The organism is Methanomassiliicoccales archaeon, from assembly GCA_014361295.1.
GTDB lineage: Archaea > Thermoplasmatota > Thermoplasmata > Methanomassiliicoccales > JACIVX01 > JACIVX01.
This window is the reverse complement of sequence record JACIVX010000001.1, coordinates 230,685-288,355: the sequence shown is the minus strand read 5'-3', so window position 1 is coordinate 288,355 and position 57,671 is coordinate 230,685. Positions and strand designations below refer to the sequence as shown.

The window sequence follows — 57,671 nt, the reverse complement described above, 5'->3', positions numbered from 1 at the left end:
TGCTGCAAAGGATCTCCACATTTGTAAAGAAAGAAAAATCGGCAGTCGTTTTCCTCGATGGTCTAGAATATCTTTCATTGTTCAATGATTTTTCGAGACTGCAGATGTTTGTTGAGCAGCTCAATGATATTATTATGGAATCACGTGCAATTCTCGTGGTTGCAGTAGATCCTCGACTGTTTGATCAGCGTTCACTGGCAAAGCTTCGCAGATTTGCTGAGATTGTATCTTAGAAAGATGATCAAGTATTTCCTCAGCGCTGTGCATTTTTAGTACTGATGAGATTCTTTTGAGATCTTTCTGCTCCAATGTCAGTGGGTCCATGCAGATCAACATACTCGAATTTGAATTTAAAAGTGCTTTATCCAATTCGTTCAAAGCACTGATTATCCTTCCCATATCATTCCAAATAAGGAGATATTCAAGGCCGTCAAGGAATACGACCGAGTCCCTATTCTCCTTTAGCCACGCTTTGACGACCCTGGTTAATTGACCAAGGGATTTTGGCGAAATGATTTGTTTTCCCTTACACCCGCTGAGCCAATAACATCTGACGTTCTTGAGATCGAACTTACTGCATACATATTCGGGATGAAGGCGGGTAATGCACAATCCACGTCCATCTCCCTCCATCAATTTTGCCAAAACGTGAAAACCTTTTCGAGGGTAATTCTCAACAACAAGGGATATTCGCAACATCTCTTCAGAAACTGGCATCCGATGTCCTCCTATCAAATTCTCTTTTTTCGTGTCGGTTTTTTGACTTTGAAATATTTAAACCCGATTTGAGCATGCTATTTTTCGATTCTAAACGTCTATTACGAAACTTTTTTTCCAATAAGACTAATAATATCTTGTGAATCGCTGCGCGCGCCGCTGCAGTAGAAAATATCTTCTCAGCAGTGATGAAAGAGTCATTCTTCACCTTCTTGCATATCACAAGTTCTATCAGGATGATACAGCTCCGAGGGCGATCACACAAGAAGGAATCGCGTCAGCAACAAATATCGGGAGAAATAATGTATCGAAGATCGTTACCTCGCTTGCGAACCAGGGCGATGTAGAAATTCGAACAAAACATGTCAAAGGATTACCGAGTGTGAGACGCGTTTACGCTCTCACGCCAAAAGGATTCAAAAGAGCGCTTACCTTGAAAGAAGAGATCGAAAAGACCGTAGTTACTGTTATTGATTTCAACGGCAACGAAACGAGTGAATCTGTCGGAAATCTCAACATTTTTCTTCCAAAAAGTTACACGCTTCTCGAACTGGCGATGGGCGTCATTAGGGGTCGATTCGACTGTGCGGCATTCCATGAGATGAAAATTAAAGAGGAGAGGCGATTCGTTGATTACACAGACAGAAAACCAACTATTAGGACCTTTGTTGGTAGGGAGAATGAACTGAAGAAGTTGAATGATTTCTTGGAATCTAATCGAACCAAAGTGATCGTGGTATATGGAATTCCAGGTATCGGTAAGACGACGCTTTTGGCAAAGTTTGCACAGGAAGTGAGGAATAGGATCAATGTCTTTTGGTACCGTTTAAACGAGTGGGTCACGCAAAAAATCCTCTTGACACCACTCGCAGAGTTTCTCTCTCAAATGGGCAAAAAGGGTTTGGAGAGACTTATTTCCCAGACAGAAAATCCATCTGTCGGCGAGATATGCCATATACTCGAGACGGATCTCAAAGATGCTAATGCCCTCCTGCTTATCGACGATGTTCATAAGGCTGATGCGAGGATCGTTGAACTCTTGAAAGCGATTTTAGGAATTATCGATCATCTTCCTGGCATCAAAATCGCATGCACGAGCCGCGAAATTCCTAACTTCTATACGAGAAAAGACGTCTTCAGTGGGCTTGTAGAAGAGATTGCGCTTGAGGGACTTGACAGAGAGAGCAGCATTAAGATACTCAAGAGCAGATCGATTCCAGATCGATATTTTGATGATCTCGTCAAGGCAACGAAAGGGCACCCGCTCTTTCTCGAATTGATCGAAGAACCTAGCGGGATTCTTGATAAGAATATGAGAATGTTCATTGAACAAGAAGTTTATTCGAAACTGGATCTTGCGGAGCGACGCATCTTAGAGATCGCCTCTGTGTTTAGATATCCAGTGCCGGTCGATGCTTTTTTTATCATGGAGGAGGAAATCGCGAAGGAATCTGGTATGGGTTTTACGCAAATGAGATATAGGGATTATGTCGTTGATCACGACACACTTGACGAACTCCTTTCGAAATTCCTTTTGCAAGAATCGATTGGCCGAATGATCGGTATGCATGACCTCCTCAGGGAATTCTTTTATTCGCGACTGACGCCTAGACAGAAAGCGACATATCACAAAGCAGCTGCACGATTCTATTTGGGAGATACCTCTGCGCCTTCGTGTATCGAGGCACTTTACCACAGCTTGATGGCAGGAGAATGGATGACAGCAGTTCAAATCATAGTTGGCTTTGGAAAAGAAATCATCTCGAAAGGTTATGCCTCTAATCTTGCACCACTTATCGATATGCTCATTACTCAGCCTATGAATATAAATCTTCACGATAAAGTCGATCTACTTTTGACTTATGGTGAAATCAAAGAAATGCAAGGGGAATGGGATGATGCTCTCATTTCCTACAATGAAATTCTTTCTTTTGATGAGGAAGTAATCGGGAAGCGTCCAATCGCGGAAACATGCAGAAGAATCGGATCTATCTATCTCAAGAGAACTCAATTCGATCAAGCTCAGCCAATGCTGGAGAAAAGCCTTTCGATAGCTCTACTCAACAATGATAAGCACGCACTGTCGAGTATTTATTATGACCTCGGAGGAATCGCAGAAAGGAAAGGTCTTTATCGTGACGCAATCGAACTATTTTCAAAGGCCAAAAGAATCGCTGAAGAAATTGGCGAAGACACCAGTCTTGGAAAAGCACTCTACGGTCTTGGCCGTGTTTACGGCCAGCTTCTTGATTACGAAAATGCAATAAAATACAAGAAAAGAGCGCTTGAAATTCTTGAAAAAACGGGAGATGCAAGAGAAATTGCGAAAGTCTGTACGAGCCTAGGTAATGATTACAGGCTTACAGAACAAATTGATCGTTCCTTGCAGATGAACGAAAAAGCAATTGATCTCGCTAGTTCAGCTGGAGATTTGAATACAATTGGGTACACTCTTTCCAATGCGGCAGCACTTTACATCGAGACAAGGGATTTCATTAAGGCTGAAGAAACTTTGGATAAGGCGATCGTGATTTTTAGAAAATTGAACGATAAGATCATGATTGCCACGATGCATCTGTACAAAGGGTATTTATACGCGTACAAGAAAAATTGGGAATGGGCAAAAGATCAATTTGAAAAGGCCCTTGAAATTCTGAGATCACTTAATGTACCTTTAAAGCTCAGTCATTGGCTTTTTGAAGTCGGCCATGTTTTCATTGAAAATGGAGAATATTTGCAGGCTAGGGTGCTTCTCAACGAAGCATTCCAATTAGCTATCACTCATGGTTATGATAACCTCAGGAAAGAGATTGAGGCTACAATCAGTCTATTACCGGATAATACTACTGATGATCTAAAATCTGAATCGAATTTGCCTGCATGATATTGAGCTTTTTTCAAAAAAAGAAAGAAGGAAAAAGGGGGATACAGTAGGTAAGAAAATCAGTGTGGATCGTTACCCGGAATTCCCAAGATCTGAACACCTAACAGAGGTTCCCAGCTGTGTGGGTCGTTGCCTGGGATCCTATATAAATATACCCCCGAAACAGCCCCAGATCCATTCGAACCATTAACCCAACTATGCGGATCATTTCCTGGGATCCCAAGATTATTTCCCGACAAAATTTTATGAGGGTCATTCCCAGGAATACCCAAGGGTATAAACGTTGAGAACACAACTCCAAATGCTGCCAAAAAGAGGGCGGCGGTGGCGGCGATCGCGACAATTCTCTTTTTCATTTTCAATACCTCCGAATTTTTGTTTAACAGTTTTTGCAAAAAAATATAAAAAGGGTGCTTGAGCATGCTACAGTTAAATTTAAATATCATCAAATGGGTAAGTCGCCGAAACAAGAATTAGGTTTTGAGTGGTTCATTCTTATTTGATGTCAATGGAATGGTCAAGGAACATCGTCATCTATTTTTACTGAGTTACTGTTATCCATATTCCAATATGACTAGTCTTGTTACGGGAGCGTCAGGATTTCTCGGTGGACACGTTGCCGAGCAGTTGTGTCAACGGGGCGAACAGGTGAGAGTCCTAGCGAGGAAAACAAGTAATCTTTCTGCAATCAAGCATCTACCTATCGAGATCGTTTACGGCGATCTCTCAAAAATTGAGAGCATTATCTCAGCTGCTACCGGTGTTGATACAGTTTTTCATTGTGCTGGTTCGGTTAAACATGTTGCGCCATATAGTCAATTATACGACGCAAATGTCATTGGGACAAAAAACGTCACTATCGCTGCGGCGAAAGTCGGTGTCAAGAGAATTGTATACGCAAGCTCTTTGGGAGTTTACGGCTCAGATGGTCACATAGTCAACAATGCGACCAAAATGATAAAGCCATCGATAAAAGAAAATTACTGTCGCTCCAAAGTGGAAGCGGAAATTCTCTTTTTTCAAAAATGCTCAGAACTGAATATTGAGGGTGTTGCTCTCAGACCTGGCGTCATTTATGGGCCTAGGGATTACACTGCCTCGTATCATTGGTTTAAAGCTGTCGATGAAAACCATGTCGCTCTTGTTGGTAATGGCACCGCGAGATTCCCGCTGGTTTATATCACAGATTTGGTCGAGGTATTCATTAACGCGTCCGAAAGGTCTGGGCTATCTGGAAATGCGTATAATCTTGATGGTCCTGGTGATGCAACACTGAAGCGAATCTACGATTTAATTGCTAAAGAACTCGGAAAAAATCCAGATTATCGCTATTATCATTATACAATTTCAATGCTTGCCGCAAAGTTCAATCAATTGAAAGCGGCGATTACTGGAAACGATGGCAATACTCTCATCTCGACTCTTGTCGTTGAGCTATTCGGAAAGGATCATCCCAAACCCGATTGCCAGAAGGCCAAAGAAGATCTTGGATTCTTACCCAAAACGGGACTTGAGGAAGGGATCAGAAAGACCGCAGAATGGTACAGAAATAGAAAAATGGATCAAAAGAATTGAATGCTGACGAATCATTATTCTCTTATTAAGAAACGATATTGATAAGTACTGACATGCCAATATACGGCTGCTGGTGTTTGTAAATGGCCATCGCATATGTTTTAATCATCACAGCACCTCAGAAGGATCATCAAATATATTCCGAACTCAAACGAATGAATGAAGTCGTTGAGGTCTACCCGCTTTTCGGCGATTATGACCTCATTGCAAAGATAGAAGGGGAGAGCGTCGAAGCACTAGGAAGGGTCGTTCTATACAAAATCGGAGCATTGCCCGGTGTAGTACATACAGAAACTCTGACAGTCATTGAAGAATTCTAAGTTCTCAAGTCACCTTGACGCAAGATGGAACATGCTTTACATCACCATGCTTACGATTTCACGATACATTTCAAACGACAGCCGTTGGTTTTAAGAAATTTATACGTATGCCCCAGTCGTAGATGTCTGGTGAATCGATGAATTTGGAACGGGTGAAGGCAATTATTTTCGATTTCGATGGCACGCTCGTTAACAGCGCAATTGATTTTGATGCGATGAAGAAGGAGTTCTTTTCTGCTCTGATCAACAGGGGGATAGAACCAGAGATTCTGGCGATCAATGATACTATATATGGCAACCTCGCTCGTGTGAAAGCTGAATGCGAGAAGTCTGGTAAAATCTCACTCCTAAAAGAATTGGACCAGATTATCGACGAAGTGCTTCTGAAAGCGGAATTGGAAAATGTTGAAAACACAACCCTGATTAACGGCGTAAAATCGGTGATCAATCTTCTGAGGGAAAAGGGATATAAGGTAGGTCTCTTAACGCGAGGTTCAAGAACTTATGTAATGAAGGCGTTCAATGTCGTAGGTCTTTCGACCGAAGAATTTGACGCAATCATCTGCAGGGACGATTTCTCCCATGATGAGGCCAAACCAAATGGTATTGCTCTGACAAGGATGGCAGTAAGATTAGGCGTTGACATATCGGAATGCGTCATGATCGGAGATCATCCCATCGATCTAGTGTGCGCTAACGAAGCGAAATCGAATTTTATCGGGGTTTCGTCAGGAAAATACAATGAAGAGATGTGGAAAGTAATTGGCTGCGATACCGTCATCAGGACCGTTGCTGATCTTCCAAGAGTTTTAGGGATCGCTGATAGCATCGTAAAAACGATAGAAAAATGATACAATGGAAAAATCTCTTGTGAAGAAAAGCGATTATCATTCATGAAGAAGATAGTAAGTACCGATCGTGCTCCGAAACCTATCGGACCTTACTCCCAAGCAGTCGTTGCAGGCGGTTTCATTTTCTGCTCTGGTCAGATTGGCATTGATCCTGAAACAAATCAGCTCGTCAGATCAAGTATCGCTGATGAAACTAGACAAGTCCTGAAGAACCTGAAAGCGATTGTCGAGGCGGCCGGATCTTCCTTTGAAAATGCCGTACGGGCGACGGTCTATTTGACGAGTCTCGATTATTTCAAAGAAATGAATGAAGCGTATAAGGAATTCTTTCCGAGTGCTCCGCCATCAAGAGCAACTGTGGAAGTTTCGAATCTCGCCATGGGTGCGAGGGTAGAGATCGATCTTATCGTGGCAGTAAAATAATCAGCTTTGAGGCTTCGCCTTGAGTTTCTCCATTTTTTCTTGGAATGCCATAGCGCAGGTGTTGCTACAGAAAAAGTACTCTCTTCGATCAGATTTGATTCGAACGGGTTCACCCTTGATATCTTTCTTGCATGATTGGCATTGAAGAATGAGTTTAAGATTCGGAACGACCAAGGCTCTCTGATTTTCTTTCACGACCTGAATGATATTTGATATTTCGTATTCGATAATTTCCGGAATCTCTCCGAGACGGCTGACAAAATCATTAATAAGATGGGAATTGCTAAATGTGCAGATCATGTGGAGGCGGCTGTTGCTCAATATGAAAAGCTTCCTCACATTCTCATCATTTCGAAAACGTTCCGCGACGGAATTCAGTTCCGAGGGTTTGGCTTTAACCGTCAAGATGACGCTGAGCTCGCCGAGCCTTTCAGTATCCAGAACCGCTTGATACCCTCGGATAATCCCAAGATTCTCCATATCCGCGATTTTATGACTGACTGTCGGAACACTCACCTTAACCTTTTCAGATACTTGCCTAAAAGATAATCGACCATTATCTTGAAGGGTTTTAAGTATATTGATATCGACTTCATCAAGTTCCATCATAATTCAAAGTAATTCTCCTTGGTTATATTCTTTTTGAATTTAAAAAATGAATTAAAATACGATCACGTTCATAAAGAAAAGAATCATTCTTCCCCGATAAACTTTTCTAAGAAACAAATCTAAGAAAGAGGTTGGAGAGATGTTTGTTTCTTTCGGAATAAAATTAATATGTCGTCGATAACCTTTCACATTTGTTAATGATTATGAAAGACGAGCACAAGCACGAACGACCTATAGCTGCTGAAAAAGTCGAAGAAAAGAAAAAGGCGACCTTTCCCGTCATTGGAATGACCTGCGCAACCTGTGCAGAGACGATCGAGCATGTCCTTTCCGAGTTAGATGGCGTTGAATCTGCTTCAGTTAACCTCGCAGCGGAAAGAGCGACCGTAGTTTACGACCCCAAGAAGATTCAAATCGATGATATGAGAAATGCCGTCAAAGCGGCTGGCTATGAAATTGTACTCAACGACGTGACCCTTTCGATTTCGGGCATGACTTGCGCAACTTGCGCCGAAACGATCGAGACCGCATTGAACCGCCTTGAGGGGGTACACAGCGCGATTGTCAATCTGGCAAGTGAAAAAGCAAGAATACAATATGATCCCAATCTTGTAAGACTCTCCGATATTAAAAGAGCGATCAGGGAAGCAGGTTACGATGTTCTCGAAGCGGAGACTATTGATGAGGAGAAGTTGGCTAGAGAGAAAGAGATGAAAAGGCAGAAGAATCTGCTCATTTTCAGCCTCTCTTTGAGTATTCCAACATTCCTCCTTACCACGATCCTTGATTTCTCTCTGATTAGAGTCACTGAAGAAATGATGAAAATCGGAAACATTGTGCTGTTTATTTTGGCAACACCGGTACAGTTCATCGCAGGCTACCAATTCTATGTCGGCAGTTACAAAGCTCTGCGCAATAAAAGGGCTAACATGGATACACTCATTGCGATTGGCACATCGGCCGCTTATTTTTACAGCACGACTGTTGTTTTCTTTCCGTCGATTATACCATTCGAACATGTCTATTTTGATACATCAGCTCTCATCATCTCTCTAATCCTGCTTGGAAAATACCTGGAAGCAAAGGCGAAGGGGAAGACTTCAGAGGCTATTAGAAAGCTGATGAACCTTCAGGCCAAAACCGCTCGCGTTCTACAAAACGATCAGGAGATCGAAATACCAATCGAAGAGCTCGAAGTCGGCGATATCTTTGTGGTAAGGCCAGGAGAAACGATCGCTTCAGATGGTATCGTTATCGATGGACATTCTTCCGTCGACGAGTCGATGATTTCAGGAGAAAGCATCCCTGTTGAGAAAGAGGTGGGCTCGGAGGTTATTGGCGGTTCAATCAATAAGAATGGACTGCTCAAGGTGCGCGCGACGAGAATCGGAAAAGATACGGTGCTTGCGCAGATCGTCAGGCTCGTTGAGGAGGCGCAGGGTTCCAAAGCGCCTATCCAGCGTATCGCCGACCACGTTTCGGCCTACTTTGTCCCCGCGGTCATCGTAATTGCTTTTGTCAGTGCACTTCTGTGGTATTTTGTTGGATACGATGTCTTTGAGATTACAGTACCTCGTTTCATCTTTTCTCTTTCAATTTTCATTACTATCCTAGTCATTGCGTGTCCATGCGCGCTCGGACTTGCAACACCCACTGCCATTATGGTGGGAACTGGAAAAGGTGCGGAGTTTGGAATACTGATCAAGAGCGGAGAAGCTCTCGAATTGGCTGGTAGAATCAATATTGTCGTTTTCGATAAGACTGGTACTCTGACAAAGGGAGAACCGGAAGTAACCGATGTGATTTCTATTTCGCAGGAAGAAGAGGAAATCATAAGGTACGCTGCAATCGCAGAAAAGGGATCGGAACATCCACTTGGAGAGGCGATCATTCGGCGCGCAAAAGAAATGGGAATTGAAATACCTGACGCGGATGAATTTGAGACTTTACCTGGAAAAGGAGTTGTTGTGAATTTTCGTGGATCAAGGATTCTTTTCGGTAACAGGACCCTCATGAAAAGCGCGCAGATCGATATCTCAATGATTGAGGACTTGATGCGGAAGATCGAGGATGAAGGAAAGACTGTGATGATCCTTGCGCTCAACGGAAAAGTCATCGGTTTAGTCGCTGTGGCAGATGTTTTAAAAGAAACTTCAAAAGAGGCAGTTGCTGAATTGAAGAAGATGAGGATCGAGGTTGCGATGATCACAGGCGACAACTGGAGAACTGCAAATGTGATTGCGAAAAAACTGGGAATTGATAGGGTACTGGCAGAGGTGCTTCCGGAGGATAAAGCTAAGGAAATCATAAAACTTCAAAAGGAGGGAAAGATCGTGGGAATGGTCGGTGATGGAATCAACGACGCGCCCGCCCTCGCGCAAGCAGACATCGGCATCGCGATAGGCAGCGGCACAGATGTTGCGATTGAAACGGGCGATATTGTCTTGATAAGAAACGATCTGCGGGACGTCGTTGCAGCGATTCAATTGAGCAGAAAAACGATGAGCAAGATCCGACAGAATCTGTTTTGGGCATTTGCATACAACACCGCTGGGATACCGATCGCGGCTGGTGTCCTCTTTCCCTTCTTCGGCATACTGCTTCAGCCGGTCATCGCCGCGGCAGCAATGGCGATGAGCTCCGTTTCTGTTGTATCAAATGCACTCTTATTGAAGAGATATGTTCCCGAGATAAGAAAAAGGAGGTGATGGTGTGGCGAAAGATCCAATATGCGGAATGGAAGTCGAAGAAAAAAACGCAAAATGGACTTCGGAATACAAAGGCAAAAAGTATTACTTCTGCGCCCCTGGTTGTAAGAAAAAATTCGACGCAGATCCTGCGAAGTATGCGAAATAAAAGGGACCCTCAGTGCATCGGCCCTTTCTTTTCTTTTTCAGCCTTTTCTATTTGGTATTCTGCCGCTTTTTCATCGACCTCTTGATCCCTCGGCAACATCTTCTTTGCGATCGCAAGAGCATCCATTCCGAGTTCAAAAAGAGTAGGAGCAACATGAATTCCTTGCCGGGTCACTGTTTCAATGAGTTTGCCTGGGTTCATAATTCCCTTTTGATCGATGGCGTTCTTAATCGCTTTAATATATTTCACTCCACTGCCCCGAATGGTCTTCAGATTGGATGCAAAAAACATACCGAAACCGAGAGGACGACCGCCATGCTCGAATGCAAGATCTGAATATTTCTTGTTGAATGAAAGAGAAGCAACGCTCTTCAGAAGACTCTCTGAGTCAAAGAGATAATAAGGCATGAACATGACGGTATTTCTGTCGGCCATAATACCGATGACTGCCCCCTCCATTTTCATTTCTTCCATGAGGTCATATGTGGCATTTGCCATCGCCGAAAACTCTCTCAAAGGCACGATGACTTCCCCTGGAATGGAACCCATGCCTATTTCCCTTGAACGGTATTCGTAACAGCGTTCCTCCCATTCATGTGTTGCTATATCATCCGGCATTTTCTTCGCACCGTGATTTTCCATGATCTTGTCAATCACCTGCTCTTCGTGCTTAACTACTTCAGCATCGCCTTCGAGCATGAAGCTAAGCATGCTTCCAACTTCGGGTGCGTGCTTTCCGGCTTTTCTCAAAAACTCGTAATGCCTTCCATCACCAAAGGATATGTGAAGCGGCTCGACCCTCGATCTACATACTTCCGTCAACGCTGGCCCGATTGATGCCAGGTCATTGAAAGCGTAGGAGAGAGGTCGCATCGTTTCTGGCGCAGGAACCAGCTTAAATGTCACCTTGGTGATGATGCCGAGCGTCCCCTCAGCGCCGACCATCAACCAATTGAAATTGTAGCCCGAGCTGTTATCGCAAACTTCGTCAAAGCCGGTGTTGATAATATCGCCGTCAGGCATCACGACTTCCAAATTTCTGATATTATTCCCCGCAGATCCATATTTGTAAGTACCAATTCCAATACCACCTGTAGAGATCCATCCGGCGAGCGTCGCACTCGGAAAGCTGCTTGGGTATGAACCGAGCAAGAGACCTCTACTTAAGCAAGCCTCGTAAACCTGCTTCCAGGTGGCTCCTGCCTCAGCGGTAACATAGAGATTTTCCTTATCGATTTTGAGAATCTTGTTCATGCCCCCGCTCATATCGATTAAGATCCCGCCGAAAGCGGGGATACTTCCGCCAAGGCCCCAAGTCGAACTGCCACGGGGAGTGATTGGGACGCCTTCATCGGCAGCAATCCTCACAATTTTTTGGACATCCTCCGTTGATCTAGGCCTCACCACAACATCAGGGATGTTCTTGAACGCCAATTGCGCTTCTTTAGGAAGTGGAGCAAGGTCATGACTATAGAGAAGTCTTTCAAATTCACTTGTCTTGACATTCTCCTTTCCAAGCGCTTCTTCAAGTTTTCTGACATATGCCGGCAAGGCGTTCGTCTTCGCTTCCTTCGCTGGATCCATTCCATCTCCTCCACGATGTGGATTTCTGAAATCTTCAGGCGATAATTCCTCATGCTATTTTAAATCTATCACACGACTGTCGACCATTTCGAAGCCCTCAAAAATCAAGAGAATCCATACAAACCGAGACCATAATCAAAAACATTGAGTCCGACACGAAATAAGATAAGATTTGATGCCCAAAGATTACGGTGCACTGGGCGTCAACTCGTTTGCTGCATTCCAGAACTGCTCCGCAAAGCAGTCACGGATGCTCGCATCCGAGCGTCCATTCCTACCACGGATTCCATCCCTCTAGTGAAGGACGGAGGACCGCTGGCGAATCCGCAGCTCATTCCAGTAGCCATGGCAACCAGATATGATGCGCGGATCGCGGCTTACGCCGCAAATGGATCCCGAATATCTTGACACCGTCCAAAGACAATGCCAAGAGGTCCGTTTTCCCCAGGTGCATTCCGCCTTTGGGTAATCAACCTAGGGATGGCGGTGTATTTATAGATTGTCTCTGCAAATCTTTCGGTCTTCATGCTCTATCATCCAACCTATTCGGAAATTGCTGATTCTATTTGAAATCATAGAAATTACGTGATAATTGAGTAATTTATGAAGAGCGCCAATCCTTGATAATCAAGGGGATTTTCATTTAAAGATGTTGATCCACACGAATCGAGATGAATTTCTCATTAAAAGGTATCCAGAGCCACATTGAACAAAACATACGAGATTCGTGTGATGCGGTGGGATATGCAGGAAGCCGGATCAGCCACTGGCGGCCCAGGGCTGGTCATTCCACAAAATGACCCCATCGCCTCGCAGGGCGGCCGACAAATCGTCCAACTCGGGCCCTTAACCGCGTCTCGAGACGCTCAGCCAGGCTCGCGAGAAAGTTTGTATCAAATCCCGGTAGGGGATTGATCAAACTGCGGTATTAAACCGCGGACGAATCTGCGATTCATTCCGATCTATCAAGGAATGTCTGAGTGGTCTTTACCGGCTTCTTTCTGCCCTGATGATAAATGTAGATACCCAATCCTATTTATAGATTCTTAGGAAAATCCTGATAGTTCATTCTTCATCTTTCGAAGAGATGAGATTCCCAAATCGGAAATAAATGAAAGAATGACGAATAGAGCAAATGAAGGCACAAATCATGGAATCCGTCAAGTCATATTTTAATTCATAATTTAATCAGAGGTCTTCATTTCCTCCGGGAAATTAATCGAAATCATGATGGAACTGGGATTATCGACATTCTTTAATGACTTGACCAGACCGCTTATGACATTACTGACAAGTTCCGATACAAACTTGTTTATCGGGATTTCGTCTTCATTTACGAAAATCTTCACCCTCGCATCACCTCGATTTTTACATTTCGAGATATCTTCAACTCCGTCAGCAACAGCGCCTGCGAGATCTTTACATCCAGGAAAACCGCATTTTCCGCAGTTTAAACCAGGGAGTTTTTCGAGGACGCGTTCTTTTCTTACTTCCCTTTCAATCAAGTTTATGCAATGCTGGAGACATTCCTCTGTTTTCGCACAGCGAAAGAGAACTGGTCCATTTACCTCAATGTCACCAATGACGATTTTTGGAATGCTAGATTGCTTGAATCCCTCTACAATGATGACATCAGGTGAAGCAATTTTGTTTAAAAGAGATAGTGCGTCATCCATGGCATACGAATCATTAAAATAAATGACTGCCTCGTTTGATGAAATACCAATTACGGGATTGCTTCCAGCGAGAAGGTGTCTGGTTGTGTCTTTTCCTGGCGGGATGAGCACATTGCCGTCATGAACGTGCTTGATCGAGGAGACCTTGAAACAACGGGCAGTCAGTTCTCTCAGAAGTGATTCGATCAAAGATGTTTTTCCCGCGCCCGATTCGCCAACTATTCCGATGATCAAGGAATCATCTCCAGTAAGGTTCTCTCGCACTTACTGCGATCTTGAATAACTCGATTAATTCCCTCTCTGAAGCATTTCTTCTAATAGCGGAGAGAACGTCGACACTTCCATCTTCGCTCAGAAGACACGGCTTTAGATGTCCATTTGATGTCACACGCAGACGATGACAATTTGCGCAAAAGCTGCTATTGTGCATCGGCCTGACCACTTCCACTTCTTCTGGGAGATAATATTTTTTTCGGTTATGCAAGCTCCTTGAAATGATTTTCAGTGCCCTAGATTCCAGATAACTCTCGATCTGGCCAAGATCGCAGTGGTGATCCGCATAAAACCCCTCGTTGATCTTCTCCTTTTGTGTTTCGAGTTCGATGAGCTGCAAAATCCCACCAACTTTTTTTGAGAATCGAATCATTTCGTCGATTTCATTTTCGTTGATCCCTTTCATAACCACCATATTGATCTTGAGAGGAGTGAGGCCAACACTAATCGCTTTCTCAATGCCTTTGATCACATCGTCTAATACGTCGCTACCAGTAATCCTTCTGTATTTCTCGTGATCGAGCGTGTCGAGACTCACGTTCACTCGCTTCAATCCAACAGTTCTGAGATCACCCGAATAATCAGCAAGGAGCGTCCCGTTCGTCGTCATTGAAATCTCTTCAAATTTATTGGCACATTTCGAGACGATCTCAACAAGATCATCCCTGACAAGTGGTTCACCGCCAGTAATCTTTAGTTTGTTCATTCCTAGCGATGAAGCGATCGTCGCTATCCGCGCGATTTCATTTGGAGACATCTCATCGCCACTTGATTTCTCGCCTTCTCGGTGGCAATAAAGGCAATTGAGATTGCACCTTTGAGTCACGGAGATTCTCAAATTTGTCAATTGCCGTCCATAAGAATCAATCAACATATCGATCGCCATGAATAGGGATATGTCAATTCGGATATAACGATAAATAGTTTTTTCATAGTTCTTCTCAGTCCAACAAATTCCCCAAAAAAAGAACGAAATGGGGTTAAGCCAGTTAAAAAATGTTACTGCTGAATCGTCAGGACTCTTTCATCGATTTAATGAGCAACCTGATCTCTTTGATCTTTTCATTTAGCTTCTCGATTTTCTCCTCATTCCTTTGTCTGATTCTCTCAAAATCCTCTTTTCCAATTTTCTTGTCTTTAAACCTTCGAAAAGCCTCATCGATCTCCGCACGGTATTCGCTCTTGATCGCATTAATCTCCTTTATTTTCTTTTCGAGACGCTCGATCTTTGGCGTCAGCATTAAGGTCGCCCCTCTCGATCGATCCACCATAGGAACAAATGATCACCACAGGATATTAACACTGCTACGAATGAAATCAAATGCAACAGCTAGAGCTTATTCCGAGTGCCTGAGTTGCGTGTACCTGAGCCAATTATTTTCTTTGGCGATTTCTTCGATACGCATGAGCGTTCTTTCAGTGATCTTATGCAGATGGGAAAAACAATCGCAATCGGACGAACCAAACCCTTTCAAAAATGGTTTGCAATCAATGATTTTCTCTAAATGAGCGTTGATCTCGCATTCTCTTTTCACAGATGATGGGATGAGAAAAGCCTCAAGAGGCTGGCCGCAATCGAGCAGGTAATCAATGTGCCAGTGCTTCTTTTTGACATTTGAAAAGTGACGGCTAATGCGCGCATGAAGTCCATTCATCGCGGATCCAACATAAGCGTAAAGCCCCTTTTCGAAAATGAATCTTCCAAATTGACCGATGGAGATTTCTCTATTTTGCAAAAGTTTGACGATCAGAATATATGATCCAGTCTGGGAATTCTCCATGACTCACTCCCTTGATTGGTCGCAATCGATTTTTTCATGAAAAATTGAAGGAAATGTTGATAGTAATTTCTTTCCGAAATCGGTCACACTATATATAATCCAGTTCGCCTCTTGTTTTCCGATGACAAGACCAGCATCTTTCAGAATCGATAGATGATAGGAAAGTTTTGAATCCTGGACGGAAGTGAGCTCTTTGATCAAGCAAACACAAAGAGGCTGTTTTTGGAGAATAAAGAGAATTTTCACGCGCAGGGGATCGGACATCGCGTGAAACACCTTACTCAACCGCGAAATTTCTCCATCGGAAGGAAGTGAAGATGAAATACTCTCCAAACCGCCTATTTCTTCAAGAGATTGCTTGATGGGATCTGGGATCTCCATTTTCCTGCATTCTTCGGCCACCATTGACAGTCCTCCGATCGAAAAAACACGAATTGGATCACAAATGATGTATAAGCATAAGAAATTACAATAATTATTCTTTCGCATGAGCGCTTGCTTGGTCGCACAATAATTTTTTCGACTCAAGCTGATTCATCGACTCAACTTTTGATGCGCTGTAGATCCTGATCAATGTGCTTCCATCGAGTCTTGAATCCGAAAGCTCGGCGATCTCTTTGAGTTTGCGCCCATAAACATCAATCGACGCAAGCTGGTCTTTCCACTCATGGTAAGGTATCTTAACCCTCAATCCGTCAAGATGTAAAACAATCGGCGCTGGCCTCAGACTCTTCTGCACAGCTGGCAAATCTTCGATGCGTTGTCTCACCTCTGCTGGATGAACGAAAAGCGGATCCTCATCGATAATCCTCCTTCGTTCTTCGATCACCTTACTGACCTTCTCTGCAATTTCTTCAAGCTTCGCGATATCCTCCGCACGCCTCATCCGCTCAACCCTTCTGCAGACACCAGATACAACCGCTTTGCAGTTAGGGAGGCCGTCAATCGCCGGACCACAGACGACGACAACCGGTACCCTAATGTCCTCGAAAAGGCGTACTTTTTCTGTCTTGATACAGTCCTCAAAGTTGCCCAGGACAAAAACGGCTGCATCATATTCATTAATCAACGCTTTTTCTTCGGCACTAATCTGCGCCGATTTCCTACCTTTTCCGCGGGCAAGACCCATCACAACGGTGATCGCCCCATATCTGCGAAGATGCTCAGCAATGTCACAGACAGGGTGGGGCATGTGATGTCGTCCGAGTGTCGGTGCAACGACGGCGATCTCTGTTCCGCCCAGAGGAATTTCCGTCAATTTGGCGCCGAGCTCCTGGGACTTCCTTTCAATGACATCCCTTTCTTCCTCCGGAATCGCAAGCGTGACCAAAATCTGCACGTGTGTCTGGGTCTTTTGGATAATGAAGCCCCCGACATCTTCAACAAGCTCATAAAGTTCATTTACGCGGTAAACGCCGCCGTCAAAGAGCAGCACTTTGTACATCGAGGACCTCCATATCAGCATGAACCTTTTCAGCTAGCCGCTTCCATTCTTCTTTCATCTCGTATTCTGTTGCTACGATCGTGATAATGTTTTCCGAAGAAAGATCATATCGAATCTTGAAACCTTCTGGTAAGAGCCTCCATAGCGCGTCGAGCACCTTCTTCCTCAGTTCCTCCCCTCGGTCGATTGCGATTTCTAGAATTTCCTTCTCATCGATTCCCTTACAAAGAATCTCAAGTCTTGAAAGTTGTTCAATTCGTTCCCTACCGTAGAGTTGCCAGAGCAACGATATGAGAGAGGGCGCATAGTTCTCATCGGTGATGTTGATGTACGTCCCTTCCTTGCCTTGCGAAATTTCCGCAATCTCAGTAATTCTGATCTTACCAGCTGCTTTCCTTGTCTTTACCGAAATGAGGAAAAGGGGGTCCGATGGCCTAATGATGAATTTCACTGCCTCTACGTGCCTCGTAATGCCAATATCGAGAAGGATGCTGTTGAACAACTCCACATAGCTCTCATTTCCAAACTTTTCGGGTCCTTCCACTTTAACTATCATTGCTCAACCCTCAAGGAAACCCGAAGCAAGCAACGCTGCGCCAGCTGAACCGATATACTGGGAATTTTTCGGAACGATCGGTTCCTGGCCGAGTATGTCCTTCATCGCGGTCACCATGCCGCTGATGAGCGATGTTCCACCTACCTGGATGACCGGTTGTCTGATATCAATTTCCTGCAACTGTTGCTCGTAGATCTGCTCCGCAACACTGTGGCACGCCGCAGAGGCGACATCCTCGATCGAGTTGCCTTCCGCCAGCGAGGTAACAAGATCCTGTATTCCGAAAATCGAGCAGTATGAGTTCATATTGATCTTTCTGTAATCGCCTGCATCCGCGAGTTTTCCGAGTTCCGTGATATCGACTTTGAGTCTTTTCGCCACGATTTCGAGGAATCTCCCCGAGGCACCAGCGCATATACCACCCATGGTGAAGTTATCAGGAATCCCGTCGCGGACGGTGATAGCCTTGTTGTCCATTCCTCCAATATCGATAATCGTTGCCTCTCCCTTCTGTCTGTCTGCGAGCCAGACTGCACCCTTTGAATTGACTGTCAATTCTTCCTGAACAAGCTTCGCCTTCAGTTTCTTCCCAATGATAAATCGACCGTAGCCTGTCACACCGATGGCCTCGACTTCGCTGAGCTTCACGCCAGCCTCTGCCAATGCTTTCTCAAGCGCATCCTCCGCCGAAGCGATGACTTCGCCTGTTGGGAGCCAGTATTTTCCAATGACCTCGTTATCTCTGACGACCATCGCTTTCGTTGTCGTTGAACCCGAATCGATACCAACGGTCAAGCCGACCTGTCTTTCTCTGGCGAGCAGATCTTTTCGAGTGACAATCGTTACGAGTGCTTCCATACGCGTCAACAGCTGGCCTGACTTCGTTCTTTCCGTGAATGAGTAAGTCACAACAGGCAGTCGCGTATGATTCTGTACGTATCGCCGGACCTCGTTCCTGACCAGTGCCCCTTCTGCGCATCGAAAGCAGCTCGCGATGAAAACAGCATCGGCGTCATATCTTCCATGGGCAAGCTGTACCGCCCTTGCGATCATCATCCTGAGTTGAGGGCTTGATGGTGAAAAACCGAATTCTTCGACAGCAGCATCGATGTCTTTGAGATCAACATCCGGTGCGACCATTTTTGCGCCGACAATACTTGCGGCTTTTTCGATCTCGGCTTGCACACCGCTGTATTCGGTTCCACAAGAAAGCTGCGCGATCTTGATCATTTCAGCCCCTCCAGGAATTCTTTAATCTTGGTGACCATGAGTTTCGCTTCTTCTTCATTGGTAGGGTAAGGAATTTCAAGGATGGGAATGCCTTTCTTGCGTAACAGGTACTTCACCATCTCGTTTGTACGGTGGCATCCGACGCAACCGAAGTAGTATGGCGCATCCTCCATGACGATGGCGGCCTCGGCCTCGTCAATCAGAGGTCCCCACAACGCTAGGCGACCTCTAATTCCCGATGGAACTTCGATACCTGCGTACTTGAGTCCTTTTTTCACGTCTTCAGATGTGACATTAATCGGAGGGGAATCAATTTCGAGATCTGTGACCCTTTCTGCGATCGCTTTCATGGCACTCAGCGGTTCGTGTCCAAAACGCTCGACGAGATCAAAGAGTATGAGGCTGTTTGGAGGCATGATAAAAACTTTCAACCAATCACCTCTTTAACAATCCTCTTGAAATCGTCCACTGACAACTTTCCTTTCTTTTTCTTTTCAGCGACTTTTTCATTCTTCTCAGCGGCACGCAAACCTTTCTCGATGAGTGACAACATTTCCCATTCCTTTTCAAGCTGCGTAAACCCAGGTCTAGAGCCGTGAAGAGCCCTGCACCGACGCTGGTCACCAACGGGAAATCCTCTCAACTTCGAATAGATGCGATTGGGGTCAAGCTTCCTCACTTCACGAACCGCCACCTGCACATCCTCTTTTCTCCCTTCGATCATTGCACCATAGCAGGTTTCTTTTATCGTGATATTCTTTCCAAGGCTGTGCAAAAATCGGACAATTTGATCCGGCGTAATCTCGGAACTTGGTGCGATGACAATCATCCTCGTTTCAATTTTTTCGTTCACGTTGATTCCCCTTCTTTCGTCCTCTTGTTATCTTTTTCTTCTCCTCTTTTCGCTCTCTAAAATAGACAATATCGCCATCCTTTACTTCACCCATCAGTCTTTCTACATCACTGACGAGTTTGCCGACAAGATTTGTTCCGTAACGCTCTTCACCCGTTGGCCCGAATTCCTCACTTTCCTCGAGCCTAATACCGATGAGGCCACGATGCGGCCTTGACATATTGGTAACACCCAAATCACCTCTTGCTGAAACATCATCGAAAGTTGCCTCGGGAACCAAATCGGCCGCTTCCCTCGGATTGCCTTCAAAGGTGATCATCGGCAGCCCCTCGAAGGTGAAGTGAACCTTCATTGTTCCAATCGGCTTGTGATCGAGACCGGTCATCTTCCGGATGTAGTGGGCGGTTTTCGGAGAAAGAGTATCGTAAAGCTCAATTTCATGGACTTTTTCAGGGGGAATGCCAAAGGTTTCAACCTCTTTCGCTGAGATAACTTCCATCGTCAATTCTGGCTCCTGTTCCACGATGATCGCATCGTCAGAAGTGTCGCCGGTCCTGATCTGTTTAAAGCCCCTTTTCTCCAAGAATTCCTTCCCAGCAGATTGTGTCAAACCAATGGTTAGAATTCTTTTTGGTTCTGTGATGATCGTAATTTTCGAGCCAGCTTTGACAGCGCGTATGAGATTTTTTCCTTTTATGATCGTTCCAACAAGGTTGTGAGCAGGTAAAATTTGCCTTCTCACCTTATAAAAATAAATGCGACCCGTGCCAGTTCCCTCATGGCGAACCGTGATAGTATCAGCATCCCTGATAACCGATTCCTCAGGTATCAGGGACACGTCCATTCTTGCTGAGCACGCCGCATATGTGAATGTTGTCTCGGTGATCGGTAGCACATTCTTTTCGGTCAGAACCAAAAAATGCTCGGCGCTCACCGGTGATTTTTGATTCAGAAGAACATGAACATAGCTCTCGATCATCATCCCATCTTCAAGTTTGAAATTGAGATCGTTCGTGACGATGACATCGCGCTCGCTCCTTTCAATGTAGATAGGATCGATGCCGATGATTCTGTCACCCTCCTCCAATTGATCGAGTACGTGCCTGCCGCGAGTGATTCTGCCTACGAGACCGTCTTTAGTGCCGTAGATCCCCTCATGGTCCTCATTTGCGATCATTAAATAACTCGTTCTACTATCAAAGCCACCGAGCGCAAAGAAGCAGTCGAATTTTGCGTATTTGCAAAGCGACCTATTAACGGCCAGTGAGGTAGGAAATGAGCCAATCGCAATGACCTTTGACGTCTTCCACCGGATATTTTTTCCGGCAACGTGTTCAACAATTTCCTGGAAAAGGGAGGCATATTCGGAATCGTTCAGACGAAGAACCATATCTCCTTTCGAAGTCTTAATTAAGAAGTCTCTGGTTTCCTCTCGCAGAATCTTCGAAGGTCGAATGAGTGCAACGATCGACCCGGTTTCATATATTCCTCTACTGAGCACCTGACCTAGCGTGGCTCCATCGTCGATTTGAATTTCCTCACCATTGAGTATGATTTTCATCTGGTCGTCGTTGTCATAACTAGCCGACATAAATAATTTTTCACTTCATAAATCGGTTCGCAACATTTCCAGCAGAGCCTATTGGATTGATGGGAAAAAGCATATAATATTTTTAATAGCGCGAAGGATTACACGTATCAGGATCGATCAAATGAGCGATAGAAACAAAATCCTTGAGAAGGTTGAACGAAGGATCAGAGGAATACCTGGTGTCGTTGATATGGTCTTTCTCGACAATGAATTTAAAGAGAACATCATCGCCCTCGAAAAGAAAGCAGAAGAGAATGGTGCAGTCGGTGGCTTGATGCCATTTACAAATAAGGGAGTCTGGGAAGCGCTCAGTCGACACGTGTCTTTTATCATGATTATCAATAAGATCAGCATTCCCGAGGTGGCATCAGACCACACGATCTACCTTGTTGATCAAAAAGGACAGATTCTAGGTGAATATGTATCCAAAGAAAGGCTGATGGAATTCAAAGATAGAGAAGACGTATGCTTCCTCAGCGACGATTTTGTGCTCTACTCGGACGTCGAAATCGTGGGCGAACCCTATTTCTTGATCCCGGAAATTGAGTTTCATGGCCTTGACGGGATCGAAGGAATAACGAGGGTAACATCTGGGAGTATTTCAACGCTCTCAGATTTTTTCGTAAGATGCACGAAAGGATACCTTGAATCAAAACACTGGACGCATCTCGTTGGATTTGACATTGCAGCAGATCATCTGTGATGAACTCGAGTCTTTTCAAGACCCCATAAACACTTGGGTTTCCGAAGGAATGACTGACGCGGCCGGTATTTTCTTTCCTTCAAGATTTCTCTTGACCTTTGAAACGATCTCATCGAGTTTTGTTTGGGGGCACGTCACTCCTCTGATGACACCAGTAACGATATCAACGATCTTGCCCTTTGTCGCAACGTTTTCTTTCGTCGGCATGACGAGGCGCGTTTTGACACCGATTCTGGCGAAATCCTCAAAGTCGACTGGAGCCTGACAAACAATCACCGCTGGAAGATCAACGTTGCGGAGGATCAAACGTGCTTTGTAAATGATATGATTTCGCACATTTCCTAGATGTATCAGAACTAATTTGAATTGCTGGATTCGCTCGACCTCTATGGGATCCAGTCCGAAGATCGATCCTGTGCTCACATCAGGGGCATCTGCCGGTACACCCGACCCAGCGTTGATCACGATGACACTTGTGTCAATGCCCTCTTCCCTCAGCGCATATGTGATTTCACAAACAGGCTTCGTGATATGTCTCTTGCCTGGTCCCATGGCAACTGCCACGACATCCCGGCCACTTTCTGAAATTGTTGCTCTTTGTGCGAGGCCGCCACCAATTCCCAAACCCCTCGATTCCCTACATTCCACGAACTTTGTATGACGTCCGATCCTTTCTTTCAAGCCTCAACACCGCCATGAGCCAGCATCTCTTCTCCAAGGTCCCCAAATTCCGCAACGATTTCCTTGGGATCACCGAGGGCGACAATCTTGCCATTCCTCATGAATGCCGCGCGGTCGCAGCAATTGACAACGAAGTCCATATCATGACTGACGATGAGGAAAGTCTCGCCGAGTTCCTTTCTTGCGCTGAGAACTGATTTGGCGACGGAAATCTTTGTGATCGGATCCATCGTTCCTGTTGGTTCATCGAGGATCACGATTCTCGGTTCTCTGATCAGCACCTGAGCAAGTGCGATCCTTTGTTTCTCTCCGACGCTCAGCGATTCCGGATATGATCTAAGAAGTCGTTCAATCTCCTTTTGATCAAAACCGACGCCGGCCAGCACTTGAATGGCCTTTATCTTGGCTAGTTCCGCTGGCATCTTCATTCCGATGCAGACCGTAAGATTTTGTAGTACTGTATGAAACGGATAGAGACAGTACTCCTGATGGAGCACGCCAATGTAAGGAGTTGCACGGCCCTTACCCATCGGCCCGACTTCTGACATGTCAACCCAGTCGTCACCTATTCTAATCAAAACTTTCCCATCTGTTGCTGGTGTGATGCCTGCAATCATTCTCGACAATGTGGTCTTTCCAGCTCCGCTCAAACCGACGAGGGCAAAAATCTCCTTCTCACCCACCTCAAAGGATACGCCATCAACAGCCTTGACGACTCCTCTCACAATAGAATAGAAATACTTTTTAGCATTTTCAACTCTGATAATCGGTTGACCGATCGGAACGGTCTCCGTTTCCCTCGGGCCGTAGCCGATCATGAAATCCCTTGTGACTTCTTCCGGAGGGCCACGCTTTACCATTTCCCCCGCTTCAAGCCAGATCGCTTTATCAGAAAGACGATTGATCGCCTTGGGCCAGTGAGACGTCACAACCATCGTCATGCCATTCGATCTAACGGCGTTGATCAATGTATTATGAACGATCTCAGCTGTCTGAGGATCGAGTGTGCCCGTCGGCTCATCGGCGAGGAGCAATATTGGATCTTTCGCCAATTGCCTTGCAAGCACGCATCTTTGCTTCTCTCCTCCCGAGAGATCTCTTGCAATGTGAGTTACACGATGTGAAAGATTGACCATTTTCAGCAATTCGATTGCTCTTTCAACTTTTTCCTTTTCATTGCACCGATTTCCAAGAGCTTCAAAAATATTCTCCACAACGGTTAAATCACCGTAGAGGGCAAAGGTTCTCTGAAGCATGATCGCGATCCGTTCCCTGATCGCAAGCCTCAGAGGGTCCCTTTCAGAAAGGCTCCAAAAATCAACCTCCTTGATCTTCATTTCCGTTCCGCAAACTTTGCATTTGAGTTGTGGAATTGGACGATCTATCCATCCGCATTCTGGACACAAGCTGATTCGGTAAATGACTTTTCCTGCGTCGGGCCTGTAATCGGGATTTCCTCTCAACATATTTATGAAGACCGACTTGCCGGAACCGCTCCTTCCGATCAGCCCGAGTACTTCCCCGACATTGATGACAGCACTTATATCCCGCAAAACCGTTGTACCGTTGAAGATTTTCGAAACATTATCAACGATTATCAAGGGATTTGATTGATCCGACATATCGGTAGGGTTACCAACATATGCATATAAATGCTTTGCCAGATATGTTACGATCGTTAGTTACGAATCAATTCTTTTCCTTGTTCAACAAGAAAATTTAATAGGATGGATGTATTATCCATCCTAGATGCCCACGACGCTTTATTCATATAGCAGTGGAGGACCGACACCCAAGTTTTCACCATATCATGTCTGGAAAGCGTATTGGTTGATAAGAAATAACGGACCGATCGGCAGAAAAGCACTATCACGCGCGTTGAGACTTGGGGAGGGCAGCACAAGAACCATTCTCGAGAAAATGGTGAGAGATGGGTGTGCAGAAAACACAAACAGAGGCGTAACACTTACTGAGAAAGGAAAGAAAAAATTCGACAATTGTGGGATCGTTGCTAAACAAGTCGATATCAAAGATATCGCGATCGGCAAATACCACTGTGGGGTTCTTGCGAAAGGACGTGCACACCTGATCAATCTAGGATGTGAGCAAAGAGATGAGGCGGTCAGAGCTGGAGCGATGGGTGCGACAACACTTGTCTGCAAAAACGGAAGAATTGTTTTTCCAGATGATGAGAAATATCCGTCAAAAGATGTCGAAGATGCGTTACGAAGCCTCTTTTTTGTAGAAGACGGTGACGCAATTATCATCGGAACTGCTTCTTCTTATGAAGCGGCAGAGCGTGGTGCAGTGAGCGCAGCGCTTGCACTCGATGACCAGAGAAATCCATGCTGGCAAGATAGCGGGACGTTCATTTCTCAAGACTCCGAGGCGGAAGATCTCAAATGCATCGCGCTTGCGATCCATGAACTTGTAGGACGGCTTCCGCTCACGATGAGAAGCAAAAATCACTACGGCGTGAGATGCGAAGACGGAGAGGTCATTGATACCAATTACACGGGACCTGTACTCGAAGAAGCACTTAGGAAGAATCAGATTGTCAGGAAGATCGCTCCAAGTGGCCCTTATCGGGGTGTTCCGATCGTCGCTGTCCCGATTCTGAAAAAGAGGGAGGCTGTTGCGGTCATCGGTGTCGTCGACATTACGAAGGGAGCGGTTTTCGAAATCCTCAACAGGATGAGAAAGGAGCAACTTTGAATGAAAAATTCGATAAACTGCAAACGAAGAAATCGTGAATCAGAGAGCGACCTCAAATCATTTACCGTAAAGCTTTCGAGATGAAGTAAAATGATGGATCATCAAGAGAGCGAAGAAATCGTTGTCGGTGTTGATCCCGGTGTTTGCAGATTCAACACCGAAATACGTGCTCGCGCGAGGGATGAAAAAATCATCATCACTATCAAAAGCGATTGTCCGGCGGTGGAGGATTTAGGAAAATGTATCAAGGAAATCGATCCTGTTAGCGCACTCGCTATGCCGTATTCAAGGAATCCAATTTATTTGAAAGCTGGCAAAGTTCTGAAGCACAGCACGTGTCCCGTCCCGATGGCGATTCTCAAATGCATTGAGGTAGCGGCGGGACTCGCACTGAAAAGGGATGTCATCGTCAAATTCAGGATGTAGCCGGCTCAGATAGCGCATTTGAAAATTCTAGGATCTCATCGATCTTCTTTGTCCAAACGACGGCACTCGGCCCGGTGAGATACATCGCCACGATCATCGCCTCCTGCAGCTCCTCCTTCGTCGCGCCAGCGTTGATTGCCGCCTGTGCATGAGTTTCAAGGCAAGTCTCACATTTCAGCAAGCAGGAGATTGCGACAGCGATGAGTTCTTTGACCTTCGTCGTCAAGGCGCCACTTCTAAATACCTCGGCTTTCATCCTGTAGAGAGCTTGAACAATCTCAGGTTTCTGTTTCGCGAGCAGCTCCAGACTCATAGATGAAGGATATGGCATCATGTATAATATATCCAATGTTATTTTGGATGATTGTGTCGAAAGCTTCCACTTCAATGGTGGTAGAGAGACTGAAGCAACTCGACGGTGTTCTCTACGCATTTGAAATCACGCCAGGCATTAAAGATCAACTAAGGGAAATCGAAAGGCAAATTAGGGCAACATTAGGGATTGAGGTCAAGAATACTGGCGTTGAGGAATGTTTAAAGAAAAATCATATCGTCTGCATTATCAAAGATAAAAGATTCAGACCTCCACCCGAGCCGACGATTTATTTGGTTGCTGATGATGGGACAATTCTCGGACAGGAAGTTCTTGAAAAGGATAGATCTAAATTCCAGTGCTCTGACCATGTCATCTTTCTCTCTGACGACTTCGTCGTTTTTACAGATCGAAGACCCAAACCGGGGTGCAAGGAATATTTTCTTATGCCGCCAGTTCGATTTCCCGAGGTTGAGGTGATCGATGGCGTCAAGAATGTTGTCTCCTGTAGTCCCTCTCCACTTGGCGATCTGCTGATTCGAAAAGTGCACGGCGTCACAGATGATCCTAGATTGGCAAGCGTGCTTATCGGGTTCGACGTGGAGAATGACGTCACATAGAAAACAAAATTTTTCATATCTCATCTCAAATGAAGATCAATTTTCGAGAGGTTGCAGTCAACTTAAAGAAATCCATATAAGATTTGAATTTAAAGAGATCAATAACATCTTGTATCTAACCAATAAAAGAAATTCAATAAAAAAATGAAAAAAATAGTTTAGGTCCCTGAGGGAGTGATTCGGCTGATCGCCTTTTCTACCTCCTCAAGGGTTTGTTTCATCTTTTCGAGTTCCTCGAGCTGTTCCTCCAGTCCCTTCTCCTTATCGGCAACGACGCGATACTCACCAGGCTCGGCTTCTTCCAATGCAGTGATATCATAATAGAGGTTGTACGTGTCCAGCAGCGCCCACGTCACGTCATCCTCTACCTTGATATCCAGGATCTTCCCGATCGTGCCTGTGTTCTTGTATTTCGCGTAGTCGCCGACCTTCATGAGATCACGCCGGAGGAATGATCACTGTTCTCTCGCCAGCGGGCCTGAACTCCCTCAGACCACCGCGTCCGAACTCCCTCGTGATGTTTGCGAAGTCGAAGGGGAGGTTCTTGTCCGCAAAGGCAACCTTGATCAGTGGGTTGCAGACGAACGCGTCGCCTCTTGCCACGTGCGCGGCGTTGGCGATACCAGCGTATCCACTCATATGCCCGACGTTCATCGCGTAGTTCGGGTAGTTCGGTCCTCTCAGCTCGAAGGGCAGACCCTCGTCGCTTCTGTAGGAGAAGCTGTTTGCAGCACCGCACTGGTCCTGTAGGTCGTATCCGTAGAACCCGAGCCTGCCGAGGCGCTCCTTGTGCTGCAGCATCGAGAGGTACCAGCCGTTGACACCGACGTCCGCGATACCCGTCGCCATCGCTGCCGCGATACCGCTTGCGGCCGCAGCGACAGTTGCCCTCTGAGACCCACCGAAGTGCGTCTCCATGACAGCTGGGTATCGCTCGTACATCTCGAGCGCGTAGGAGTTGACCTCAGTAACCAGTTCCTCAATTAGGTCCATCGAGGGCTTTGCCTTCGCAAGACCACCGTATTTCTTCTTAATCAGATCTACGGCGTAGTATGTGTAGTCCTCGAGGATGTTGTCAGTGTATGCCGCAGTTGCATACTGTGTGAATCCGACACCTCCAGACATATACGATCCAAGGTAGATCTGATCGTAGATGACAGCACCAAGCGCGACAGCCTCGAGCGCCGCCCTCGCCGGGTCATCAGGATATTTCCTGAACGACTGCGTCATGTCCGCGAGATATCCGAACGGAATACCTCCTGGCTCGTTAGGTCCACGCGCTCTTCTTGCAGGCATCATCGTACCCATCTCGACGACTGCTGCGTGTTTCGCTGCGAACGCGAAGTCGGCGATCGCCGCTTCTCCAGCAGCGAGTTTGTACGATGTGATGAACGCCATGCTGATCTGCATCGCGCTCCATCTCGACATCGTAGCACCGTCGCAGGTACGACCAACAATCGTTGGGCATCTGACAACCTGCCACAGCGTATTCCCAATCGCTTCCTTAAGCTGCTTTGCCTGCTCTGGCGGGAACTCCTTGTTGATGTCAATGACAAAGCACTTGTCGATCTCATCAATCAATTCGTCATTTCCACTGAAGACCTTCACATAGCAGTCAGCTGTCAACGCGGGGCTGCACTCTGCCATGTGCTCCTGTACGACAGCACCACCAGGCATCGTGTGGTTAACCGCCTCCAAATAAGTGTTGATCGTCTCAGGAGTAACTTCTTTACCAAGTCTCTTCTCGATGACCTGATGGGCCGTGTCCAGTCCGACGATAACCGTTCTTCGTATATCATCCCAAGCCTGCTGCATCGCGGCATTGTTGATGAAATGCAGATCGTCGGCTTCCACAAAAATATCCGTGTGAGACAACTGGTAGGGCATCAACACTCTCTGACCGAGCGGAACACCGATGTCCTGGTTCATCGCAGGAATGCCTCTCTCCTTCGCGATCTTGTTAGCCTGCTCAACCCATTCCCGCTTTCTCTTTGACTGCCTCCAGCCGCCAAAGGAATAGTAGGTCGTGTGGACCTCAGTGGGGTCTTCCTTGAATTTCTTCTTTACAGCCTTTATGAAAAGCTTCTCATCGGCCATTGATTACACCCCCTTCAGCGCAAATGGCTGGAATCCAGCCAGCGTTCTCAACCTGTGAATCCTCAGGTTGACCATCATAACCTCTTTGTCCTCCCTCATGTCGACGCCGTCGACCCTGAACATCGTCGTCCGCTTCTTCAATTCCTCTTCCGGCAGCGGCTTTCCAACGGAAATCGGCTTGTCCAGAGGAATGGCAACCTGATCCTTCACATATTCAACTTCGCCCTTCTTTGCATTCCAACGGTACCTCTGCCATGCATCGAACATGAGACCGTTTTCATCGAGACGGCACGCATGTCCGTGGACAGTCGCACCTCTGATACCCGTCCTGGCGGGATCGAATGTCTCGCTCTCGATGAGTTCCTTCGCGACCTTCTCGAGATCGCGCTCTCTCATCTCAATAATTTGCCTTCCAGATAGGGTACCAGTGTCGACACCTCTGAACCTGCTGACGTTCATCCACGCTCTAACATAAGGCACGATCGGCGCAAAGTAGACTGAATCGGTGAACTGGACATATCGGATCCTATCCCCAGCCTTTGCACCCGGCGTCGGTTCAACCAGCTGCCTGATTGGGCAATCCGGCTCGGTTCCTTCCTCCAGTGGCGGGTGAACGCTCTTGTATTCCTCACCTGGCTGCCGGTGACCGAGTATTTTCACGACGTCTTCCATCGACAGCTCGCGTAGCTTGTCGAGCTTGACGTTCGGGTCCATGTATCGGCGTCTGTTCTTCGCCGGAATCGTTGTTCCGGGATAGAACTGCCTCTTATACGCCATTTAAATCACCTCACTCCTTTCTTATAATCGGAAACAGTAGGCCTATATTTCGAATACCTCCCAACCTCCAAGTCGAAGCCAAATGGCAAGACTTCCTTACAAATTCCCTCAATGTCCTTCAGGGCCGCTTCAACATGATCAATATCGTCGATTTCGACGAAGATGCGGCCGACCTGGACCTTGAGTTCCGTCTTCTTTCCCGCTACTTCGATCACTCTCCTTTCACTGTGATCCACGTCGAGACCTGCTCCTGGTCCCATCGTGATCTTCTCGGGGAGAGATTCACCCTGAACATTGATCTGTCTGACATGTTTGACCGTATATAACTTGTTCAGCAATTTTTCCGTTGTCGCGGCTGACAAAAGCCTCGACGGGAAAATCATGATCTCCGGTAGCGGTACCGGCTCCGGCATGGATTCGGCAGGCATCTTCACACCATTTCCTTCAGCTTCTTTGCCTCTTTTCCGACCATCTTAATAGGTGACTTAAACTCAGGTATGTCACCGAATACCTCTTTCACAAGTCCTGATGTTGCTTCAGCGGAGAACATCTGTGTACCAGCATCCAGAGCACAACCAGCGGCTATTGCGGGAATCACAAAGCCCTTCGAATGCCTTGTGACGATGTGGTTCCCATGGAACAGACCTGGTCCACCACCACCGTAGATCGAGTGCGAGAAGAAGGACATCCCAACAGATGTACCCATTGCACGACCAAAGTCGACTCCTGGCAATCCTGTTTCGTGCTCAAGCAGATCGTTGTAGTACAGGATTGTCGACGGGACACCTTGCGCTGCTCTCGCCGCACCGCAGTTAACCATGATCGCACACAGCATACCTGCAGCTGCGTATGCATTCCACAGTGCGAAATCATTGGTCGTGTAGACCTTATATCCAGAGGGCAACTTCTCCTTTACTTTGATGACTTTGTCCTCGATTGCCCTTCCAACGATTGATTCGACTACGCTCCCGACGGTACCTGTCTTTCCGTTCTCCTTAACGATTTCGTAGACCATATTGTTCGCGTTGAGACCCTGGTACGCAAGTCCCAGCAGGTGCATCCGCTCGAATGGTCCGATCGCATCGCCCATTTCGAACATCGCAGTTTGCTCAAATATTGACGCAAGAGCCGCTGCATTCATAGCATTTCTACCGGTCAGTGCCACAATGTGGTTTGCCATAATGTTCCTCAATGCATACCCTGCGCCCTCGTTATTCTGGGGAACCTCGAGAATCGACTTGATGTTGGATCCCAGAAAGTTTAGAGTCTGGGGGTATCTTCCCCATACGGCCGCCTTAACCATGTTGGCTCGGAACATGTCGATGTCGAAAAGCTCAATGATCGCTTGAGTCACCGCGGCGGCGGCTGCAGTAAATCCAGTCGTGTATTCAACACCAGCCTCCAGCCTCACCGAGGGGACTTTCACGATCATCCTCTTTCCGTCCGCCAGTACGCTAACTTCTGTATCGTCGTTCTGGGCGACTTTGAGAATGTCGCGGACGGACTTCGCGATCTTTGCCGCATTCGCGACAAGCGGGACATCGATCTCCTTGCCTTTGATATGTGCGCCGCCTACCTTTCCGGTTTTCAAAGCCTTTTCAATCCCAGCAAGGTCGACAGCGACTACTCGCTTGGCCAAGGACACCGTTCTCTTGATGGCAGGGTTATACAGAGGACTGATGGCTTCCAGTGGCACGTCCCTTTCAATCAGCTTGCCCCTGTCGTCATACAAGTCCACCTTGTCCTTGTATTTCGCCATTCAATACCTCCCTTTTTTCCGATTTTCACCGACCTTGGAAAGCCTCCTCGGACGATGAAAATCAGTCCCCTTGCGATATCTCATTAAAACGAGCTAGCTTATAATCTTGATTATGGATGGAGTATCCATCCATATTAAACAATCGATTAACTCAAGGATCGATCCAGTTAACACAGATAGACGACTTAACGAGTATTTATTATTTTTCCGCATAAATTAAATTTTTTATGGTTGTGATAACCAATTCCGCGTCTGACTTCTTCAGGTCTTTCGCGTGTTTCATGAGATATTCACGAAGCCTATTAAATTCATTCCTTTTCAATTTTTTATGTGCAATTTCTAGAGCTTTTTCATAAGATCTTTCAGGAAAATAGATCTCCTTCAATTCACGGATGATGTCTTCACTCTGCGATTCCGAGATGATACCTAGATTGACAGCGCTTTTCAAATTATACCGAATGTTGATGAGCGCCTCTGAAAGGGGCTCCAGTGTTTCAGGATTGAAAACGATAGCGACCTCGTCGTCACCCTCGATCACACCAGATGAATACATATCGAATACCTTTCCAACTCCGATCATTCCGAAATCCTTCAGTTCTGACGCCCGGAGGGCGCCCATACTGCCGCCTCCAACAACGGTGATACCTCTCTCCAATAACCCAAGGATTTCTCGATGACCAACAGCCGACTCGCTGAAAAGAACTCCATCAATAATGCCAACGACGACGTCGTTCTCACTGTAAATCGGAATCAAATCTCCTCGCTTCACCGGCGGCCGGTAATCCGCATCGAGGATCTTTCTTGCTTCGGCGTGCGATAAGCTCGGACCAAGGAAGATGATGGCCTTCAAACTGTTGCCTCCACCAATCTCTGACCCACACGGTCCTCATCCATTGCAAAAACTTCCAATCCTGGAACTATGATCCTCACGACCGGGACTCCCAATTCCCTTCTCGTAAGATCGACCGCAATCACCTTTTTGAATCCTTCTTTTCTAAGCCGATCGAGAACGAATAAGATATCGTCGTAAATATCCTTTGTATCGAGCCGATCGATCTCCGATATTTTCTTTTCCCTTCCCGATCTTGAAAACCATATGCTGTTGATCGATTTCGTTTTCTCATATCCAAGTTTCTGCCGGAACCTGGCGTTGATTGTATCCTCCCTGGCACCGTGGATCTGCGTCACCCTGCTTTGTGCAGCTTCGGTCAACGCGCGGATCGCCGCAATATAAGGATTAAGGTGCGTTCCGATGCCCATGACCAATAATGTCGGATCTTTCGTTCGCCAGTCATCAGCTGCAACTCCGATCGTTGGGATCCCGATGTCGCTCGTCAACTCTTTCATATGAATGCTAATGCCTTGTGACTCAAATTTCTGTATTAAGTCATAAACAAGACCATTTTCAACATCAAGAAATAAATCCGCTTTTACACGTCGTTTAGCCTCACAGATCGACCATGCATCCCTCTCGATCACCTCACAGAGCCCGTGGAGAACAGCCTCTTCCAAGGAGTTCCCAGAAGCGAGACCATTCGTATTGGATCTGAAAAGCGGCATGTCGAGATGCGAAGCATACGGATGGAAAACGGCATTTGCCGGAACCCAGATTCGCTCCATTTCGTTGAGTTCAACTCCCTCAACCCAGGCAATCGGTTGATATTCAAGATGGAAAAGAGATGCTCTAGGTAAAATAAGATCGCTTGGATGAATTGCATATCTCGAGGATAACATGTCATCAAGTTTTGCCCTGACGACTTTGCGATCCTTTTGTTCAGCACTATACCTCTCCAGTCCTTCCATGATCGCTGAAACCTTTGCCTGTTCCTTTGTTGCACCCTTTCCGTTGTAGACGCTCACTGCGCCCGATTCGGCATATGGCCGGATGCTCGAGTAAACAGGAATACCAACCCTATCCAGACCTGTGATGTCAGCAACACGGGTGATGCCAGCAATCTTACATAACGGCTCAACGCGCTGGAGCGTCGTCCACGGATCGACGATCCGATGTCCATCAAACAGATATCTCTTTGGAGAGGGCCCTAATTTCATTGATTCACGCCTCTCATTTGGGCATTTGGTGCGCCCTTATTAAAGATTTGTTATTTCCAGTATTCTGCCACCAGATGTCAGATCATTCTGGCACAATACTAATTGAAAACCTACATGCTTCCTGATTTCCCGGATACCATATCGAAATCAGCATCGGGATTCAAAGCGATCTTCTCGATGAGAATATCGACCTCAACGTTCTGGATCTGCGGTATCGTGAGTATTTTCCCCTGGATCAGAAGGTAGAGACTATCGACGCTTTTGGTATACACTTCACAAATCAGCGAGTGGTCTCCAAATACCTTATGGATATACTCAATTTCTTCGAATTTCTTGAGCTCTTCGATGACCGAGTTAATTGCAGAACCAACCACCTCGAGGAGAATGAGCGCTCTCATGACACCCATTCTCGATAGATTCATCACAGTCGTATATCCAGAAATGTATCCCTCCTTCTCCATGCGTGAAATCCTTCGACTGACGGTTGCCTTTGAAACGCCGAGTTTTTCCGCGATATTACCTAGACTTTCCCTTGAATTTAACCTTAGAATCCTCAAAATCTCAATGTCTAGTTTGTCCATGAAAATTCCTCCGTGTAAATTCCTCTCCGAAAACCAATCCAGATTCTCCGGAAACAATCAAAACCAAGAGGGGGACTGTTATTCGATCTTTGCATTAAGTATATAATTAATCATTATTATACTAAAGGATATCGAGGAAATGAAACGATGCAACTATCAGGAAATCATGAATTGTAACAATTATGCAAGGAAGTAAGAAGATTGTTTCAACATCTTTATTAAAGAGTGATTTTCGAGCGATTCGTTATCGGGATATTATCTCATTTAATGGAAAAGAATTAACAGCGTGTCAACCGCGAAAAGTGTTTCACGCTTCGAGCGAGAAGTATAGTCATTTTGAACGATATCCTTCACAATTTCGGCAACAAACGAAGACTACTTGGTTCTGGATTTCGGAATCGGTCCCGATCCAAGTCTTTCCAAAATTTTCACGACTTCCTCAAGTTTTCTAGCTGGAATGCCAGCATACATTTCTTCAGGGGCTATGTCCGTGCTCCTTCTACACCCAAAGCATCCAAGCGAGATGTTAATATCGCCAGTTAGATATGGGATAATGGTTGAATCGACACATGTAGCTTGCATCGAGGCCGTGTTGATCGTTACCCTTCCGCCCTTTTCGAAGGTCGCAGCTACAGGGAGTATCCAATATAGTTGTTCAGGCGTCCCGACAACAACGATAACATCCGGTGGAACTTTCGCTTTGCTCAGTGGACTCACAACCGTTCCGATTACGCTACCCAGAGGGAGTGTAGGCCGCGCGTCAATCATCCTTTTTGCCGCATCTGCACTGCTGAACATTCCGAGATTATAATGAAATTCCCCAGAAGCGACTTTTTCAGGCGTTGCAACTATACCGAGAGCAGAAGCACCGACAGGGCATGCATGTTTGGAAGCGGGTATCCACATAGCCTCCCCCTTTCTCGCTCTCATAATCGACTGGCAATGTCGCAGATTCCCCTCGACTTCCTGGTATCCGTCGGGTGGTGATTGTCCATTCTTAATCAATGTAACAGCTACTGGTTCGTATTTGAGCCCAAGTATGCTGACCAGTTTCTTCGAAGCTTCAGAATAATCCATATGACTTTCACCATCTCGTGTTACTTCAAAGTTAATATTTATAGATGTCGAATTTGAATTCGGAGATCTGGACGTTTTAGTCAGCGATGGATCAATTGTTCATGAATTTCATGCAACGAGTCACAGTACAGTTGAAAACTGTTTAATTTTGAAATACAAGAGTTTTCAGCGAAATTTGGTCACAAACAAGCTACAACGAAGACCAGCAGTATGCTATTTCTCGAATGAAAAATAATATTAAGACGAAAATAATTAAAGATTCCATTTGAATTGCTGAGATTATGGAAAAAAATTCCAACTGGCCATTTGTACCTGGCGATTACGAACTCGGATCGAATAATTCACCTGTCGCCATCGTAATCATAGGTAGAGGCATTGTGGATTTACCTCGGGATCGGTTCAATATCAAAGGTACATTAAAAACTGAAAACATCGGAATAGAAAAGATCGTGGCAAATATCATCAGCAACCCCAGAATCCGTTTTCTCATTGTTTGCGGAAAAGATGAGTTCGGGCATTTTCCTGGTGATGCATTGGTCAGTTTGGGTAAAAATGGCGTTGACGAGCGAATGAGGATCAACGGGACAAAGTCTGCAATTCCCTATTTGTGCAATATTCCGAAAGAAGCCGTTGATAGGTTCATGAGACAAGTAGAGGTCATCGATCTTGTGCATCCAAAAGAAGTCGAAGAGATCATCGCCTACGATCCTGTGTACCATTTTGATGAGGAAAGAACGAAAGAACTTCTTGAGAAGATCGATGAATGTAATAACCGTGATCCTGGCCCTATGGATGTCGAACCGCTCATCATAGAGAGCCCAGCGCTCACGATGGAAGGATCCTGGATCGGAAAATCACTGAACCTCGCATCGGATAAATTCGCGTCCCATATGCTTCGACTTTCGAGTGAAAAACTGGCCACATCAGCATCGCTCGCCGTGGTGTCAGAGGAATTCGGCGTCATGCTCGATCCGATCGACCACGAAATCTTTCTCGTTCCCTCCGTTTCTCTTGCCATAAAAATCAGATCATATCTAACAGGAGGTGCTTGAATTGTTCAGATTTCAGAATACCCAACATGTTTTTGAAATCGGTAGTGTCTCATTTGGTGGCCAGCCTGGAAAAAGAAGGACTGTATTGATTGGTTCTCTATTTTATCCCAGTCACAGCATCGTTGAGGATCGCACGCATGGTAGAGTCGATACCGTCCGTCTAGAGGAATTAATTAACAACGTGGAAACTGCGATCGACGAGACAGAAACACCGGCGGCGCTAATGATCTATGCCGAAACGACTGAAGCAATCGTTTCATATCTCAACATTGTTTCCGATCTATCCGAATTGCCACTTTTTGTCGACTCACCAAGTCCTGAGGTCAAATTGGCTGGCGCGAAAAGGGCTGTTGAAATGGGTCTTGTTGAAAAGCTAGTCTACAATACTCTCAGTGTCGGAACTTCAAAACAAGAATTTGAAATGTTAAACCAGATAGGTGTGAAAGCGGCGGTGCTTCTCGCATTCAATCCGCGCGACTTCGGTGTTAAGGGCAAGATTTACCTTTTGGAAAACGGCGGTGGCATGTTGGAAGAAGGACTAATAGAAATCGCACGCCGTTATGGCATTGAAAAGCCGCTCATCGATGTTGCGGTCATGTCGATGGATCAAAACGCGGGCTCTGCTCTAAGGGCAATGATCGTCTCGAAAGCCAAGTGGGGAATTCCCACGGGTTGCGCACTTCACAACGCCGTTGAATCTTGGTCAATGCTCGCGAGATTAAAAGAAAAAGATGCGCGGATTTACAGGCAGGTTGACATCGCATCGGCGGCACTACCGATTATGGCCAGTGCGGACTTTGTGATGTACGGTCCGATCGAATATGCCCGATCGGTCTTTCCGATTGCCGCGTTGGCGGATGAACTCGTGAGACAAGCGATCTCGGATATTTGAGAAAGCTGTGATAGCGTCTTTTAATTAGTAAATTTCCTTATAAGGTCAGGTATTCCGTTTCAATCATTATCTTTCAGCCAGCACAATAAAAATGCGATGCATTTTTGACTAAATCGTGTTCCTAAATGACGATTTCACTGCCGACCGACATCAGCTCGAAACCGGTGAATCTGTCAGAAATGAGCTTCATCGCCTCAAATCCCGTGCAGTGCATCGGAACGACTCTTTCAACACCCAAATTCTTCAAATGATCCATCGTCTTGAGCAACCTATCGGTATCACCACAGTACAGGTGAAATCCTCCAGCAATCATAAAGATCTTCGATCCTGTCGATTTCTTGGCCTGGTGAACGATATTGACGATACCAGCGTGCCCGCAACCGACGACGATGATCAGCCCTTTTTTTGAACTGATGTAAAGGGCCTGCTCATCGGTGAAATTATCAACAATGAGATTTCCTCCCTCTTCAATCATATAGTTGCCCAATGCTTCGAATGGGAAAAGACGAGAGATTTCTCCAGATGCTTTCACCCCTTCTACGATCTCAGTCATCGTCGATATGAGCTTGAGGTTCGACGATGCAAGGCTTCGAGCGACCTTTTCAGGAATTGAAAGATCAACCATCCTGTCATTGTTGACCGCAAAACGGGGACGTGTCGTAGTCCTCGGGTGCATAAATATGGGAACGCCTGCCTTTGCGAGCGGAGCGAGACCTCCGACATGATCGTAATGCCCGTGCGTGATGAAAACGGCATCGATCTTGTCCACACTCAATCCAAGGAGTGAAAGGTTATGAAGGAGCACCTCTTCCGACGCGCCAGTATCGACAAGGACGCGATGTCCTTTGTCCGTTTCTACGAGCATCGAGAAGCCATGTTCCGAAAGAAAATGTGTTGCTGGTGAGTCTAATCTCTTTACTAGTCCCGAGGGTGAGTAGGGAGGTGCCGATGTGTTGTCAACAATAGAAATCAAGCGCACTTACCGTTCAACTCCTCCCTCTTCACAATCTTTAATTCATTAAATCTGAAGGTGCTATTTGGACAAACCTGCTCACAGTTCTTGCATGCTGTCCCCAGACAATACTCCGTTGCGATTCTGATCTTGTATTCCTTCCGTCCGATTTTCTCGACTTTAAGCGCTTGCTCGGGACATTCCATCTCGCACCTCTTGCAACCTGTGCAGCCTTCAAATGATCCGATGAGGAAAACACCGACGTGCTCAAGAGTCTTCAATCCCTTCGATCCCACTTCCGGAATATCTCTATCAACAATTCTCAGCGTTTCTTTCGGTCTCTCAATATCGGGTAGAGGAGATAAACCTGCAAGTTTCAGCATTTTGTTGTAATATTCCATCGGCATGCCCTCGAGCCAGTAGGCTACTTCATTGATGTAGATATCCTCGAAAATTTTTGACGTCGCAAACATGATATGTTTAGAGGCGATCGAATCAGCGACGGACTGCATCATATCCATTACCGATGGATCGACCAAAAGATCATAGGCCATCATCAATGAAGTGTTCCCGACCTGAACCGTTTTTTCGACGACACGTGGAACGAGACCACATGTCTGTGCCTTGATCGGATCGACGTAAGTACCAGATGCGCCAGCTAAATACATCGTCTTAATCTCGTCATCCTTGATTCCGACCTCCTCAATTAGCGTCTTATGCCCTGCGCGAATCGCCCCCATCGCCTTTCCAGCCTCATGGAGGTCCTTCTCGTTGAAAGTGACCCCATCCTGGAAATGAAGAATTCTGTCCTTTGTCGCAATACCAGGCAATTTGATCAAACCCGTTTCAAGACCGAGAGCGACCGCCGCAACGACGCCTGTGCCTGTAATTCCCCTTGCTTTTATGTTATCAAGTTTCTTCAAATCACCAGTTGAAGGGTTGATCAATGAAGCCCTTCGCGGGCCCAGACGCTCGTCGAGAACAAAATTGGCCCAGTACCCATCGCTCTCGACATTCAAATCAGATATCGCATAGGGTGCTGCAAGCATTCCATGGGAAATATGCTGTCCCTCCATCGCGGGACCAGCGGCTGCACTTCCACTGTACAGTTCACCGTCGTGGTAGAGACCCATTTCAGCGTTTGTTCCATAGTCTGTGACCATACATGTCTCTTTCTTCTCTAGCATCTTTGACTTAATAATCATTGCAAGGGCATCCGCGCCAACCTCGTGCCTGATTGCTGGCGGAATGGCAACCTCAGTCTCCGGCCCTACGACCGTCAGTCCAATCGCACCAGCTGTTGTCGTATGTCCTCTTCTGTTAGGTCTCGTGACGTTGAAACGCTTAAGAATCGATTCGCCAGCGTATGCGAGATCACGAATCTCAATGCCCTCAAACATCGAAAGCTGGGCCGGATTGCCGCAGACAGCGATTCTTTTGATCTCTTTGCAATCAACGCCATGAAGTGCTATGAGTTTATCGACCGTCTCAAGAATGATCTTATGCCCCACTTCAGCGCCATTTTCAATCCAAAAATGAAGGTGATCCATAATATTGGCACCCGGCAAAGGATGTCGCATCGTGATCGCTGTCGATATGATCTTTCCTTTATTCGATAGATCCACTAAATGTGTTCTGTAACCGCTAGTTCCTAAATCAAGAGCTATGCCGTAGGCCATAGGAAGTACCATCGGTAATTATGATTTCTCTATTTAAATCTGCACATTTTGAAATACTGGCTAAACGAAATAAATAAAAAATTTGCTTTACATATTTACGATTGTGGAAAAAATACGATCAGTATTTTTCAACTGAAAGAAAAGACATGCTGTCGGATCATCTGAAGAATCATTGAAATCTCTGACAGTTTGTTTATCTGGCTTTATTACTTGGAAAACAATCTCACCTCATTCTTGCGAGCCGTATCATCGGGGTATTCCGCGAACCAAAGAAAAGATAAATTTGGAATTTTCAATAAAAAAATAAAAGGGAATCGGCGATTCCCATCTTTCAGCTCTAACCTTTTACCGCTTTGACCAGAGCCTGAATGTTGTCCTTCGGAACCCGCGCAGCAAGACCGCAACCTGGGGCGACAAGATGGAATCCTGCCTTCGCCACTCTCTTAGCGTCCCTCATAACGTCATCGGGTGTTCCCTGCAGCAACGGCTTCACGACGCCGACATTTCCAATGAGTGCTACCTTGTTATTCACAATTTCGACCGCCTTCTCCGGAACGACTTTCTCTTCGATGCTTAAGCCGTCAACGCCGGTTGCCATCATGTGTTCCAATAGTATTGTCGTGTCACCGCAGATGTGGAGAACTCTCTTTGCCTCAATACCCGAGAATGCTTGTTTGATATATGGTGCGGCGAACTCATCGAACATCTCGCCTGAGAGCATATCGGTTGACGCTGATGGATCGCTCATCACGATGACATCCGCGCCCGCAGCTGCGATCGCCTTGACATATTGGTGTTCAATTTCGGCTGCAATCTTGAGGAACTTGTGAACCGAGTCAGGATCCGTGATGATCCACAACAGAATGTTCTCAGTCCCAACGAGATGTCCGGCGATCGTAAATGGTCCTGTCGTCCCAACAACGACTGGCAATTTACCTTCGGTCTTCTTCTTCAGAATCTTTGTCGCTTCGATAACCACTTTCGCACGTCCGCGGCTCGCAAAATCTTTTGGAATCTCAACCTCACTGGAAGCTTCATATGGGTGTTGCTTAACCATCGGCGTCCGGTCCACCTTTCCCAGGTCGACCTGAGCTCCCATAATTTCGGCTTCAACTGTCAGACAGAAGGGCAGGCGAGCCGATTCAAGCCCAAAAACCTTGTTCGCTGCCATAGCGAGTGTCGCCATTTTTTCCGGGTCAGTGTGTGCATCAGGCCAGTAAACACCGACAGCATCCATCTGATCCACAGTCGCACTCTGCGTGAAACAGACAACTGGAGGTCTGTCTAGCGGCTTCCGGTTGAGAGCTGCAAGCACTCGATCCCGTGGTTTCATTCCGTTATCCACAAAATTTCCCTCCTATGGAATCATCAATAACCTGCTTTTTAACTTATCGAGACCGATCTACTTCAATGTTTCGCAGATTATTGTTTTATTATGCATTTTGTGATCTATAGATGCAACATTGTTCCATAAATCGACGATTTGGCACGTAAATTTCCCCACTGCTCAATAAACAAATCATTTGAGCTTGGGGACGCCCATTGCTGTCGCTTTTACGTCAATCCAGTTGATGAATTTCATTTCTTTGCCATATCCGTCGCAAAAGCGACGTTCAATGACATCGAACTTGACTTGTATTTCACCCTCGACGCCGACCGATTCAACACGATCCCTGACAAAATGTCCAGCATATGATTTCGCGGCAGCGACTGCTTCCTCGACATGCATGTAATCGATCGGAGTTGTCCCCGGAGCAAAGACAAGGAACTTGCAATCCTTTGGATAAACATGCACTGTAATGGACTCAGTAACGCGGCTGCATACGGCGCCTACCGCGTTCCCCACGTCGTGATGTTCAGGAACGATGACCTTCACATCCATCCTCTTAGCAAGCGGTTCCGCAAAAATTTTGGCGGGAGCGCCGATTGCGACGATAGGCCGATCAAGGGCCGCTTTCAAATCAAGATTCCTGAAACGCTTCTCACCGGTACATGCCTGGAGTACACAGGTTAGCGCCTTTGGACCTGTCGACGTGCCAATTTCATCAAAGATGATCTTACGAATGATCTCTTCCCCAACACGTGTGGCCATACGCTCGAGCGCTTTCGCAATAAATTGATCTGGCGGGAGATTTGATTTTTCTGCGATGAAATTGATACCGATCTCGGATGCTTCAACATCCCCTACCCGATAAAGTCCAGCGACATGCATGATATCCGTTGGTGTTATTCCCGTCTGGAGGACACGACCTCTAAGTTTGAGACTGTTGAGAACATCTCTCGTCAAAACAACTTCAGGAACGCCGTCCATGATTTCGAAAAGCGTTGAAGGCCCAGCCTCATTCAAGAATCGAAGAATTTTCATTTCATTTTCTTTCAGACCAGAAAAGTCAAGAGAGGTCGAAACATAAAATCCTGTATCGGAGTATTTCTTCATGCGCTCTTTGAATGTGTTGCTTGAAAGAGCAGCAATTGCAAGAGGAATGACCCGCTCCGGTCCAATACAGATTTCACCATCTTCATCGAGCCAGATGATCGAATCGCCACCAAGACCGCATGTCCATATGTCAATCGCTTTGACACGCGTTCTCCAACCTCCGACAACGGCGCCTTCTTGAGTCAATTTAGGAAATCCACGCTCCATGAAAGCGATGTCCGTTGAAGTCCCTCCGATGTCGACAACGATGCAATCTTCGACATGACCCAAAACTTTTCCACCCATGAGACTTGCCGCAGGGCCAGATAGAATTGTCTCGATTGGTCGCTCTTGCGCCATTTCAAGGGACATCAAGCCTCCGTCGCCCTTAAAAACCATGATCCGCGCCGCAAGACCAAGGTCTTTTAGGGATTTTTCGACTGAGGACATGAATTGTTTCATGATGGGAATTAATTTTGCATTGAGAAGTGCCGTAACCGTCCTTTCATAGATTCCGAGATCCCCAGTCAGCACATGACTCAAAACAACTGGGATGTCTGTGTGCTTCTGGATCATCTCTTTTGCCCGAATTTCATGCGCTGGATTGCATATGCTGAAAATGCTCGAAACGACGATCGCATCGACCTGATGCAGCATTTCTGTGATTGCCGATTCAAGCGCCTCTTCATCAAGCGGTTCATTCTGATTTCCCACCGAATCGTGACCACCCTTTACAAATCTAGCAATGTCACAACCAAGTTCCCAGTTGTCTTGAGGTTTCCAGCCAATCCCTATCAGACCCACGCGACCTCCGCGTCCCTGAAGTACTGAGTTCGTAGCAATTGTTGTCGAAATGCCGACGAGTCTAATGTCATCGTGTCGAAAATTACCAATCCTAAGTACTTCTGCGACGGCGTTTCTTATACCAATCGAAAGATCATGATATGTCGTTGGTGACTTCGCCTTTGCGAGAACCTTGTGAGTGGTTAAATCGACCACAACGCCATCTGTGAATGTACCACCAGTATCGATCCCAAGACCAAGCCTGCACATATCAGAAACCACTTGTAAGTTAGCGACTGACATTCAAACCACGCTATTAGATTAGTATGAAGAGATATCCGCATGAAGAGATGTTCAACTTAGCTAATAATATAAAAAAATTACTTGAGGGCAAAGCCCTCGAAAACTGATTTATTTCTTCTTAAGAAGTTCTTCTGCGATCTTCACAGCTTCGATCGCATCGTATCCCCACGCATCGGCACCGATTTGAGCTGCAAACTCCTTTGAAGTCGCACCGCCGCCGATCATTGTCTTGACGGGGCCCTTCAACCCTGCCTCTTTGAGCATTCTTTCGAGCTCTCTCATTCCTGCTAGGGTCGGAGTCATAAGGGTGGATGTCGCCAAGATATCGGCCTTCTCAGCCTGAACCTTTTCAATGTACTTCTTGAGTGGCACATCTCTGCCCATGTCGAACACCGTCATGCCAGCACCGGTAAGCATCGCTTTAACGATGTTCTTTCCGATATCATGGACATCCCCTTCCACAACGCCGATGACAATCTTACCGCTCGCGCTTGCGGCCTCAACTTTGAGTTTAGGAAGGACAACATCGAGCGCGGCGTACATTGTTTGGGCGGACAAAAGGACCTGAGGCAAGAAGTATTCCTTCTTCTCGTATTTCTCACCAACAACAGCCATTCCCTTGCTCAAACCATCGAAGATAATCGTTTGTGGTAGAATTCCCGCGTTGAGTGCCTGTTCCGCCAGCGGTTTTGCTTCTTTGATTTTTCCCTTTACAACGACTTCAGCTAGCTTGTCGAGAATTTCATTACTCATTCAGCGCTCCCTCCACAATTTGGGATGTGTTTTTTGGATTGGGGTGCTCTATTATAAACCCTTTTATGGATGGATACACCATCCAACACGATCCACATATTAACAATTGGTGATTTGGTCAGCAAGAACAATGGGGATGCTCTCTCCACACGAAGGACATTTGCCATCATGAAGATAGATTTTTACAGGTGAAAAGGTCGGACAGAAACGGCTCAATTCGCCTTTCTTTAAGCATATCTTTTCGCTAACCGCTTCGCTTTTTCTTTCAACAACAAGCGCGCCACATCGATGACAATATGTATTCTGATGTTCGTCGCCGATAACTCCCGCAAGGTACGGATACTTGATTCCGCATTTTTTCGCAATTTCATATGCTTCCCTGAGTTTTTCTATGCTTTGTGCCGGAAGATGTGAAAGTTTGTATGAAGGTTGAAATCTGAAAAAGTGCACAGGAGTTTCCGAGCCCAGTTCATCAACGACCCAATTCGAGAATCGTTCGATCTCATCTGCACGATCGTTCATCCCCGGGATAAGTAAGAAGGTCAATTCGACATGAACACCAGCGCGCTTTGCATCGATACATGTTTCAAGCACATCCGAAAGCCGCGCATGACAATTTGTGCGGTAGAACTCGTCGGTGAATCCCTTCACATCGATGTTTGCAACCTGAATGTACTTAAACAGTTCATTGCGAGGTTCTCTTTCAATAAAACCATTGGTGTTGATGATCGAAAAGAGACCACGACGTTTCGCTTCTTTCGATACGTCGAGAACAAATTCGTACCATACGATCGGTTCATTGAAGGTCCATGCAATCGCATCGACCCCTTTATTAAGAGCTTCTCCTACGATCACATCGCTATTTGTCGAGCGAAATTCGACATCAACGCCAGAAGATCTTGCAATGGAAAAATTTTGACAATTTGCACAATCCATGTTACATCCAAATGTCCCGAGTGAATAGAGCTTGGCGCCTGGTTTATAATGGAAAATAGGTTTTTTCTCGATAGGATCGACGACCGATGCACAAACTTTTCCATAATTCGCAGATCGAAGAATTCCCCCTTCATTGATCCTCACTAAACAGTACCCGCTCTTACCCTCACTGATGTAACACCGACGAGGGCAGAGGAGACATCTGACCCCTTCACCTTCCACGGACCAGTATCTCGCAACAGGATCTTGCATAATTCTTCCTGCTAAAGTTAGTAGTCATCCTCTTCGTATTGGGATGCCCCACAAACCGGGCACTTGATTTGATTTTTCTGCAGGGGAAATCCACAGACAATACATTCGGGCACGGTTAACGACCTCTTTTAATTTTCACTCCAAGCGCCTTAGTGGCACCTCAATGGAATCTATGACCTCAATGGAATCTATGGATACTAATATCCGTTCAAAGATTTAAACCTAAATTTAGTACCCATTTCTGCGCAAGGTCAATACTGCTAAAGCAATTTCGTATTCTTGCAATAAACAAAAAGGATTTTTTAATCAACTGGATGGGTGATTAACCCACCAATATCGATTTGATACGATGATTCCTAGATCTGACAAAATTCTGACCGTGAAACGATCACTCAGATAGAGATCTGATCCCCTCAATTTTCCCGAGTTTGAGGAGACCGACCTCACTGCACGCAAAGACTTCCGCCTTGGCGAGATCTGCTTTTTGGAGGATTGGTGAAAGACATTCAGATGGCCCTGCTCTCGCGATATCGACCCCGATTGCAAGTGGGCTGAATGCGGGCAGGACGATGACTTTTTCCTTTTTAAGAAAGACAAAACACGGCAACTTGATCGCCGCTCCTACTCTATCGAGAAGCTTCACAGAAGGGTGCTCATGCCCGATGATCAACGGTCTCCGATCGATATCTATGTGACCGTGCGCAAAAGTTATTCCTTTCGTCGAAAAACTGTCAAGAACCTCGATTCCCATTTTCGATGCAATCGTCTTGAGATAATTGTCATGATTCCCTTTAATGAGAATGACATTTGAATGCTCGCGCAGTAACGAAAGCATCGATCGAACCTCGTTCCATTCTTGCTCGAGATTCTTGCTGAATTCATGTTTTATGTCACCAACAACGAGGATCTGCTCAGGAGCATACTTATCAATAATCCTAATAAGCGAGTCCCTCATCGTCGCCGTCTGCATCCTTGGAATGAGAATGCCCTCCTTTTCCAATGCTGATTCCATGCCGATATGAAGGTCCGCAATCGCCACTAACCCTTCCGATTCATCAACAACGCAAAGATCATTAGCGATCAGAATTCCCGGCATGATTTCGTAAACTTCCATTCTATAACCGACCAAAACAACACCTTAATTTGGGATATTTATCTTCTTTTCTCAGCTAGGCTTCTGATCTAGTGTTTGTCTCCAATCCCAGGTCCAATCGTAGCTCAGAATACTGCCACAGAAAGGCACTTTCGCCAATCCCTACAAAAACTTTTCAAGAGATATCAGTCTTTATAAGCCAAGAAATGATTCGACGTTCCTTTATCATCCTGCCCTCAGTCGGAAGAGCTACAGAGGCGGCACTGTGGAAAAGAGGAATTTGCGACTGGGATAGTTTCATCAAGGCAAGGTCGATAACTGGATTCTCTGGACGTCGAAAAGAAAAATGTGATAGGATCCTTCAGACAGCGCAGAATTTTCTTGAGGCAGGTCACTCCCAGTATTTTGTCGGTACATTGCCTCCAGTTGAACACTGGCGACTTTATTCTTATTTTGAAAAAGAAGCAGCATATATTGATATCGAAACTGATGGACTTCATCAGAATTGCAGGATCACGATGGTCGGAGTTCATCGAAATGGAAAGACACGAGTGTTCATCAGAGGCTATGACCTCAACGAAAAGAGCCTTCGTGAATTTCTCTCGGGCTGTAAGATGCTTGTATCGTTCAACGGTAGCAGCTTTGATTTACCGATCCTGCAACGCCATTTTCCCTTTTCCATCCCTAATGTTCCCCACTTTGATCTTCGCCATGCATGCAGGCGTATAGGCATGACCGGGGGGTTGAAGAATGCTGAGCATCTCATTGGGATCAAGAGGGATAGACTTGTAGAATTTCTCACTGGTGAACATGCGGCCTATTTGTGGAGACTATGGGAAAGGAAAGGAAGCCGAAACGCCCTTGAGCTTCTCAAAAGATACAATGAGGAGGACACCAGAAATCTCGTAGCTATCGCAAAATATGCCTATCAGCATCTCGAAGACAAGCTTACACACTGTATTGGCCTGCGCGACCGAATGGACGGGTTGAACCCATGACGCCGTCAAAAACAATGGATATCGAAGGATTCACGAATGCGGCAAAGGATCTCGCAGAGATCCTGCTCGGCGCGGCTAGAGTCTCCATTATTGCCCACATCGATGCCGATGGCATCTGCGGTGCATCGATTGCTTCGACCGCACTCGAAAGGGAAGGGATCGAACACTCAGTGCGTTTCGTCAAAAGACTAGATGAGACAGAGATCGCGCGGATCAATGGAGACCCAGCTGACGTGGTGTGGCTCGTTGACATGGGAAGCGGTGTATATTCCAAAATCTCGCATCCCTGCACATGCGTGACCGATCACCATCTTCCCGAACCAGGCACAGGACAAAGAACGACAAGAGGAAGGGTCAACCTTCTGAGTTTTCTTCAAAAGCATCTCAATCCCCATCTTTTCGGTATCGACGGCTCGCTGCATATAAGTGGCGCAGGAACAACATACATGGTCGCACGGGAGATAGCGGAAAAAAACAAAGACTTGGCACCTCTCGCGATTATCGGAGCGGTCGGAGACCTCCAGGATTCTGCGGAATGTAGGCTTATGGGAATTAATAGACAGATTCTCGAAGAGGCCGAGAAGCAAAAAAAGATGACATCGATCAGGGACATCCGTATCTTCGGTAGAGAAACAAGACCTGTCAGCAAGATGTTGCAGTATTCAACCGATCCGATTCTCCCGCAGCTGACGAACGATGCGGCATCGTGCGAGAGATTCCTCGCACGACTTAATATCCCTCTTGTTGAGGGAGAAGTGTGGCGTTCCTGGGTCGACCTGCTATTTGAGGAAAAAAGGAAAATCGCCTCAGCCCTCTGCCACCATCTACTCGATTCGGGAAGTGGCCACTGGGCCGTTAAAAGACTGATCGGCGATGTCTACATTCTCGAAGATGAGAGACCGAAAACCGCGCTTCACGACGCGAAAGAATTTTCAACATTACTGAACGCGTGCGGAAGATATGGCGAAGGACATATTGGAATGAAAATATGCAAAGGCGATAGGGACGCGGCACTCCAAATCGGCATGCGTCTGCTTCAGAACCATCGAGGAAATCTGGCAGATGCGATCGCCCTTGTCAAAGAGGTGGGAGTGACGAAGGGAAGGATTGTTCAGTACTTCCACGGCAGGGACGAAATACTCGATAGCATCGTTGGCATCGTTGCAGGAATGGTTCTTGGCTCAGGAGAAGTTTCTATGGACATTCCAATTGTCGCTTTTGCTTATTCTGAAGAAAATAAGGTGAAGGTTTCGGCTCGAGCCACAAGAGAACTTGTGAGAAAAGGCCTTGATCTTGCGGAAGCGGTCAAACGAGCGTCGGAAAGAGTTGGCGGGATTGGAGGAGGACATAACATTGCAGCTGGTGCTACAATCGACTCAGGAAAAGAAATGCAGTTCATCGAAGAAATTGAAAGGATTATTGAAGAACAGTTGTCAACGAGATTCAACGAATGACCCTCAGAAGGATTGCCTGTTGAGCGTGAAGTCTGTTTTCAGCCTGGTCAAACACCACACTCTGTTCGCCGTCGATCACCTCGTCGGTAATCTCATGCCCTCTGTGCGCTGGCAGACAATGCATCACGATGCAGTCGTCCTTCGCATTTGCGAGAAGTTTCGAATTGACCTGATAAGGCGCGAAGACCTTTTCACGTTCCTCTGCCTCCTTTTCCTGCCCCATCGAAGTCCAGACGTCAGTATAGACAACATCGGCGTCTTTAACAGCATCATGAGGATCGCTGATGACCTTTGACAGGCATTTGTTTCTCTTCGCGATCGATATCGCATCCGCGACGATTTTGTCGTTTGGTTTGTAACCATCGGGGCAAGCAGCGACAAAATCCATTCCTACGATCGCGGCGCCAAGGAGGAGGGAATTGCACACATTGTTTCCATCGCCAACGTACGCCATCTTAATCCCCTTCAGTTTTCCCTTTTTCTCTTTCACCGTAAGAAGATCTGCCACGATCTGGCACGGATGTTCGAGGTCGTCAAGTCCGTTAATCACAGGGACCGTCGCATTTTTTGCAAGTTCGAGCATCATCTCATGGCTAAAAGCACGGTACACGATGGCGTCAACGTATCTGCTGAGCACTTTGGCAGTGTCGGCAATCGTTTCGCCTCTGCCTATTTGAAGGTCTCTTGGACTCAAATAAAGAGCATGCCCGCCGAGTTGGGCCATTCCAACTTCGAAGGAGACCCTTGTCCTCGTGCTGGGTTTCTCAAAAATCATCGCGAGAGTTTTTCCCTTAAGGGCGCCTTCTTTTTTCACTCTACCGCTTTTGAGATCAAGAGCCATGCTCAGGATTTCATCCATGTCAAACTCGAGGTCACGGACTGAAATAACATCGCGCTTCATGCTTCTCGCTCATTGAATTGAGCTATTAGATTTAACTGTTGTGAATATTTCCAGACAATTCCTTTGACCGATGTTTATAGGAGGAAGAACTGGCCGTACATTTGATAGAGATGCTACGTTTAGCAAACCGTTGGCCGTAGGAGTCAACTGCAGCGCTTTTTCAATTGAAGTTTCCAATTGAAATTCGCATGAAATTTGATCTGAAGGGGTTTATGTGAGTTGAAAAAATAGCAGGCGATTACAATGATTGTTCACGCATCGATCGTTGACGTAAAATGGAATTCATATCGAATGATTTTTCCGAATCTTCCTTTGGTTTTTCTCTTACAATTTCAATATCAGCAGGCCCGATCGACGAGAAAAACATTTATCTAAGGATAAATCTTCACTTTCGCCGCGTGGCCGGGATGGGGTAGTCTGGTATCCTGTGGGACTGTGGATCCCTAGACCCGAGTTCAAATCTCGGTCCCGGCCCCTTCCATCCTCATCCGTTCAAATTCTTTTTCAAGAATTGAGAGATGGCGCTCTTCAAGCACGTCAGGATCCAGAGGTACAATTAAAATTGACTTCATTATAATCACATCATCTTTAATTGCAAAGAGCGATTTCAACACTCTGTCGATCGGATTATTCGAAATGATGTACTCAATCCCATCAATCATCACGATCGCATCCTCGCCTCTTCTGAGGAACTCACCAATGAGATGTTGCATGATTGAAAGATTCGTCGGGTCGACTCTGTCTGGACCTGGCTGATTTGCCAGCCAAATGATCGGCGTATCGACGATACCGTACTTCCCCTTGATCACATCGGGATACGTTCGGGTAATAAGGAACCCCTTGCAGCCTTTCACAATCTGACCAAGAAAAATGGAATACGCGATTTCTCGGTCTTTGCTCTCAATGAGAAGACATTGCCCCGGATATAGACGCGGAATCGTGCCTCCTGGCTCCGTCTGTCCCTTTTTTGCGATCGAGCCCCTTTCCTCCACTGGCATCACGATGAACAACTTTTGCTTGATAACAGCGAACATGAATAAGAGAGCAGCGATGAGAAATCCTGGTGAAAGAAGGGAAATACTCTGAACATGGAGAAATTCAATAATTGAAAGGATCAGTGCCCAGAGCAAAGGCGAAATGATGCCCATGCCCATGAGAATACACTGAATTCTGGTATTCCTGATATTAGTCATCCAATATGCCCTCACAAGCACGAGAAGAGTTGCGAGCGCATAACTCGCAAGAATGATCTCGAGCGCGTAGATTGCTGGGGAATCCGGAACGCTCCAGCCCACACTCGTCATCATCAATTCATCAACAAGAAGCGCGGGGATTGAAGCCGCTATCAACAATATAATCAGAAATCCGACTTTATGTTTGGAAACCCAAATTGATTCCCTTTCGGATGGTAAGAAATAAGAGAGGTAGAGAAAACCACCGTAAATAAGTACGATAACGAAGAAAATGATTCTGACAATTGCCCTCGCCCCTTCTTCACTAGAAATGTTCATGAATGTAAAGTCCAGAAATCCTGCGATCAAGAAAAGTGACATGATCGAAGTGAAAATCCTTGACGCTTGAAGGAATGGATTCTTGAATGCTACATAAAGGCCCAAGATGAATGCGATAATGCCTGTAAGTGGAGAGATCAGCGAGTAAATGAGATCGCCTTCAAGCATTTCAATTCTTCATGCGATTCTATCGGTTAAATCCTTTCCGATCTCGTGTAATGGTTTGAAAATTGAACGGTAAATAAAAAAAGAAAATTGGTAGAATTTCGATTAGAGAATTCTGGGTGACTGAAATTTTGATGATAATGCTCCATTTTGGTATCTGGCTGATGAATAATTTAGTAAATGATTTACATTTACTCAAAAAAATTCAAGTTTAAAGAATCTGAAAGATTTAATAAAGCGAGGCGTGTATAGACGCCCGAGGTGCGGAGCGATGGTATGGAACGGTCCTCTAATCAAGCTCGACGAATTTCGATATGAAATTCCTCAGAGTTACAAGAAATGCATGAAAACGAGCAGCATTTTGTATATTGATAGCAAAATGCTTGATGCCGTGAAGGCAGACAATGCTCCTGAGCAAGCAGCCAATGTAGCGTGCTTACCGGGAATTGTTGGAAAATCTCTTGCAATGCCCGATATCCACTGGGGCTATGGATTTCCGATCGGCGGTGTCGCTGCATTTGATGCTGAAAACGGGATTATCTCTCCGGGTGGTATAGGCTTCGATATCAACTGTGGTGTGCGTCTCGTGAGGACAAATCTCAATATCGATGATGTCAAGCCAAAGATCAAGGAACTCATTGCCGTTCTTTTCAAGAACGTGCCAGCAGGTGTAGGCTCTGAAGGAGTCACCAGCGTTGCAGCGAATGAGCTCGATGACATTCTCGAACTCGGGGCTGAATGGGCGATCAGAAAGGGTTACGGGTGGCACGAAGACCTCGAAGTCACGGAAGAAGGGGGCCGAATGAAAGATGCGGATGCGGACACCGTCAGCAGAAAGGCGAAGGATAGAGGCATCCCACAGGTTGGCTCGCTTGGATCTGGAAACCATTTTCTGGAGATCGATGTTGTGGAAAAGATCTTTGATCCTGTTGCTGCAAGAACATTTGGACTTGAAAGAGAGGGGCAAATTACCGTCACGATTCATTGCGGGTCGCGCGGTTGTGGCCATCAGATAGCAACCGATTACCTAAAAGTCATGGAAAAGTCGATCCGAGAGAGAAAAATCGAGATTCCTGATCGGCAGCTGGCATGTGCACCGCTGAATTCGAAGGACGGACAAGATTACTTCAAGGCAATGGCGTGCGGCGCGAACTATGCGTGGGCAAACAGGCAGATGATTCTGCACTGGGTCAGACAATCTTTTGAAGAAGTTTTCAAGCGCAGCGCCGAGGATTTGGAAATGCATTGTGTGTATGACGTTGCACATAACATCGCGAAGATTGAGGAGCACGAAGTTGACGGTAAGAGAATAAAAGTTTGCGTACACAGAAAGGGGGCGACGAGGGCATTTCCAAAGGGCATGGCTGAAGTCCCGATGAAATATAGAAGTGTTGGACAACCAGTCATTATCCCGGGAGACATGGGGTCTGGCAGTTACGTGCTCGTCGGAACGGAAAGAACGATGAAGGAGGCGTTTGGCTCGACCTGCCACGGTGCTGGGCGGATGATGTCAAGAGAGGCAGCGATCAGAAGATACAAAGCGAATGAGGTTTGCGCAGAGCTCGAACGTCGTGGTATTTACCTGAAATCGAGCACAAAAGACGGGATTATTGAAGAGGCTCCAGGTGCTTACAAGGATGTTGATCACGTCGTCTCTGTCGTTGAAGGGGCCGGCCTTTCAAAGAAGGTTGCAAGACTGTTACCGATTGGCGTCATGAAAGGATGATTCAAAGGATGTCTTGCGATTCGAGATTTAAATAGTCATGCAGAAATTCGATTTTCTCCCGCGTTTCCGATCTGGGATTGAGATGACGATTACAATCGTGCCAGTCGGCCAAGTCGACGAGGATGCGATCGTCGAAATCGCAGAGCGGCTGAGGAAAAGGTTCGATCGCATTATTGTTTTGGACGAGCGACCAGTTCCGACAGCCGCGTTTAATCCAATTAGAAAACAATACAACAGTTTGCTGGTTCTCCACTCTTTAAAGGATATCCCTGGCGACATCGTGATAGCCGTGACCTCTCTTGATCTTTACGCGGAAAGCCTCAACTTTGTCTTTGGTCGAGCCGAGGTTGGTGGGAAATATTGCATCATTTCAACGGCAAGGTTGGGACATCACGACAGAAAAATCTACTACGATCGGGCAGAAAAAGAAGCAATACATGAAATCGGCCATGTGATCGGCTTAGGACACTGCCCTAACGATAGATGCGTTATGCATTTTTCGAATTCGATATTCGACACTGATATTAAGAGCACCTGGTTCTGTGAGCGCTGTCTCGATTTGCTTCATCATAGAAGGTGAATACCAAATCGAGAAAATGAGATATGGAAGCTGGATGGTAGTAATATATTAATCTCGAAAATGACCAAAGATGTTCCCTACAAATAACCATAGCAATTAGAAACTATGAAAAAATCACTTTTTTTGCCGCTTTTTCCACCGCTTCCTTATACTTTTCCGGTGTTGAAACCATCACGGCCCAGGAATGAACACTCCTTGTTTGAAGCGCCTTCGCCAGGGGACTGTGCCGTGTCAGCGGTCTTACCCTTTTGCCATCCAATATGGGGACTTCAGTCTTACCAATGCGAGGTTCTGAAATAAGAAGTTCCCGTTCGGGAACATCTACGATGACTTCAGACTGCTTGATGTGTGCCCGCTCTGCAATTTTGCACTCAACCTCTTTTCTTTTGTAATAATCGGTCAGTTCAAGCAAAGGCGCAAGCGATGTGTCATCAAGATCGGCAATATTGACAGAAAAGGCCTTCTTATAGAGACGACGATAATGAAGCATCGTCATAATTTTTTTTGATTCTGCGCCAGCCTTGAGTAATTTCGTGGCAAAACTACAATCCGTTTCAATCTGAATGTTCTCGAAGATATTTCCCGATGCAGATTCAGCTGCCTTGCAGAGCATCATCTCAGCGATCCGGACAGTTTTGTGAAAATAAACGGATGTGTACATCAGCGCCCTCGCGACGAGCAACCCTTCAACCGCTACGATCCCGCCCTTATCGACAACAAGATCGCCGTGAAAGATACCAATCGTCTGCAATAACCGATCGAGGTCGATAGTCCCGTGAGCCACACCAGTGTAGTGGGCATCTCTCAGAAGATAGTCCATCTGGTCCGCATCGATGGGACCGTGGATCATCTGTTTCAAATAATTCTTTCCGCCAAAGAAGGTCTGGCCTTCCTCAATATTCAATTGGCTTTGATCGAGCGACGATGGACTGGATGAGGTGATCAGGTCGACAACGATTTCCGGGGAGATGCCCGATTTCTCAAGCAAGTCCGCGATCGTGTTGGATATCCCTAATAGCTTCGAAGTTCGAGTGGGAAGGGTCGAAATCTCGCCGAGAATGATCGCCTTCGCGAGGTCGACGTGTGTAAGGCCAATGCGATCATTCAAAACAACTTCGAGGGTATGAGAATAAGGCGGATGACCGATGTCATGCAGGAGTGCTGCTGCCATAACGCTATTTTTTTCATCGTGAGGCAGAGACAATGCATTCGCCATTTTCTCAGCGATAAAGTAAGTGCCAAGAGAATGCTCAAGACGCGTATGATTTGCGCCAGGAAAGACCAGATGCGCAAGGCCGAGCTGATGAATACCATGGAGACGCTGCATCTCAGGACGCTCAAGGAGTTCAAGAAAAACTCCTTCTAAACGCACGCTCCCGTGAACGCTATCGTGAACCACCTTAAATTCTGGCACCAAAAAGCAATCGCTAACACTATATATATCGTTATTGACAGATGATAGTATTGTTGTATTCAGAGTGATCTATTTTAGAGTAATCCTCCGTTACGAAAATAGAATCTGATAACGAATTAATCGAGCCGAAGAAAGAAGTCGCCGGAGAGATTGCCTAGGTGAACCCGCCCTTGATCTTCTGCCTGTCGATTTTAATTCCATTTGGAGCAACAACTAGGAAATTCCGACCGATTGCGGCAACATCTCCATTCGTATCTCTTGCAACTGCCTTCAGTTCACTGGTCACTCTCTTTAGAGTCAAAGAGTCGTTGGCAATTGCCGAGTAATCAATGATTAATATGTTGCCATTGTATACAGGCTGAGTGATCGTCTGGAGATCTTCATACCTGTAAATCTCGGCTACCTTCACCATCCCTTTGCCCGAGAGCGGGCTCCCTTCATCGAAACTGAGCTGACCTAGATCAATATACTGGTCACTCTCAACCGTTTCGACTTCCTCCTTGCTCTTCCCGAAAGGCCTCTTAATCAGCGGCATCGCATCCCTCGTTTGTAATTGCCTGTCTCGTTATTAATCTTTTCTCAATGCTCAGGCTGGCGCGCAGCGAATCAAGCTCGCGTGTCTAAATTCAGAGGAAAGTAGAGGAAAGTAATAGTCAAAGTCAATAATTGCAACTCTTATTCTCTCGAGTAGTCGCTCGAAGACAACCTTCCGATGTCAGATCTCTCTGATGACGTCTTCTTTCTTTTCCTTCATCGATTCCAGGCACTTATAGCAGTAGAAGTACCCTTCCGAATTCTCCCTGATGAGCTCTCCTTGTGAACGTCTGAAAACTTCTCCGCAATTTTTGCAACGGTAAAGCTCGGGTTTCCTCATCGCCTCTTCTTCTCGTTTGGTCAATTTAAGAAATTTCAGCTTCTTGGCCTCATCTACTTTCTTCTTGCCTTTTGTCTTTCCTTTTTTCTCCTTTTTCTCTTCCTCGTTGATGAGTGTTCCCTCCTTTAAGCAACGATTGGAAGGAATCATATTACTATTTTGTCCCTTGAAATCTGATCTTGAAATTCGATTGAGCCCGCCCTAATATTTGGAAATATTAAAAGGCAGATCAATTGATAAATCGTCAAAAAGAAAAAGCGTTCGGAGAATCAGCTATCATTCTTCACTAAATTTCCAAAGTTTATCTCCAACAAAATGAATCGTCTTAACGGCTTTACCTGGCTTCTTTTTCAACATTTCTTCAGAGGATATTAGTGCTTTACCGATCGCGATCGGCACCTTGTTCCTCACATCCCTAACCCAGACAAGATCTCCTTCTCTGATATTTGAGTCAGCTTCTACGATTCCGGGACACATAACATCTGCACCGTTGGAGATGTAAGGGACGGCCCCCATGTCCACGGTGACGAACATTCGCTGTGGCTTGTACTTGAGCATTCCCTTCAACGTAAGGAATGCCTTTCCCTCGAAAACAATCGCTTCGATTTCCCCATTTACGAAAATGACATCGTAATCACCGCTCTCTGCTCTATCAACGGTGTCCTCGGAAGTAAACGTCTTGATGCCAAGCCGCGAGAAAATCTCGTCGGCAAGTGCATCGATTTCCTTTTTTCTGAGCCTATGGCGTTTTCTGATTCTCAGATCAGCCATAATCGCCGATTAACCCGATGCGATAAAAAATCTTTGATCGAATCAGCGTTTTTTCCCGCCGAAGATCCCGAAAAAGCCTTTCTTTCCTTTCCTGGCCGATTTTTTAATAGTTGAGTCAGTAGTCCTTCTTTCCTCTTCTTTCGGAATTGTGTTTATAGTGTTAGGCTCGACAGAAGCGGTTGTGCTTGTTGTTATTTCTTTTGCAGGTGACCCAGGGGTTAGAATTGTCTTATCGCTTGTCACCTCACCTTTCATTATCTCATGAGCGAGTGCTTCGAGTTCGCCGATCTCGTAACTCTTTAGCTCCGCGCCGCAATGCGGACATCGTGTCAAATCGACATTCACTTTCTCGTCGCATATTGGACACTCAATTTCCAGTGATTTAGTTTTCATATGAGCTTGCCCGACGATAAAAAATCAAGTGCAGGATATAATGATTGCGCTTAGTTTATCGTGTCGAGAAACGCGATCTGAAGCTCATACTGGTTGTTGTTGAATTTATAATCGCTTGGATACTGTAGCGGTTAACAAGGGAGTGCCATTCATTAGAAAATGCCACAATATATGATAAGGCTAAAGTGGCAGACAAATTTCAACTGATGAAAAATAATTTAATGGCGAATAGTGATAGCATCATTAATGCGATGGGGACTCATAGGAATCAGATTGGTGATTGTTGCCATTAGTCTCTTGATTGCCACGATCATTATCCTCAGCATTGTACCTCTTGCCATCGGCGGATTAGATGTTCAACTTCCAGAAGATGAGGAAGGCACTTGGAGTATTGAAGGAGATGTCCTGACCCTTACAACACCTGTTGAGATCTACAATGGTGGCTTCTACAATATCGAAGACTTCACGATCTCCTACAAGTTTATGAACGAAACTGGCGATATTGTTATTGAAGGTCAATCGGAGCCAGTCGATATTAGCGCCGGCAGGACAACGACACTCAATGTCAGCTTTGTCATCGATCTCAACAGCATCGACCCTTCGGAATTGAAGAAAATCGTCTTTGAAAGCGGATCCTATGATTTCGTTGTGAACATTGAGACGTTTTACATGATGAAACTTTTGAAGCTGGAGATCGGGATCAACAACACGATGGAATGGGAGCCGATGATCAATGAGTTTGAAATGGA

The 57,671-nt window shown here is 46.0% G+C and carries 60 protein-coding genes and 1 tRNA gene (2 of these 61 cut by a window edge); 20 read left to right on the top strand and 41 right to left on the bottom strand.

The window, feature by feature from the left end:
* Positions 1-233: the 3' end of a DUF835 domain-containing protein gene (locus H5T41_01415; protein MBC7107447.1), read on the top strand. Its footprint begins 307 nt before the window's first position; 233 of the gene's 540 nt are visible here — the last part of the coding sequence; its start codon lies beyond the left edge, outside the window; the stop codon is at positions 231-233.
* On the opposite strand, the gene H5T41_01410 is transcribed toward H5T41_01415, so the two are convergent.
* Positions 133-717, bottom strand: a complete 585-nt coding sequence (locus H5T41_01410) for a DUF835 domain-containing protein (GenBank protein MBC7107446.1) — start codon at positions 715-717, stop codon at positions 133-135. The genes H5T41_01415 and H5T41_01410 overlap by 101 nt on opposite strands.
* A gap of 139 nt (positions 718-856) precedes the next feature.
* On the opposite strand from H5T41_01410, the gene H5T41_01405 reads away from it, so the two are divergent.
* On the top strand, positions 857-3,601 hold the full coding sequence (locus H5T41_01405) for a tetratricopeptide repeat protein (protein MBC7107445.1): 2,745 nt from the start codon (positions 857-859) through the stop codon (positions 3,599-3,601).
* A 59-nt stretch (positions 3,602-3,660) separates the two neighbouring features.
* Here the strand turns inward: H5T41_01405 and H5T41_01400 are convergent, their stop codons facing one another.
* Entirely contained in the window at positions 3,661-3,957 is a 297-nt protein-coding gene (locus tag H5T41_01400) for a hypothetical protein (GenBank protein MBC7107444.1), read from the bottom strand.
* Between the two features lie 214 nt (positions 3,958-4,171).
* Here H5T41_01400 and H5T41_01395 point away from each other — a divergent pair, with 214 nt between their 5' ends.
* The 4 genes from H5T41_01395 (at position 4,172) to H5T41_01380 (ending at position 6,770) form a co-directional block, all read left to right on the top strand.
* Positions 4,172-5,176, top strand: coding sequence for an NAD-dependent epimerase/dehydratase family protein (locus tag H5T41_01395; protein MBC7107443.1), 1,005 nt, complete (start codon positions 4,172-4,174; stop codon positions 5,174-5,176).
* Between the two features lie 83 nt (positions 5,177-5,259).
* Positions 5,260-5,496 (top strand): Lrp/AsnC ligand binding domain-containing protein, encoded by a 237-nt coding sequence (locus tag H5T41_01390; GenBank protein MBC7107442.1) that lies wholly within the window; start codon positions 5,260-5,262, stop codon positions 5,494-5,496.
* A gap of 137 nt (positions 5,497-5,633) precedes the next feature.
* Positions 5,634-6,347, top strand: coding sequence for an HAD family hydrolase (locus H5T41_01385; protein MBC7107441.1), 714 nt, complete (start codon positions 5,634-5,636; stop codon positions 6,345-6,347).
* 42 nt (positions 6,348-6,389) lie between these two features.
* Entirely contained in the window at positions 6,390-6,770 is a 381-nt protein-coding gene (locus tag H5T41_01380; GenBank protein MBC7107440.1) for a RidA family protein, read from the top strand.
* Here the strand turns inward: H5T41_01380 and H5T41_01375 are convergent, their stop codons facing one another.
* Positions 6,771-7,379 (bottom strand): winged helix-turn-helix transcriptional regulator, encoded by a 609-nt coding sequence (locus H5T41_01375; protein MBC7107439.1) that lies wholly within the window; start codon positions 7,377-7,379, stop codon positions 6,771-6,773.
* A 203-nt stretch (positions 7,380-7,582) separates the two neighbouring features.
* Here H5T41_01375 and H5T41_01370 point away from each other — a divergent pair, with 203 nt between their 5' ends.
* Both H5T41_01370 and H5T41_01365 read left to right on the top strand, forming a co-directional pair.
* The gene (locus H5T41_01370; GenBank protein ID MBC7107438.1) at positions 7,583-10,087 is read left to right on the top strand and encodes a copper-translocating P-type ATPase; all 2,505 of its coding nucleotides are present in this window, start codon (positions 7,583-7,585) and stop codon (positions 10,085-10,087) included.
* 4 nt (positions 10,088-10,091) lie between these two features.
* Positions 10,092-10,235, top strand: coding sequence for a YHS domain-containing protein (locus H5T41_01365; GenBank protein MBC7107437.1), 144 nt, complete (start codon positions 10,092-10,094; stop codon positions 10,233-10,235).
* 9 nt (positions 10,236-10,244) lie between these two features.
* Here the strand turns inward: H5T41_01365 and H5T41_01360 are convergent, their stop codons facing one another.
* The 12 genes from H5T41_01360 to H5T41_01305 form a co-directional block, all read right to left on the bottom strand.
* Complete coding sequence (locus tag H5T41_01360; GenBank protein MBC7107436.1) at positions 10,245-11,819, bottom strand: FAD-binding oxidoreductase; 1,575 nt, start codon at positions 11,817-11,819, stop codon at positions 10,245-10,247.
* A gap of 1,184 nt (positions 11,820-13,003) precedes the next feature.
* On the bottom strand, positions 13,004-13,729 hold the full coding sequence (gene mobB, locus H5T41_01355) for a molybdopterin-guanine dinucleotide biosynthesis protein B (protein ID MBC7107435.1): 726 nt from the start codon (positions 13,727-13,729) through the stop codon (positions 13,004-13,006).
* 4 nt (positions 13,730-13,733) lie between these two features.
* On the bottom strand, positions 13,734-14,642 hold the full coding sequence (gene moaA, locus H5T41_01350) for a GTP 3',8-cyclase MoaA (GenBank protein MBC7107434.1): 909 nt from the start codon (positions 14,640-14,642) through the stop codon (positions 13,734-13,736).
* Positions 14,643-14,781: 139 nt separating this feature from the next.
* Positions 14,782-15,009 (bottom strand): hypothetical protein, encoded by a 228-nt coding sequence (locus H5T41_01345; GenBank protein ID MBC7107433.1) that lies wholly within the window; start codon positions 15,007-15,009, stop codon positions 14,782-14,784.
* 96 nt (positions 15,010-15,105) lie between these two features.
* Entirely contained in the window at positions 15,106-15,549 is a 444-nt protein-coding gene (locus H5T41_01340) for a GIY-YIG nuclease family protein (GenBank protein ID MBC7107432.1), read from the bottom strand.
* Positions 15,550-15,552: 3 nt separating this feature from the next.
* A complete protein-coding gene (locus tag H5T41_01335) occupies positions 15,553-15,930 on the bottom strand; it encodes a winged helix-turn-helix transcriptional regulator (GenBank protein MBC7107431.1) in 378 nt (125 codons plus the stop codon).
* A gap of 94 nt (positions 15,931-16,024) precedes the next feature.
* Entirely contained in the window at positions 16,025-16,993 is a 969-nt protein-coding gene (locus tag H5T41_01330) for a methanogenesis marker 7 protein (GenBank protein ID MBC7107430.1), read from the bottom strand.
* Entirely contained in the window at positions 16,971-17,549 is a 579-nt protein-coding gene (locus H5T41_01325; protein ID MBC7107429.1) for a methanogenesis marker 17 protein, read from the bottom strand. The genes H5T41_01330 and H5T41_01325 overlap by 23 nt, the downstream gene beginning before the upstream one ends.
* Positions 17,550-17,552: 3 nt before the next feature.
* Entirely contained in the window at positions 17,553-18,779 is a 1,227-nt protein-coding gene (locus H5T41_01320) for a methanogenesis marker 15 protein (GenBank protein ID MBC7107428.1), read from the bottom strand.
* A complete protein-coding gene (locus H5T41_01315) occupies positions 18,776-19,195 on the bottom strand; it encodes a methanogenesis marker 5 protein (GenBank protein ID MBC7107427.1) in 420 nt (139 codons plus the stop codon). Before H5T41_01315 ends, H5T41_01320 begins: the two co-directional genes overlap by 4 nt.
* 11 nt (positions 19,196-19,206) lie before the next feature.
* Positions 19,207-19,608: a methanogenesis marker 6 protein gene (locus tag H5T41_01310; protein ID MBC7107426.1), complete on the bottom strand. Its 402-nt coding sequence runs from the start codon at positions 19,606-19,608 to the stop codon at positions 19,207-19,209.
* Positions 19,609-19,615: 7 nt separating this feature from the next.
* On the bottom strand, positions 19,616-21,193 hold the full coding sequence (locus H5T41_01305) for a methanogenesis marker 3 protein (protein ID MBC7107425.1): 1,578 nt from the start codon (positions 21,191-21,193) through the stop codon (positions 19,616-19,618).
* A gap of 151 nt (positions 21,194-21,344) precedes the next feature.
* Here H5T41_01305 and H5T41_01300 point away from each other — a divergent pair, with 151 nt between their 5' ends.
* The gene (locus H5T41_01300; GenBank protein MBC7107424.1) at positions 21,345-21,926 is read left to right on the top strand and encodes a hypothetical protein; all 582 of its coding nucleotides are present in this window, start codon (positions 21,345-21,347) and stop codon (positions 21,924-21,926) included.
* A 15-nt stretch (positions 21,927-21,941) separates the two neighbouring features.
* Here the strand turns inward: H5T41_01300 and mcrC are convergent, their stop codons facing one another.
* Positions 21,942-22,607, bottom strand: a complete 666-nt coding sequence (gene mcrC, locus H5T41_01295) for a methyl-coenzyme M reductase I operon protein C (GenBank protein MBC7107423.1) — start codon at positions 22,605-22,607, stop codon at positions 21,942-21,944.
* Positions 22,604-24,229, bottom strand: a complete 1,626-nt coding sequence (atwA, locus tag H5T41_01290; protein ID MBC7107422.1) for a methyl coenzyme M reductase system, component A2 — start codon at positions 24,227-24,229, stop codon at positions 22,604-22,606. Before atwA ends, mcrC begins: the two co-directional genes overlap by 4 nt.
* Positions 24,230-24,356: 127 nt before the next feature.
* On the opposite strand from atwA, the gene H5T41_01285 reads away from it, so the two are divergent.
* A complete protein-coding gene (locus tag H5T41_01285; protein ID MBC7107421.1) occupies positions 24,357-25,322 on the top strand; it encodes a DUF2111 domain-containing protein in 966 nt (321 codons plus the stop codon).
* A 90-nt stretch (positions 25,323-25,412) separates the two neighbouring features.
* The gene (locus H5T41_01280; protein MBC7107420.1) at positions 25,413-25,748 is read left to right on the top strand and encodes a hypothetical protein; all 336 of its coding nucleotides are present in this window, start codon (positions 25,413-25,415) and stop codon (positions 25,746-25,748) included.
* Here the strand turns inward: H5T41_01280 and H5T41_01275 are convergent.
* A complete protein-coding gene (locus tag H5T41_01275) occupies positions 25,738-26,061 on the bottom strand; it encodes a carboxymuconolactone decarboxylase family protein (protein ID MBC7107419.1) in 324 nt (107 codons plus the stop codon). The genes H5T41_01280 and H5T41_01275 overlap by 11 nt on opposite strands.
* 74 nt (positions 26,062-26,135) lie before the next feature.
* On the opposite strand from H5T41_01275, the gene H5T41_01270 reads away from it, so the two are divergent.
* Positions 26,136-26,681, top strand: coding sequence for a hypothetical protein (locus H5T41_01270; GenBank protein MBC7107418.1), 546 nt, complete (start codon positions 26,136-26,138; stop codon positions 26,679-26,681).
* A 158-nt stretch (positions 26,682-26,839) separates the two neighbouring features.
* Here the strand turns inward: H5T41_01270 and H5T41_01265 are convergent, their stop codons facing one another.
* The 9 genes from H5T41_01265 to H5T41_01225 form a co-directional block, all read right to left on the bottom strand.
* Positions 26,840-27,115, bottom strand: a complete 276-nt coding sequence (locus H5T41_01265; protein ID MBC7107417.1) for a DUF2098 family protein — start codon at positions 27,113-27,115, stop codon at positions 26,840-26,842.
* Between the two features lie 4 nt (positions 27,116-27,119).
* Positions 27,120-28,778 carry a coenzyme-B sulfoethylthiotransferase subunit alpha gene (gene mcrA, locus H5T41_01260; protein ID MBC7107416.1) on the bottom strand — a complete coding sequence of 553 codons (1,659 nt, stop codon included), beginning with the start codon at positions 28,776-28,778 and terminating at the stop codon, positions 27,120-27,122.
* A 3-nt stretch (positions 28,779-28,781) separates the two neighbouring features.
* On the bottom strand, positions 28,782-29,555 hold the full coding sequence (gene mcrG, locus H5T41_01255) for a coenzyme-B sulfoethylthiotransferase subunit gamma (GenBank protein MBC7107415.1): 774 nt from the start codon (positions 29,553-29,555) through the stop codon (positions 28,782-28,784).
* Between the two features lie 5 nt (positions 29,556-29,560).
* On the bottom strand, positions 29,561-29,968 hold the full coding sequence (gene mcrD / locus H5T41_01250; protein ID MBC7107414.1) for a methyl-coenzyme M reductase operon protein D: 408 nt from the start codon (positions 29,966-29,968) through the stop codon (positions 29,561-29,563).
* Positions 29,969-29,985: 17 nt separating this feature from the next.
* Positions 29,986-31,314, bottom strand: a complete 1,329-nt coding sequence (gene mcrB / locus H5T41_01245; protein ID MBC7107413.1) for a coenzyme-B sulfoethylthiotransferase subunit beta — start codon at positions 31,312-31,314, stop codon at positions 29,986-29,988.
* Positions 31,315-31,513: 199 nt separating this feature from the next.
* Positions 31,514-32,182 (bottom strand): TfuA-related McrA-glycine thioamidation protein, encoded by a 669-nt coding sequence (locus H5T41_01240; protein ID MBC7107412.1) that lies wholly within the window; start codon positions 32,180-32,182, stop codon positions 31,514-31,516.
* Positions 32,161-33,366 (bottom strand): YcaO-related McrA-glycine thioamidation protein, encoded by a 1,206-nt coding sequence (locus tag H5T41_01235; GenBank protein MBC7107411.1) that lies wholly within the window; start codon positions 33,364-33,366, stop codon positions 32,161-32,163. The genes H5T41_01240 and H5T41_01235 overlap by 22 nt, the downstream gene beginning before the upstream one ends.
* 110 nt (positions 33,367-33,476) lie before the next feature.
* The gene (locus H5T41_01230) at positions 33,477-33,947 is read right to left on the bottom strand and encodes an Lrp/AsnC family transcriptional regulator (GenBank protein ID MBC7107410.1); all 471 of its coding nucleotides are present in this window, start codon (positions 33,945-33,947) and stop codon (positions 33,477-33,479) included.
* Positions 33,948-34,322: 375 nt separating this feature from the next.
* Positions 34,323-35,024, bottom strand: a complete 702-nt coding sequence (locus tag H5T41_01225; protein MBC7107409.1) for a DUF169 domain-containing protein — start codon at positions 35,022-35,024, stop codon at positions 34,323-34,325.
* Between the two features lie 281 nt (positions 35,025-35,305).
* On the opposite strand from H5T41_01225, the gene H5T41_01220 reads away from it, so the two are divergent.
* Together H5T41_01220 and mtrH are read left to right on the top strand one after the other, a co-directional pair.
* Positions 35,306-36,076: a tetrahydromethanopterin S-methyltransferase subunit A gene (locus H5T41_01220; protein MBC7107408.1), complete on the top strand. Its 771-nt coding sequence runs from the start codon at positions 35,306-35,308 to the stop codon at positions 36,074-36,076.
* A gap of 1 nt (position 36,077) precedes the next feature.
* A complete protein-coding gene (mtrH, locus tag H5T41_01215; protein ID MBC7107407.1) occupies positions 36,078-36,968 on the top strand; it encodes a tetrahydromethanopterin S-methyltransferase subunit H in 891 nt (296 codons plus the stop codon).
* A 121-nt stretch (positions 36,969-37,089) separates the two neighbouring features.
* Here mtrH and H5T41_01210 read toward each other — a convergent pair whose 3' ends face one another.
* The 7 genes from H5T41_01210 to H5T41_01180 all read right to left on the bottom strand — a co-directional run bounded on the left by H5T41_01210 (position 37,090) and on the right by H5T41_01180 (position 46,156).
* On the bottom strand, positions 37,090-37,947 hold the full coding sequence (locus H5T41_01210) for an MBL fold metallo-hydrolase (protein MBC7107406.1): 858 nt from the start codon (positions 37,945-37,947) through the stop codon (positions 37,090-37,092).
* On the bottom strand, positions 37,938-39,599 hold the full coding sequence (locus tag H5T41_01205) for a methylamine methyltransferase corrinoid protein reductive activase (GenBank protein MBC7107405.1): 1,662 nt from the start codon (positions 39,597-39,599) through the stop codon (positions 37,938-37,940). Before H5T41_01205 ends, H5T41_01210 begins: the two co-directional genes overlap by 10 nt.
* Positions 39,600-39,936: 337 nt before the next feature.
* Complete coding sequence (locus H5T41_01200; protein MBC7107404.1) at positions 39,937-40,944, bottom strand: MtaA/CmuA family methyltransferase; 1,008 nt, start codon at positions 40,942-40,944, stop codon at positions 39,937-39,939.
* Positions 40,945-41,118: 174 nt separating this feature from the next.
* Positions 41,119-43,101, bottom strand: a complete 1,983-nt coding sequence (locus tag H5T41_01195; protein MBC7107403.1) for a hydantoinase/oxoprolinase family protein — start codon at positions 43,099-43,101, stop codon at positions 41,119-41,121.
* A gap of 108 nt (positions 43,102-43,209) precedes the next feature.
* Positions 43,210-43,854, bottom strand: coding sequence for a corrinoid protein (locus H5T41_01190; GenBank protein MBC7107402.1), 645 nt, complete (start codon positions 43,852-43,854; stop codon positions 43,210-43,212).
* 99 nt (positions 43,855-43,953) lie between these two features.
* Positions 43,954-45,042, bottom strand: a complete 1,089-nt coding sequence (amrS, locus tag H5T41_01185) for an AmmeMemoRadiSam system radical SAM enzyme (GenBank protein MBC7107401.1) — start codon at positions 45,040-45,042, stop codon at positions 43,954-43,956.
* Between the two features lie 388 nt (positions 45,043-45,430).
* A complete protein-coding gene (locus H5T41_01180) occupies positions 45,431-46,156 on the bottom strand; it encodes a metallophosphoesterase (protein ID MBC7107400.1) in 726 nt (241 codons plus the stop codon).
* 185 nt (positions 46,157-46,341) lie between these two features.
* Here H5T41_01180 and H5T41_01175 point away from each other — a divergent pair, with 185 nt between their 5' ends.
* A complete protein-coding gene (locus tag H5T41_01175) occupies positions 46,342-47,133 on the top strand; it encodes a ribonuclease H-like domain-containing protein (GenBank protein MBC7107399.1) in 792 nt (263 codons plus the stop codon).
* A gap of 20 nt (positions 47,134-47,153) precedes the next feature.
* The gene (locus H5T41_01170) at positions 47,154-48,587 is read left to right on the top strand and encodes a DHH family phosphoesterase (GenBank protein MBC7107398.1); all 1,434 of its coding nucleotides are present in this window, start codon (positions 47,154-47,156) and stop codon (positions 48,585-48,587) included.
* On the opposite strand, the gene argF is transcribed toward H5T41_01170, so the two are convergent.
* Positions 48,577-49,488, bottom strand: coding sequence for an ornithine carbamoyltransferase (argF, locus tag H5T41_01165; GenBank protein ID MBC7107397.1), 912 nt, complete (start codon positions 49,486-49,488; stop codon positions 48,577-48,579). The genes H5T41_01170 and argF overlap by 11 nt on opposite strands.
* 401 nt (positions 49,489-49,889) lie before the next feature.
* On the opposite strand from argF, the gene H5T41_01160 reads away from it, so the two are divergent.
* Positions 49,890-49,962 (top strand) — tRNA-His (locus H5T41_01160).
* On the opposite strand, the gene H5T41_01155 is transcribed toward H5T41_01160, so the two are convergent.
* Positions 49,944-51,167 (bottom strand): DUF835 domain-containing protein, encoded by a 1,224-nt coding sequence (locus H5T41_01155; protein MBC7107396.1) that lies wholly within the window; start codon positions 51,165-51,167, stop codon positions 49,944-49,946. The genes H5T41_01160 and H5T41_01155 overlap by 19 nt on opposite strands.
* Positions 51,168-51,435: 268 nt before the next feature.
* Between H5T41_01155 and H5T41_01150 the strand changes: the two genes are divergently transcribed.
* Entirely contained in the window at positions 51,436-52,890 is a 1,455-nt protein-coding gene (locus H5T41_01150) for an RtcB family protein (protein MBC7107395.1), read from the top strand.
* Between the two features lie 37 nt (positions 52,891-52,927).
* Positions 52,928-53,470 carry an archaemetzincin family Zn-dependent metalloprotease gene (locus H5T41_01145; protein ID MBC7107394.1) on the top strand — a complete coding sequence of 181 codons (543 nt, stop codon included), beginning with the start codon at positions 52,928-52,930 and terminating at the stop codon, positions 53,468-53,470.
* A gap of 103 nt (positions 53,471-53,573) precedes the next feature.
* Here H5T41_01145 and H5T41_01140 read toward each other — a convergent pair whose 3' ends face one another.
* From H5T41_01140 to H5T41_01120, 5 genes are all read right to left on the bottom strand, one after another.
* Positions 53,574-54,884, bottom strand: coding sequence for an HD domain-containing protein (locus H5T41_01140; protein ID MBC7107393.1), 1,311 nt, complete (start codon positions 54,882-54,884; stop codon positions 53,574-53,576).
* A 154-nt stretch (positions 54,885-55,038) separates the two neighbouring features.
* Positions 55,039-55,419: a cell division protein SepF gene (sepF, locus tag H5T41_01135; GenBank protein MBC7107392.1), complete on the bottom strand. Its 381-nt coding sequence runs from the start codon at positions 55,417-55,419 to the stop codon at positions 55,039-55,041.
* A gap of 180 nt (positions 55,420-55,599) precedes the next feature.
* A complete protein-coding gene (locus tag H5T41_01130; GenBank protein ID MBC7107391.1) occupies positions 55,600-55,908 on the bottom strand; it encodes a hypothetical protein in 309 nt (102 codons plus the stop codon).
* 126 nt (positions 55,909-56,034) lie between these two features.
* On the bottom strand, positions 56,035-56,529 hold the full coding sequence (locus H5T41_01125; GenBank protein ID MBC7107390.1) for an RNA-binding protein: 495 nt from the start codon (positions 56,527-56,529) through the stop codon (positions 56,035-56,037).
* Between the two features lie 42 nt (positions 56,530-56,571).
* Complete coding sequence (locus H5T41_01120) at positions 56,572-56,922, bottom strand: hypothetical protein (GenBank protein ID MBC7107389.1); 351 nt, start codon at positions 56,920-56,922, stop codon at positions 56,572-56,574.
* Positions 56,923-57,168: 246 nt separating this feature from the next.
* Here H5T41_01120 and H5T41_01115 point away from each other — a divergent pair, with 246 nt between their 5' ends.
* Positions 57,169-57,671, top strand: partial view of a hypothetical protein gene (locus tag H5T41_01115; protein MBC7107388.1) — the 5' portion only. It continues 331 nt past the right edge of the window; the window shows 503 of its 834 coding nt (coding positions 1-503); its start codon is at positions 57,169-57,171; the stop codon falls past the right edge of the window.

Bases quoted from the DNA above. Each gene is read 5' to 3' on its own strand.
- H5T41_01410 (MBC7107446.1), bottom strand. From the start codon at position 717: ATGCCAGTTTCTGAAGAGATGTTGCGAATATCCCTTGTTGTTGAGAAT.
- H5T41_01400 (MBC7107444.1), bottom strand. From the start codon at position 3,957: ATGAAAAAGAGAATTGTCGCGATCGCCGCCACCGCCGCCCTCTTTTTG.
- H5T41_01395 (MBC7107443.1), top strand. From the start codon at position 4,172: ATGACTAGTCTTGTTACGGGAGCGTCAGGATTTCTCGGTGGACACGTT.
- H5T41_01390 (MBC7107442.1), top strand. From the start codon at position 5,260: ATGGCCATCGCATATGTTTTAATCATCACAGCACCTCAGAAGGATCAT.
- H5T41_01385 (MBC7107441.1), top strand. From the start codon at position 5,634: ATGAATTTGGAACGGGTGAAGGCAATTATTTTCGATTTCGATGGCACG.
- H5T41_01380 (MBC7107440.1), top strand. From the start codon at position 6,390: ATGAAGAAGATAGTAAGTACCGATCGTGCTCCGAAACCTATCGGACCT.
- H5T41_01375 (MBC7107439.1), bottom strand. From the start codon at position 7,379: ATGATGGAACTTGATGAAGTCGATATCAATATACTTAAAACCCTTCAA.
- H5T41_01370 (MBC7107438.1), top strand. From the start codon at position 7,583: ATGAAAGACGAGCACAAGCACGAACGACCTATAGCTGCTGAAAAAGTC.
- H5T41_01360 (MBC7107436.1), bottom strand. From the start codon at position 11,819: ATGGATCCAGCGAAGGAAGCGAAGACGAACGCCTTGCCGGCATATGTC.
- moaA (MBC7107434.1), bottom strand. From the start codon at position 14,642: ATGTTGATTGATTCTTATGGACGGCAATTGACAAATTTGAGAATCTCC.
- H5T41_01345 (MBC7107433.1), bottom strand. From the start codon at position 15,009: ATGCTGACGCCAAAGATCGAGCGTCTCGAAAAGAAAATAAAGGAGATT.
- H5T41_01340 (MBC7107432.1), bottom strand. From the start codon at position 15,549: ATGGAGAATTCCCAGACTGGATCATATATTCTGATCGTCAAACTTTTG.
- H5T41_01335 (MBC7107431.1), bottom strand. From the start codon at position 15,930: ATGGAGATCCCAGATCCCATCAAGCAATCTCTTGAAGAAATAGGCGGT.
- H5T41_01330 (MBC7107430.1), bottom strand. From the start codon at position 16,993: ATGTACAAAGTGCTGCTCTTTGACGGCGGCGTTTACCGCGTAAATGAA.
- H5T41_01325 (MBC7107429.1), bottom strand. From the start codon at position 17,549: ATGATAGTTAAAGTGGAAGGACCCGAAAAGTTTGGAAATGAGAGCTAT.
- H5T41_01320 (MBC7107428.1), bottom strand. From the start codon at position 18,779: ATGATCAAGATCGCGCAGCTTTCTTGTGGAACCGAATACAGCGGTGTG.
- H5T41_01315 (MBC7107427.1), bottom strand. From the start codon at position 19,195: ATGCCTCCAAACAGCCTCATACTCTTTGATCTCGTCGAGCGTTTTGGA.
- H5T41_01310 (MBC7107426.1), bottom strand. From the start codon at position 19,608: ATGATTGTCATCGCACCAAGTTCCGAGATTACGCCGGATCAAATTGTC.
- H5T41_01305 (MBC7107425.1), bottom strand. From the start codon at position 21,193: ATGAAAATCATACTCAATGGTGAGGAAATTCAAATCGACGATGGAGCC.
- H5T41_01300 (MBC7107424.1), top strand. From the start codon at position 21,345: ATGAGCGATAGAAACAAAATCCTTGAGAAGGTTGAACGAAGGATCAGA.
- atwA (MBC7107422.1), bottom strand. From the start codon at position 24,229: ATGTCGGATCAATCAAATCCCTTGATAATCGTTGATAATGTTTCGAAA.
- H5T41_01285 (MBC7107421.1), top strand. From the start codon at position 24,357: ATGCCCACGACGCTTTATTCATATAGCAGTGGAGGACCGACACCCAAG.
- H5T41_01280 (MBC7107420.1), top strand. From the start codon at position 25,413: ATGATGGATCATCAAGAGAGCGAAGAAATCGTTGTCGGTGTTGATCCC.
- H5T41_01275 (MBC7107419.1), bottom strand. From the start codon at position 26,061: ATGAGTCTGGAGCTGCTCGCGAAACAGAAACCTGAGATTGTTCAAGCT.
- H5T41_01270 (MBC7107418.1), top strand. From the start codon at position 26,136: ATGGTGGTAGAGAGACTGAAGCAACTCGACGGTGTTCTCTACGCATTT.
- H5T41_01265 (MBC7107417.1), bottom strand. From the start codon at position 27,115: ATGAAGGTCGGCGACTACGCGAAATACAAGAACACAGGCACGATCGGG.
- mcrA (MBC7107416.1), bottom strand. From the start codon at position 28,778: ATGGCCGATGAGAAGCTTTTCATAAAGGCTGTAAAGAAGAAATTCAAG.
- mcrG (MBC7107415.1), bottom strand. From the start codon at position 29,555: ATGGCGTATAAGAGGCAGTTCTATCCCGGAACAACGATTCCGGCGAAG.
- mcrD (MBC7107414.1), bottom strand. From the start codon at position 29,968: ATGCCGGAGCCGGTACCGCTACCGGAGATCATGATTTTCCCGTCGAGG.
- mcrB (MBC7107413.1), bottom strand. From the start codon at position 31,314: ATGGCGAAATACAAGGACAAGGTGGACTTGTATGACGACAGGGGCAAG.
- H5T41_01235 (MBC7107411.1), bottom strand. From the start codon at position 33,366: ATGAAATTAGGGCCCTCTCCAAAGAGATATCTGTTTGATGGACATCGG.
- H5T41_01230 (MBC7107410.1), bottom strand. From the start codon at position 33,947: ATGGACAAACTAGACATTGAGATTTTGAGGATTCTAAGGTTAAATTCA.
- H5T41_01225 (MBC7107409.1), bottom strand. From the start codon at position 35,024: ATGGATTATTCTGAAGCTTCGAAGAAACTGGTCAGCATACTTGGGCTC.
- H5T41_01220 (MBC7107408.1), top strand. From the start codon at position 35,306: ATGGAAAAAAATTCCAACTGGCCATTTGTACCTGGCGATTACGAACTC.
- H5T41_01205 (MBC7107405.1), bottom strand. From the start codon at position 39,599: ATGGCCTACGGCATAGCTCTTGATTTAGGAACTAGCGGTTACAGAACA.
- H5T41_01195 (MBC7107403.1), bottom strand. From the start codon at position 43,101: ATGTCAGTCGCTAACTTACAAGTGGTTTCTGATATGTGCAGGCTTGGT.
- H5T41_01190 (MBC7107402.1), bottom strand. From the start codon at position 43,854: ATGAGTAATGAAATTCTCGACAAGCTAGCTGAAGTCGTTGTAAAGGGA.
- amrS (MBC7107401.1), bottom strand. From the start codon at position 45,042: ATGCAAGATCCTGTTGCGAGATACTGGTCCGTGGAAGGTGAAGGGGTC.
- H5T41_01180 (MBC7107400.1), bottom strand. From the start codon at position 46,156: ATGGAAGTTTACGAAATCATGCCGGGAATTCTGATCGCTAATGATCTT.
- H5T41_01175 (MBC7107399.1), top strand. From the start codon at position 46,342: ATGATTCGACGTTCCTTTATCATCCTGCCCTCAGTCGGAAGAGCTACA.
- argF (MBC7107397.1), bottom strand. From the start codon at position 49,488: ATGAAGCGCGATGTTATTTCAGTCCGTGACCTCGAGTTTGACATGGAT.
- H5T41_01155 (MBC7107396.1), bottom strand. From the start codon at position 51,167: ATGCTTGAAGGCGATCTCATTTACTCGCTGATCTCTCCACTTACAGGC.
- H5T41_01150 (MBC7107395.1), top strand. From the start codon at position 51,436: ATGGTATGGAACGGTCCTCTAATCAAGCTCGACGAATTTCGATATGAA.
- H5T41_01145 (MBC7107394.1), top strand. From the start codon at position 52,928: ATGCAGAAATTCGATTTTCTCCCGCGTTTCCGATCTGGGATTGAGATG.
- sepF (MBC7107392.1), bottom strand. From the start codon at position 55,419: ATGCCGCTGATTAAGAGGCCTTTCGGGAAGAGCAAGGAGGAAGTCGAA.
- H5T41_01130 (MBC7107391.1), bottom strand. From the start codon at position 55,908: ATGATTCCTTCCAATCGTTGCTTAAAGGAGGGAACACTCATCAACGAG.
- H5T41_01125 (MBC7107390.1), bottom strand. From the start codon at position 56,529: ATGGCTGATCTGAGAATCAGAAAACGCCATAGGCTCAGAAAAAAGGAA.
- H5T41_01120 (MBC7107389.1), bottom strand. From the start codon at position 56,922: ATGAAAACTAAATCACTGGAAATTGAGTGTCCAATATGCGACGAGAAA.